Below are 57,671 nucleotides of genomic sequence, written 5' to 3' on the forward strand. Positions count from 1 at the left end.
TTGAAACCAACAAGAATTCAAAAAACTTGGTACAACATTCAAACAAAGCACACTATTGAGTTCTCAAACAACAAACCTATACTAGGAACTTTCACCTGATAAGATGTCCGCTCCCGCGGTTGCCTGAACAAGTTTACCGGCTGTTCTCCGGCGAGTCAACTTGACGTTTCCGTCCTGTTCACTCCCTTTGTCACCCCTTCGAGCTGATGCTTTTCAGAGCGACAATCCACCAGCTTAGCTGTTCGTTCCTGACGACGCAACTCGTTGATCCTGAGATCTTGGTGGAGGTTTGTTGCCACTCCCCGGTCTTGACCAGGTCGCCGTGGCAACTCGCATTACTTTACAGACGCCCACGGGCCCCCGCAACTCGGGAGACCGTGGGCTGCGTCACTGCTTATGGAGCGCATCGGAAGGCCGCAGGTCAGGCTCCGCCGGCGCTTTGACGAAGGCGCGAAACCTCGTAGAGCGCAATGCCTGCCGCCAGTGATGCGTTGAGGGATTCCATCGCGGAATCGATGGGGATGGAGACGATCTGGTCGCACTTCTCCGCCGTGAGGCGTGAAACCCCTTTGCCCTCGGATCCCACGACCACGCACAAGGGTTCCGTCGCCAGCTCGAGGTCAGGCAACTGCACATCGCCGTCGCCGTCGAGCCCAATCACGAATACTCCCTGATCCTTGAGCTTCCCGATGGTCCTGTTGAGGTTGGTCGCCTTGGCCACCGGAATACGTGAAACTGCACCCGCGCTTGTCTTCCACGCGGAAGCCGTCACGCCAGCGGCCCGGCGCTCCGGCACGATCACGGCCTGGCCGGAGAACGCGGACACGCTCCTGATGATCGCGCCGAGGTTCCTGGGATCTGTAATTCCGTCCAGTGCGACGAAGAGCGGCGGTTGGGCCATCTCCCCGGCGTGCCACTTCTCCAAGATCGTCGAGGTCAAGTCGCCCGCGTCGGGATATTTGTACGGCGGAATCTGCAGGGCAAGCCCCTGGTGGACCGCGCCTTCCGTCAGACGGTCAATCTCACTCCTCGTGATCTCCAGGGCAGGAATGTCCCGATGCGCCACGGTCGCAAGAATTTCCTTGACCCGATCGTCCTGTTCGATATTGGCCATCACGTAGATGTGCTTCGCAGGAATTTCCGTACGCAGAGCTTCGAGTACAGCATTGCGTCCGGTCACGAGCTCTTCGCTGGTCCGTTTTCCGCCCAGTCGCTGCTGGCGCGGCTGGGCGCCACGCTGCTGGTTGCGGGCAGCGGCTTTCTTGGTCTTGTAGGCCTTGTGGTAAGGCCGGTCTTCGGCCTTCGGTGTGGGTCCCTTGCCTTCCAGGGACCTACGGCCGTGGCCGCCCGTCCCCTTGAGCGGGGCACGCTTCTTCTTCCGGATCGCTCCGGGTCGATTGTTCTCAGCCATGGTTTGCCTTTCTGTACTCGGTCCGGTCTCAGACCGTCCAAGTCGAGCCGTCGCCGGAATCCTTCACAGTGATTCCGGCGGCGGTGAGTTCGTCACGGATTTGGTCGGCGCGCGCCCAGTCCTTCGCGGCACGCGCCTCGGCCCGTTGGGCCAGGAGTGTTCTCATGAGGGAATCGAGCGCGGATCGCTCCGCGCCGGATCCGTTCTGGGGCTCGAGATCCATCAGAGGTGTCAGGCCCAAGACGTCCGTCATTGCCCTGACCGCGTTCGCTTCGAGCTCGACGTCGTCGGCTCTCCCCTCCGACAGCGCCGAATTGCCCGCCTTCACACGTTCGTGGAGAACGGCAAGCGCCTGCGGGATGTTGAGGTCGTCGTCCATGGCCTGGCCGAAGGCCTCCGGCACCGCCCCGTCCGGGGCGCCTCCCCCAGACTTTGCCAGGAAGGACTCAACGCGTTCGACCGCGACCCGCGCTTCATCGAGTGACGTGGGGCGGTAGTCGAGCACAGACCTGTAGTGAGCCTGACCAAGGTAGTACCTCACGACAAGTGGACGTGCGGTTTCGAGCATCTCCTCCGGGGAAACGGTATTGCCGATGGACTTGGACATCTTGTCGCCCTCGTAGGTGACGAGACCGTTGTGCAACCAGAAATTCGCAAAGCCGAAGCCGGCCGCGGTCGATTGCGCAAGTTCGTTCTCGTGGTGAGGGAACCGCAGATCAAGCCCCCCGCCGTGGATGTCGAAACGCTCACCCAGGTATTTGCCGGCCATGGCAGAGCACTCCAGGTGCCACCCCGGGCGGCCCCGTCCCCACGGGGAATCCCATGACGCTGTCTGCGGCTCTCCCTCTTTGTGCCCTTTCCACAACGCGAAGTCTCGCGGGTCCCGTTTGCCCCGAGGATCGGCGTCGGGCGCCGCTTGCATGTCGTCGATATTCTGGCGAGTCAGAGACCCGTACGGGTCCCAAGACCTCACGTCGAAATAAACGTCTCCGGAATCGTCCAGGGCCTGGTAGGCGTGCCCACGATCGATCAACCGCTGGATGAGTCCGAACATCTCGGTGATATGGCCAGTGGCCCTCGGCTCATACGTCGGGGGCTTGATGCCCAAGGTGTCGTAGGCCGAGGAGAAAACGCGTTCGAATCGATAGGCCAGGGCCCACCATTCCTCCTCGGGGTAATTTCCGCAGTACCCCTGTTCGAAACTGGCCTCAGAATTGGCCAGAATCTTGTCATCGATGTCGGTCACGTTGCGAACGGTGGTGACCTTGTAGCCGCGATAGCGCAACCAGTTGCTGAGCTGGTCGAAAACGAGAGCAGACCTGATGTGCCCGATGTGGGGCATCCCCTGGACGGTCGCTCCGCAGTAATAGAGGCGGGCCTCCCCGGGATTCACCGGTTCGAAATCTCGGACAGTGGCAGTATCTGTACTGTAAAAACGCAAGCTCACGGGGCAATTCTAGCGGCGATGTCCAGCGGCGGTGTCCAACAGCCAGGCCCCACACTTCGTGGCGCACGGTCCATTGCCGCGGGACAATTCTTCAGGCGGCTCGGCGGGCCGCGGGTAGCGGACGCCTTAAACAACAAAAGCGCGTCCCTCCCGAACGGAGGAACGCGCGATCGTCGTCTTCAATGACGCCGCGGCCCACGCAAACCCGGCGAACCGGGCGCCTGGTGGACGAATTCAGTGCTCCAGAATCTTGTCGAGCTCCGTCTCCGCGGCTTCCTCGTCAATATCTCTGGCCAGTGCCACCTCGGACGAGAGAATCTGCCGTGCCTTGGACAGCATGCGCTTCTCCCCCGCGGAAAGACCCTTGACCTGTTCGCGCCGCCAGAGGTCGCGGACGACCTCGGCGACCTTGAGGACATCCCCCGAGGCCAACTTCTCCGAGTTCGCTTTGAACCTGCGGGACCAGTTGCTGGCCTCCTCGACATCCTCGGCCTGAAGTACGTTGATGACCTCCTGGAGGCCGTTCTCATCAACGACGTCCCTCACGCCCACCATGTCGACGTTGTCCGCCGGAACCTCAATCGTCAGATCCCCCTGGGCGACCTGGAGCTTGAGATACATTTTTTCTTCGCCCTTGACTATGCGAGTCTTGATCTCTTCGATCGTCGCAGCGCCGTGGTGAGGGTAAACGACGGTTTCGCCAACCTCAAAAAGCATATGGATGAACCCCTTTCAGCCAACCCAGTTTACCACGGCCCATTTACACCAGGGACCGATGAGTTTCCTACAATGAAGCGCAGGAAAACATGAGGTATTCGCCACCAGTTGCGGATCGCTCGGAGCGAGAATTCGGGGATACGGGACCCGTGCGCCGCCCTGCCAGAGATCGGGACGATCGCCACGGGAGCCGTTGCAGACGAAGCGTCCACAAAACACGCTAAACTGACCAGGGAATGAGTCCGCGACGCTTCAGACAAGGGCGCCGCTCGATCCTCGCATCACCACACAAGGAGTGAGACGTGAAGTCTTTCGGTCGCCAGAACGTCAAGCGCGCTGGAGCAACGGCAGCCATCGCAGTCGCGGTTCTGTCCGCCACCGCCGGTTGCGGCTACATTCACGAACAGCCCACCACGATCCACTACGCCGCGTCGGACGGCGTCCACGCGGACGTGGCCGATGCGGAATTCCGCAACCTGATGGTGATCGCCAAGGACAAGAATTCCGCCGGACGTCTGCTGGGCACGATCATCAATTCCTCGGACAAGGAAATGAACGTCACCATCGACACCGGTGACGCCACGGCCTCCGTCAAGGTTCCTGCCGACGGCAAGGTTCAGCTCGAGAAGCAGGAAACTCTCCTCAACCCCGTGGGCAAGGCCCCGGGCGAAACCCTGGAAGACACCAAGCTCTCCGTCGGACCCCAGAGCACCACCTCCAATGTTCCCGTGCTTGACGGGACCATGGAGGAATACCAGCAGTACATGCCCAACCTGGCGGATACGCAGCCCTCGAACGGATCCTCACCTAGCTAGGAGTCCTCGAGCTCCGGCTCCTGCGGCCCCGAGAACCGGGCTCAGCCCGCCGGGTCCGAGCCCGGCGGAAGACGTACACACACGCGAAGGCTCCCTGCCGAATCATCGGCGGGGAGCCTTCGTGCATTTCGGCCCGGGTCCGGCCTAGGGCTCGAATTTGTAGCCGAGACCGCGGACCGTCACCAAGTACCTCGGGTGTGAGGGATCCGGCTCGATCTTGGACCGGAGTCGTTTGATATGGACGTCCAACGTCTTGGTGTCCCCCACGTAGTCGCTGCCCCACACGCGGTCGATGAGCTGCCCGCGGGTCAGCACGCGGCCCGCATTCCTCAGCAACATTTCGAGCAGTTCGAACTCCTTGAGCGGCATGGCCTTCTGCGATCCGTTGACGCTCACCACGTGGCGTTCGATGTCCATCCGGACCGGGCCGCCTTCAACGGTCGACGTCACGAGCTCCTCGGTCTCCGTCTGGCGTCTCAGCACGGCACGAACCCGGGCCACGAGTTCTCGCGACGAATACGGTTTCGTCACGTAATCGTCTGCGCCGAGCTCCAGGCCGAGGACCTTGTCGATCTCCGTGTCCTTCGCGGTCAGCATGATGATCGGGACATGGGATCGCTGCCGCAACTGCTTGCAGACCTCTGTTCCGGATTGCCCCGGAAGCATCAGGTCCAGCAGAACGAGGTCTGCTCCGGCTCGATCGAACTCCGCGACCGCGTCCAGACCGTTGTCGATCACCGTGACCTCGAACCCTTCACGTCCCAACAAGAACGCCAGCGGCTCGCTGAGAGCCTCCTCGTCCTCGATAACCAAGAGTCGAGTCATGCTTGAGTATCCTCCTCGTCAAGACCGGATCCAGCCGGTCTGCTCTTCTCCGCGGGCCCCGCGGGGGCGTCGTCCACCGCCGTGATGGAAACGGGTTCCTGGTCCCGAATCGGCGCAGGCTCCGATTCGCTGTCCCGAAGGTCTTTTTCGGTTGCTTCGTCCAACTCGGGAAGACTCACCGTGAAGGTTGATCCTTGCCCCGGAGTGGACCACAAGGAAATCTCGCCGCCATGCTGTGCCATAACGTGTTTCACGATGGACAGCCCAAGCCCGGTTCCACCGGTCTGGCGCGAACGCGCGGCGTCGACGCGATAGAACCGCTCAAAGATCCGGTCCTGCTCGTCATTCGGGATCCCCGGCCCCTGGTCCTTGACCGAGACCAAGGCGGTGCCCTTCTTGGATTTGATGCCGACGCCGATCCTGGTGTTCTCCGGCGAATACCGAATCGCGTTGTCGATCAGGTTGCGCAACGCAGTCATCAGCAACTCGGGGTCCCCATGGACCGGACGGGTGGCCGTGCCGCCGACGCGGATCGATATGTTCTTGTTCTCTGCGGCCAACTTGTTGCGATCCGCTGCCTCGTGCACCAGCTGATTGAGATCGATGATCGTCCCTTTCTGGACGATGTCGGTTCCCTGCAGCCTCGAGAGTTCGATGATGTCGTGTACGAGGGCGGTCAGACGAGCCGATTCCTTGTGGAGCCTCCGGGTGAAGTGCCGCACCGCTTCCGGATCCTCCGAAGAACCTTCGATCGCCTCGGCCAGCAGACGGACAGCCCCCACCGGAGTCTTCAGTTCGTGAGAAACGTTGGCGACGAAATCCGTGCGGATGGCTTGTGCCCGTGTGATCTCAGTCCGGTCGTCGGCCAGCATGAGGATGTATTCGTCGGCCACGGGGGCGATGCGCACATTGAGCACGAGTACGCCGCGCCCCATCGGTCCGCGAGATATTTCCACGGTCTTCTCGACGATGACGCCGTCCCGACGAACCTGTCTGATCAGGTCCAAGAGTTCCGACTGCGCCACGCTGTGGCCTCTGACGAGTCCATAGGCATAGGATCCCTGGGACGCCCGCACGACTCCGTCGACGGCGTCGACCAAAACGTATGCCTGCCCGACGACGGCCAGCACCTGGGCCGCACCATCGTTGATGGTGGGCTCATCCACAACGGCCCATTCGGCGCGCTGACGGTCGCTCCTGCGCAGGGCGAAGTGACTCACCACGCCGAGCGCCAAACCAATCAGACCCCACATGAAGGCCATAGCCACAGAACTCACCCTTACAGCTTAGGCACACTTGGGCCATCGACACCGCTCGGACCATGGTTCACATCGGTGGGTTCAACTAAGGTTCATCCAAGGCCGGCACTGCGTTTACGCGAGATGGCCAGACTCGACAGGTAGATACGCGTTGTCAGGAAAGGACCGTTTCATCGTGCGCAAAGTATTTCAGGCCGAGCTCCAGCAGGTGGGCGACGACCTCGTCGAGATCGCGAATCTCGTTGAAACGGCCTTCGACCGAGCGTCAGACTCATTGCTGAACGCGGACATTCAGGAAGCCGAGCAGGTCATTTCCGACGACGCCCGCATCGACTTCCTCCAGAACCAGCTCGACGAGCGTTCGATCGACCTCCTGGCGTTGCAAGGACCCGTGGCATCCGACCTTCGCATGATCGTGGGCGCGCTCCGTATGAGCGCTTCCCTGGAACGTGCGGGCGACCTCGCCCGTCACCTCGCTCAGGTGACCCGGTTGCGATACCCGGAGACTTCAGTTCCCGAGGACCTCGTGCCGACGTTCCAAGAAATCATCGATCACGACAAAGCGATCATCAACAACGTCATCCACCTTCTCGAGACGCGGGAACTGGCCTACGCGGACGAGATCTATGCCGCCAAGGGGCGCATCAACGTGCTCCACGAGTCCGTTTTTGCTCACATCGCCGAAGCCGACTGGGGGTCCGACGCCCAGACGACCATCGACATGACGCTCGTTTCCCGTTACATGGAGCGTTTCGGCGACCACGGGGTCTCCGTGGCCCGAAAGGTCACTTACCTCGTGACCGGCGAATGGGACTCCGCGCCCACGGCAAGCCACTCGTAACCCACACCATGTGCCCGGACCGCATGGTCCGGGCCGGGGTCGCGCTCGGCGCCGGACGCGCCCCGACACACACCAGCCGCCCGACCATGGTTTTGGCCGGGCGGCTGGTGTGTACTTGTTGGGGTGCGGGCTACTTCTTGCCCTGGTTCGCAACGGCCTGGATCGCGTCCGCGGCCGCGTCCGGATCCAGGTACTCACCGGGCTTGACCGGCTTGTAGTTCTCATCGAGCTCGTAATAGAGCGGAATTCCGGTCGGGATGTTCAGGCCGGAGATATCCTCATCCGCAATACCGTCCAGGTGCTTGACCAATGCCCGCAAGGAATTGCCGTGTGCGGCGACCAAGACCGTCTTGCCCGTCGCAAGATCCGGTTTGACCCCCTCGTGCCAGTAGGGAAGCATCCGCTCAAGAACATCCTTGAGGCACTCGGTCCGGGGAGCATCTTCGACGTCCGCATACCGCGGATCATGTGCCTGGGAGAATTCGGAGTCGTCGTCCAGGGGCGGCGGCGGAACATCGTAGGAACGACGCCACTGCATGAACTGTTCCTCGCCGTACTTCTCCCGGACCTCTGCCTTGTCCTTGCCCTGAAGGTCGCCGTAGTGACGCTCGTTGAGACGCCAGTTCCGCTTGACCGGGATCCACAGCCTATCGGCCTCGTCCAACGCGAGGTTCGCTGTGTTCATGGCACGACGCAACAAGGACGTGTGTACGACGTCCGGAAGGATGCCACGCTCCTTGAGCAGTGCACCACCACGGGCGGCTTCCTCCCGCCCTTGATCGGACAGGGGCACATCGACCCAGCCGGTGAACAGGTTCTCTTTGTTCCATTCGCTCTGCCCGTGACGCAGCAGAACAAGTTTGTACGTTTCAGCCATGTCCCCCATTGTTCCACTTTCCGGCACGTCATCGGGAGGAGAACCACAGGAAATAAAAGTGCCCCGGGCGAACCCGGGGCACTGTTCGTTGTGCGTTCGTCATCGCGCTGGCCGGTGAGGGTCCTCCGGAAGGAGCTATTTCCTGGTGCGGACCGCCGGACGGACGTCGGCCAGGAATACACCCACCGCCGATGCGGCGATCAATTGAAGGAACAGGCTCGAGGAGCCGCCGCGCAGGGCGCCGAGCATGGATATCACGGCCGCCAGCAAGCAGGCTCCCGTGACCAGGACCCAGAACTTCTTCGTGCGTTTGAACGAGTACTGGTAGGCGTGGTCGCTCGCCCCGAGCGCTGAGACGAAGGCCCACATCGCGAGTAGGAAGAGGATCAGCCCGAGCGCAAGATCGATGATTCGTTCCAGGGCCATCGTGATGGTCAAGATCTCCATGCGTTCACCCTATCGCTTCTCGACGTGGTCCAGTGCCCGGCTCAGGTCCGACCAGAGATCCTCGACATCCTCAATGCCCACCGACAGACGGAGAAGCGCTTCATTGACGCTCTGAGCCTCGTTCGAGTGTCGGCGACGTCGCTCAACCAGCGATTCCACGCCGCCCAACGAGGTCGCCGGCGTCCAGAGGCGCAAGGCCTCGACGACCCGCTGTGTCGTCTCGGCGTCGGCATCCAGAGTCGCCGACAGCACCGAGCCGAAGTTGCTCATCTGTGCCTTGGCCCGATCGTGTCCGCGGTCCTCGGGCAAGCCGGGGTACCTGACTTCGGCGACAGCAGGATGATCACGCAATCTTTCCGCGAGAACCTGCGCGGACGCCGACGACTGCCGGATACGCAAGGACAGGGTTCGCAGTCCTCGCAATGCCAACCACGCCTCGACGGGCCCGGCGATCGCTCCTCCCAGCGAGCGCTGGGCCAGAGTCGCTTCCCGCAGCTCGGGCTCCCGTGTCACAACGGCCCCCATCACGACGTCGGAATGCCCGGCCAAATACTTGGTTGCCGAGTGGACCACGAAGTCCGCGCCCCACTCCAGGGGGCGCTGCACCAACGGGGTCGCGAAGGTGTTGTCGACGGCCGTTCGGATCCCCAGGCCACGAGCCGCCGCGAGAAGGGTCGGAAGATCCGCGACCTCCAGCATGGGGTTGGTTGGGCTTTCGAGCCAGAACAGGACGTACGGCGCCTCGGCGCCAGGGGCGGGTTCGGGAAGAGATCGCACCTGCTCGGTCAGGACCTCGATCACTCGGTCCGTGTCTTCGACGGCCACCTCGACCAAGGTGCAGACACCACGCCGTTCCATCTGCCGGACCAAGGACATCGACCCCAAGTACGTGTGCTCAGGCATGACGATGACCGACCCCACCGGGACCTGACCGACGACGCCGGCGATGGCACCCATGCCCGAGCCGAAGAGCAACGCCGGCAGCTCGGATCCCTCGAGGGACGAGAGAACCTGTTCGAGGTCCTCCCATGTCGGGTTCGTAAACCGGCCGTAGGCCCGGTCCTCCGGCAGAATAGGGCCGGCGCCGTGGAACGTGGATGAGAGAACAATCGGCGAATTCACCGGAGCGTCATGTTCCCTCTCCGGTCGCCCCGCCGAGACGACCAAGGTCTCGCGCGACCACGGGGAATCGGCGTCCGTACCCTGGTGTTCGGCGCGCGCTTCTTCCGCGACGATCTCGTCGGGCTCGTGTCCCTTGCGTCCGTGGATATCCGAGGAATTCTGCTGCATAGTCCACAGATTACCCGTCCGTCCTCGGCAAACGGGGGTGCGCGCCGATGGACCGCCCCTGATTTCGATAGGCTACGAGGGTGACTTCAGAGCTCCACTACTCACCGCCCGAAGTGGCTTCCCAGCGCCCCGGAACCTTCATTGTGTTCGAAGGCGGGGACGGTACCGGGAAGTCGACTCAGGCGCGGATTCTCGAAGACCGGATCCGCCAACGGCTGGACCGTGAGGTCGTCCTGACCCGAGAGCCCGGAGGCACAGATATCGGGGAGAATATCCGTTCCCTCGTCTTGGACATGGGCAACGGCGTGATCGATGCCCGCACCGAAGCCTTGTTGTATGCCGCCTCCCGGGCCGCCCATGCGCATCAGCTCATCGCACCGGCCCTCGAGCGCGGCGCCGTGGTCGTGTGCGATCGATACATCGACTCTTCGGCCGCGTACCAGGGCGGCGGGCGAGGACTCGGAGAGGACGCCGTCACGAATCTTTCCCTGTGGGCCACGGAAAATCTCGTCCCTGATCTGACGGTCTTCCTGTCTGTCGACGGCGCGCATGCACGCAACCGCGTGGCCTCTCGAGGCACGCTGGATCGGCTCGAGACGGAGCCTGACTCATTCCATGCCCGGGTTCGGGAATCGTTCCAAGGACTGGCTCGGGGTACGGAATCCAAGAAAACGGTGATCGATGGATCCGGTTCCGTCGACGAGGTCGCGGACAGGGTGTGGCACAGCGCCCTGCCGACCTTGATGGCGGGTGAGACACCGTGAGCGTCTGGGACCAGTTGGTCGGCCAGGAACAGGCCGTCGGCCAACTCCGCAAGGCGGCGGCGTCGGAATTGCCTCCGCACGCCTGGTTGTTCACGGGCCCTCCAGGATCAGGGCGGTCAACAGCCGCACGCGCCCTGGCTGCGGCACTTCTCTGCGAGAAACCGGACCCGGCCGAGAGAGGGTGCGGGGAGTGCAAATCGTGCCGCACGGCCATGTCCGGAGCGCACGCGGACGTCACCAACTTCGCGACCGAGAATGTCCAGATCAAGATTGAAGAGGCGCGCGACCTCGTGGTCAAGGCCCAGGACCGCCCCTCCGTGGGCCGGTGGCGGGTCATGATCGTCGAGGACGCCGATCGCATGCCCGAGCGCACGTCGAATGTCTTGCTGAAAGCGATCGAAGAACCGCCTCCGCACACGATCTGGTTACTCTGCGCACCGAGCCCGGTCGACGTCCTGGTGACCATTCGGTCACGGTGTCGCGCCATCACTCTGAAAGTCCCCACGGCCGAGGAAGTCGCGGAGCTTCTTGCGCGCAGGGACGGTGTGGACCCGGAGACCGCGGAACAGGCCGCACGCCTGGCTCAGGGACACATCGGAATTGCTCGTCGGCTCGCGCTGTACCCCGAGGCGAAGGCCCGCCGCGAAGACGTGGTGCGGCTCCCCCTGGGTCTGGGCGGGATCAGCTCGGCCGTGGCCGCCGCGGATCGTCTCATCTCCACGGCGGAGGCCGAGGCAACCGCCGATGCCGAGGAACGCAACGACCAGGAAAAGGCTGACCTGCTCGTGACTCTCGGTGCGCCTGAATCCGGCCGGGTGCCGCCGACCATCAAGGCCGCCGTACGTCGCCTCGAGGAGGACCAGAAGCGGCGTGCCAAACGGATTCAGGTCGACACCCTTGACCGCTTCCTCATCGATCTCTCGACCTTCTATCGGGACGTGCTGACGCTCCAGTTGAAGACGGGCTCACGCCTGATCAACCACCATTTGGAACGTGAGCTGTCCGACTACGCCCTCAATTCGAGCGCGGAACGCACCCTGGAGCAGATCGACACGATCAACCTCACGCGCAGGCGGATCTCAACCAACGTCAGCCCGCGTCTCGCGTTCGAGGCCATGGCCGCCAGCCTGATACTCCGCCACTGACTGCCACGGGGCGTTGGTCAGTTCCGGAAGCCGTGCACCGGGGATGGGATGTGGCCCGCCCTGCGGACGAAGATCTCCGAGGATCCTTCGTGTGCGGGCATCACGGGGGCCCGCCCCAAGAGCCCGCCGAACTCGACGACGTCGCCCACCCCGAGACCGACCGCGGGAATCACGCGCACGGCGGTCGTCTTGTGGTTCATGACGCCGATGGCCGCTTCGTCGGCAATCATGGCCGAGAGTGTGGAGGCCGGGGTGTCTCCAGGAACGGCGACCATGTCGAGCCCCACGGAGCAAATGGCTGTCATCGCCTCGAGCTTGTCGAGGGTGATGTTCCCCGCAGCCGCGGCCTCGATCATGCCGATGTCTTCCGATATCGGGATGAAGGACCCGGACAACCCACCGACGCGGGAGCACGCCATGAGGCCTCCCTTTTTCATGGCGTCGTTGAGCAGCGCCAGCGCCGCGGTGGTTCCGTGGGTACCGACCACTTCGAGGCCGAGCTCCTCGAGAACCCGCGCCACGGAGTCGCCGACCTCGGCCGTGGGCGCGAGAGAAAGATCCACGATCCCAAAGGAGACCCCGAGCCTCTCTGCCGCAAGGTTCCCGACGAGCTGACCCACGCGGGTGATCTTGAAAGCGGCCTTCTTGATGACCTCGGCGCTGACATTCAAGGACGCTCCGGGAGTCTTTTCCAGGGCACGCTTGACGACGCCCGGCCCAGAGACACCGACGCTGACCACACAGTCCGTCTCCTGAACGCCGTGGAAAGCCCCCGCCATGAAGGGATTGTCCGAGACGGCGTTGGCGAAAACGACGAGCTTGGAGCAACCGAAACCGTGGGCTTCGCCCGTCAGATCCGCCGTCTCGCGGATCACCTCTCCCATGTCCCGCACGGCATCCATGTTGATGCCGGCGCGTGACGAGCCGATGTCCACCGAGGAGCAGACCACGTCGGTTTCCGCGAGCGCCCGAGGAATAGACGACATGAGAATGCGATCGGCTTCGGTTTGACCCTTGTCGACCAGCGCCGAGAATCCGCCGATGAAATCGACGCCGACCGCTCGCGCGGCCCGATCGAGCGTGCGGGCGTATTCGAGGTAGTCGGAATCTCCCGACGCGCCGGCCACGATCGAGATCGGGGTGACCGCGATGCGCTTGTTGATGATCGGGATCCCGAGTTCCGCCTCGATCCCTTCGGCGACCCTGACCAGGTTCTTCGCGCGCTGGGTGATTTTGTCGTAAATCTTCGCCCGCGCCCTGTCACCGTCGGCATCGATGCAGTCGAGCAACGAGATGCCCATGGTCACCGTGCGGATGTCGAGTTTGTCTTCCTCGATCATCTGGATGGTTTCGAGGATATTGGCGTTGGTGTCGATCATGGCGGGATGTCCTAGAGGGTGTGCATGGCTTCGAAGATGGCCTCGGACTGGATCCGGATCTCGACCTTCGCCGCCTGACCGATGGGTTCCATCGCCGCCTGGATGTCTTCGATGGTCTGCTTCGACTCGTCGAATTCACCCTGCATGATCATGGTGAAGTAGCCCTCCATGAGGGTTTGGGAGACATTGAGGATGTTGACGTGAAGATCGGCCAGACCGGTCGACACGGCGGCGATGATGCCTTCGTGGTCCAAGCCCGTCACGGTGAGGATGACTTTCATGGTGCTCTTTCGGGAGTAGTGGCTGACGGTTCGCGTCTACTGGGTGGTCTGCTGCTTGAGCCGCCGGTGCTTTTCTCGTTTGAGCCGGCGTTTTCGCGCGGTCAGGCTCGCGGGAGGTTCGGCGTCCTCCCCAGGTTCGGGACCGTAGGTCTTCCTCAAGGAATATCGACCGTCCTCGTGGACGAGTTGTTCCGACCAGCGCAGATCATTCGGTTTGCCCCTGGAATCGAAGGCCACGCCGATCCATCGCGATCTCGGGTCCGAATCGATGAACATCGCCTTGAAGAACAGGGTCAGCGGGACGGCGAGGATCGCCCCCAGTGGGCCGACGATCGCCGACCAGAAGATCAGCGAGACGAAGGTGACGGTCGTATTGAGCCCGACGGCGTCGCCAGTGACTTTCGGCTGGATCACCGACTGGGCGACGAAGTTGATCACGGAGTACAGAACCACGACCCAGATCGCAGTGGCCGGTCCGCCCGCGAGCAGTCCGAGCAGGGCCGGCGGGATCAGGCCGATGACGAAACCAATGTTGGGGATGTAGTTGGTGACGAAGGAGAACACGCCCCAGGTGAAGGCCAGCGGGACCCCCAGAATCATCAGGGCTATCGTGTCCAGAACGGCCACGATCGCACCGAAGACGGTATTCACGACCCAGTATTTGGAGGTCCTGTGGCTGAAGTCTGCGTAGGCCTGACCGAGACCCGGCTTGGCGCTTGCGATTTCCGAACGACGTCCGGGGATGATCGTGGCGTCAATGAAGAGGAAAGCCATCACCATCACCAGCACGAACAGCTGCGACCCCGCGGATGACAGGCCGCTCAGGACCGTGGTCGCGGCACTGAGGATCCGGCTCGGCTGAAGATATTCGAGCAACGAGTCCCCGACGTCCGTCTCGCTGAGTCCGTAGTCGCTCAGCAAGTGGCGCGTCTGCTGGTAGAGAGTCGCGAACTTTCCGCTGTAATTCGGAAGGGTCTCGACGAGCTGGAGGACCGACACGACCATGGACCCGATAATGGCGAGCAGTATCGCGTAGAGGAACAGCGCCACGAGGACCGTCGAGAGCCACCGGGGAACCTTGCGGTCGGCCAGCCACAATCGCATCGGTCGAACCGCGACGACGAGCGAATAGGCCAGGAACATGGGCCCGAAGATCTCCGAGATGAACTTGAGTCCGCCCATGAAGACCACGAGGGCCGCCAGGGCGACGAGAGCGACGACGCCGAGCGGCAGGTCAGGGCCACGGCGAGGAGCTCGTTCCTGCTCCTGCATCGGCATGTTCGCATCCGATTCTGTCGCTCGGGTCGATGCGGCGACGGGTCGATTCATGGGCTGGATGTTCTCCCTGCGTGGACGATCGGGGTCAGGTCCGGACGGCCGTGTACACCTGACCGTTTCCGGACAGGGTTAGGACGTCCCGCGACCCGATGTGCAGCGCCGACTCCGTGCCGCGCAGGGCGATTCGTTCGCCGGCACCGGTCACCTCGACGTCGCCTTCGACGCACAGAATAGCCGACAGCCCATCACAGGTGTACTCGACGGGGTCGTCCGGCGACACGGTCACGTGGTCCACGTGCAGTTGCGAGTCCCAGAGGTCGTAGCGGGCCACGCCCGGCTGCTGCTCCGAGGGGAGCATCGCTTCCGGGGCAGGCTGATCGGCAACAACCACCGAGAGCAGTTCCTTGATGTCGACGTGCTTGGGTGTCAGCCCGGCCCGCATCACATTGTCGGACGGATTCATGACCTCGATCGCGGTGCCCTGGAGGTACGCGTGGACCTGCCCGTGCGGCGTGTGGGCCGACTCCCCGGGCTTGAGAAAGAGCTGATTCATGGCCACGGCCACCAGGGTCCCCCGGTCACCGGGGTAGGCATCGTGGAGCAACAGGACGAGGTCGGCGACGGCGTCGAGGTCGAAACCCTCACGATCGCGACGGTAGGCGGCGTCGTCCTCATCGAAGGGATGGGCCAGGCTCCAGTCCATGGCCGCGTTCACCGTCGCATCCAGCGCCAAGGCTGAGCTCGTCTCGTCCTTGGCGAAGATGGCCTTGATGATCTCCGAGGCATCGTAATCTGCCAATTCGGCCAGCCACGTGAGGTTGAGTTCCTTGGCGATCCGTTTGAGCTCGGCCGCAGGCCGGATCCCGGTGAGGAGACGCAACGGCGAGTACGCGATGACGGTCTCCGGTTTGGAACGGTCGTCCTTGTAATTGCGTTCGTTCGCGTCGAGGGCGATGCCTGCCCGGTTCTCCTTCTCAAACCCTTCGACGGCTTGTTGTTCGGAGGGATGCACTTGGAGGGACAAGGGCGAATCGATGGCCAGGATCTTGAGCAGGAACGGGAATCCGGAGGTACCTTCCGGCAGGACCGAGTCCGGGTCCTCCTCGACCCAGTCGGCCAGGGACTTGGTCCCTTCTGCCGTGAGTACGGAGGATGGCGCCTTGGGATGCGCCCCGACCCACAGCTCGGCTTCCGGCTCGGAAGCGGGCTTGTCCTCGCCGCGGAGTCGGGCAAGCGTATCCCGCGTTCCCCATGCATAATTCTGGACTGGATTTACCATCTTGAGCAGCTGACCCATACCCATCATCCAACCACAACCGGTTCCCGCAACGCAGTCACGGCCCGAGGCTATGACGGCTGTCACCCCGGCGATTCCGCGGGTTTTCGGGGGCCGCCCACGTAGAATCGTGCGGGTGAGCATTAACCTACAAGAGTCGTTCAAGGCCTACGACGTCCGCGGGATCGTTGGCCAATCCATCACACGGGAAAGCGTACGTGCCACGGGTGCCGCCTTCGTCGATGTTCTTGACCTCTCGGGAAAGACCGTTCTGGTGGGCGGCGACATGAGGCCCTCATCCCCCGAATTCATGGACGAGTTCGCGGCCGGGGCCACAGCCAGAGGAGCCGACGTCGTGAAGATCGGTCTGATCTCGACCGACGAGCTCTACTTCGCGTGTGGAGTCCTTGACGCCCCCGGTGTCACTTTCACCGCGTCGCACAACCCCGCCGAGTACAATGGCATGAAGATGGCCAAGGCAGGAGCCGTCCCGATCTCGTCCGAGACCGGACTGTTCGATATCCGCGACGCCGCCCAGCGCTACCTCGAGAGCGGCGTCGTCCCCTTGGAGACCACCGGGAGCATCTCGGAACGGGACATCCTTGTCGACTACGCCCAGTACCTGCGCAACCTCGTGGACCTGTCGTCCATCCGCCCGCTGAAGGTCGTCGTCGACGCCGGAAACGGCATGGCGGGAATGACGACGCCTGCTGTTCTTGGTGACGCCGTCCTGCCCGCGCTGCCGCTGAACGTCAGCCCGCTGTACTTCGATCTGGACGGCACCTTCCCGAACCATCCGGCGAATCCGCTCGAACCGGCAAACCTGCGCGACTTGCAGGCCGCCGTCGTCGAGTCGGGCGCGGACCTCGGCCTCGCCTTCGACGGCGACGCCGACCGGTGTTTCGTGGTCGACGAAAAGGGCGACCCCGTCACGCCGTCCGCGATCGCGGCCTTGGTGGCCGAGAGGGAAATTTCCCGGGCCCAGGCCGACGGCATCGAAGAGCCGGTCGTCATCCACAATCTGATTACGTCGAAGGCCGTGCCCGAGCTCGTCGAGTCCATGGGCGGCCGAGCCGTGAGAACGCGGGTGGGACATTCCTTCATCAAGGGCGTCATGGCTCGCGAGAACGGCGTGTTCGGCGGCGAGCATTCGGCCCACTACTACTTCAAGGACTTCTTCAACGCTGACACCGGGATGCTCGCCGCCATGCACGTGCTGGCGGCCCTGGGGACGCAGGAGCGGCCGCTGTCCAGGCTGGCCGAGAAGTATGCACCTTACGTCGCCTCCGGCGAAATCAACTCGGAGATCGAGGACAAGGCGGCCGCGGTCGCGCGAGTTCGTGAGGCTTTGGCCGACGGGCCCATCGATGTCGACGACATGGACGGCACGACGTTCACCCACCGCACCGACGGTTGGTGGTTCAACCTGCGACCCTCGAACACCGAACCGTTCCTGAGACTCAATGTCGAGGCCCCTGATCCGGCAACCATGGAACGCGTTCGCGACGAGGTCCTGGGGCTGATTCGGCTGTAATAGCGACTGGCCTCAGAGCCGGCCGGGCCCGGGCGGCGCGTAGTCCGGGCGGCGCGTAGTCCGAGCCGTCGGGGCAAGGATCAGTTCATCACATGCGAAAGGACGCCGCCGGCCCGCCCCTGAGGGCGGCCCGGCGGCGTCCTTCATCGTGCCAGTGGTATCAGCCGTCGAGACGGGCGCCCAAGGCGTCCCTCTGTTCCTTGACCTCCGCAGGAACGCGGTCACCGAGCTTCTCGAACCACTCATCGATTCCGGGAAGCTCTTCCTTCCACTCGTCGACATTCACCGCGAGGGCGGCCTCGGTATCCTTCGGATCGGCGTCCAGCCCGGTCAGGTCCAAGTCCTCGACGTTCGGGACGATACCGACGGGGGTCTCCTTGCCACCAGCCGTGCCCTGCAGGCGTTCGATGATCCACTTGACCACGCGCGAATTCTCGCCGAATCCGGGCCAGGCGAATCCGCCATCCGGGGTGCGACGGAACCAGTTCACGTAGAAGATCTTCGGCATATTGTCTTCGCCGTACTTCTTCGCGATGTCCACCCAATGCTGCAGGTAGTCCCCCGCGTTGTAGCCGATGAACGGCAACATGGCCATGGGATCGCGACGCACGACGCCGACCTGCCCCTTCGCAGCGGCGGTGGTCTCGGAGGACAGCGTGGCCCCCTGGAAGACGCCGTGATTCCAGTCGAACGACTCGGACACGAGCGGAACCGTGGTCTTGCGTCGACCGCCGAAGACGATCGCCGACAGCGGGACGCCGTCGGGGTCGCTGTACTCGGGCGCGACGATGTCGCACTGTTCGATCGGCGTGCAGAACCGCGAATTCGGGTGCGCCGCGGGACGACCCGAGTCCGGGGTCCAGTCCTGGCCCTTCCAGTCGGTCAGGTGCTCAGGGACCTCATCGGTCATGCCTTCCCACCAGACACCACCGTTGTCCGTCAGGGCGACGTTGGTGAAGATCGTATTGCCCTTGGCGACGCCGCGCATCGCGTTGGGGTTGGTGGTCCACCCCGTTCCGGGTGCGACGCCGAACAGGCCGGCCTCGGGGTTGATCACCCGGGGCTTGCCTTCGTCGTTGAAGGTGATCCAGGAAATATCGTCCCCGACCATTTCGGCTTTCCAACCTTCGATGGTGGGTTCGATCATCGCGAAGTTGGTCTTGCCGCAGGCCGAGGGGAAGGCTGCGCTGATGTAATGGGTCCCGCCCTGCGGGTCGGTGACCTTCAGGATCAGCATGTGCTCCGCAAGCCAGCCCTCGTCGTGCGCAATGGCCGAGGCGATGCGCAGGGCGTAGCACTTCTTGCCGAGCAGAGCGTTTCCGCCGTATCCCGATCCGAAGGACCAGATCGCGCGGTCCTCGGGGAACTGCACAATGTACTTGTCCGGATTGCACGGCCAGGCGACGTCCTCCTGCCCCTCTTCCAGAGGCGCGCCCACGGAATGGAGGGCCTCCACGAAGAAGGCGTCCTTCTCTTCCATCGTACGCAGAACGTCCTGCCCGATGGTCGCCATGATGCGCATCGAGCACACGACGTAGGCGGAGTCCGTCAGTTCGACGCCGAACTTCGGGTCCTTGGCACCCAAGTGGCCCATGACGAAGGGGATCACGTACAACGTGCGTCCACGCATGCAACCCCGGTACTTCTCGGTCAGGGTCGCCTTCATCTCTTCCGGATCCACCCAGTTGTTGGTGGGCCCGGCACCCTCTCGCGTGCTGGAGCAGATGAACGTGCGCTCCTCCACGCGGGCGACGTCCTCCGGATCGGAGAACGCGGCGAATGAGTTGGGAAATTCATCCTCATTGAGCCGGACGAAGGTCCCGGCGTCCACGAGCTCACTGGTGAGACGGTCCCATTCTTCCTGGGAACCATCCACCCAATGGATGGTCTCCGGCTCAGTCAATGCAGCGACTTCGCGGACCCAGTCCAGCAACCGCTGGTGCTGGGTCGGTGCGCTCTTCAGGGCTTCTTCCACGGCTGGCTTCAGCTTGTCGCTGTTTCCGACGACGATGTCAGTCATTAATTGTTCCCCTCAACAGGTTTCGGCCCTCCCGGGCCATCACTCACGACATTGTGTGGGGGTGCTCGATGTCCGTTCGGACTCGCGCCCGCGGTGCGGGCCACGAATTCCAGCTCCGTCCCTTGTGACTAGACCAGGGTAGCGTAAACCGAACATAGTGTCCCAGGATTATGATGCGGCGGAGATCACAGAACCCCGAGTTGGCGTTCCGGAAACCCGCATGTAAGGTAGTACTCGGCCTTGAACGGTAATGCGTTCGTGGGCCCGGCGCCTGTAGCTCAACGGATAGAGCATCTGACTACGGATCAGAAGGTTGGGGGTTCGAATCCCTTCGGGCGCACATCAACGGAAGCCCCGTCATCCCCGGATGACGGGGCTTTTTCGCGTCCACATCCGCCCGCCTCTCCGGACCGACCCGAGCAGACGCCCGCCTGACGGATCGTCTCCGGGAACAACGTCCGGACCGCATACGCCGCGATCGCGGGCACAGGAAAAGAATCGACGCACAACCACCCGGATCCCCACCCTACGGGGGTGCCGGTTGGGCGATTCCGCGAAGAAACATAGAAGCCATGAACATTTCGACACTCTCCGGTTTCGCACTTCTTGTAGCTCTCATCGCGTGGATCTGCCTCCGGCAGTTCCTCTGGTCTCCGGTCCGGCCACAACGATCCATGAAAATTGGGATGATTCTGGGAATCATTGCCGTGGCGAATCTCGTGCATTCGCCGATTCCGGCCAAGGGCGGAGACCTGGGAATCCTGGCCATCGAACTCGTCGCCGGCGCCGCCTGCGGGCTCTGGCAAGCCAAACTCGCAGAGGTCAGGCCCATCAGTGACAAGACCATTGCGCGACTCGAAGCCAGGGCCCGGAGAAAGGAAGAACCGCTGACGGATCTGCCGGAGCAGGAGAGCCGCGCGGGCGTTCAAGGCCTGATCATTTGGCTGGTGCTCCTCGGCCTGCGCCTTGGGCTCGGAATCTTCGGCTCAGTGCACGGTTACGATCTGATGAGCTCGATGTGGCCGACGTACCTTGTCATTGCCGCCAACCGGATCGCCAACGGGGCCGTCTCCGCCCGACGTACAGTGGATAACCGTGTCACAGCTTGAAGCCGATTCTGGTCCGAAGGTTGCCCAGGCGCAGGCCAGTCCCGCCAGGATCATCATCACGGGCGCGGTCTCCGCGCTCTGGGCCTATGTGCTGGCCTCACGACTGGTCCACGGAGATCATCCGGTCTTCGCGGCTCTCGGAATCTGCGCCCTGGCCTGCTGGTTTGCTCAGGCTTGTTTCACACGCCCCGGAACCCGGTCCTTCATGGCGCTGGGTTTGGCGATGATCGCCGTCGGCGGTTTCAGTGGTCCCGGCACGGACGTCCTCGGAGCGATTCCCGCTTTTGCCGGGTTGCTCAGGCAGGCTCGGGACAGCACGATGTCGTTGCAGCGAATTTTCCTGACGCACGGGATGGGGATCATCGCCGTCGGTGCAGGGGCCGTAGTCAGCGAAGCGGACCTACCCACCAGTATCGGGTGTTTCGTCGGCTTCTTGGTGATCATCCCCTTCGGCCTCCTCAGGCGCCAGGCCGACGCGGTCGCCGTCGCGGAACGTGCCGCGCTCCAGGACCGTCTTGCCGCGGCCCACGAACGGGCACGAACGGCCGCCGCCGAGGAACGTACGGCAATAGCCCGCGATCTGCATGATGTCCTCGCCCACAGTTTGGGCGGGCTGACGATTCAACTGGATGCTCTGGCCGCCGAAATCGAAGCCGGGAAGAATACCGCCGCGCTGTCTCGTGCCCGAGATGCACGCGAGCTGGCCGGATCCGGATTGAAGGATGCCCGCCGCGCGGTAGCGGCCTTGAGGGCGCCCGCACCGGACTTCGGCACCGGAGCCGAGGAGCTGATCAGGATTCACCGAGAACTGGGCTTTGCCGCGGAGGCAGAAATCGCGGCGACGGACTCGATGTCCCAGGCATTCGCCGAGGTCCTCCTCAGTGGCCTGCGGGAATTCTTGACCAATGCTCGTCGGCACGCTCCGGACGAGTGCGCACACGTTGAGTTCGTGCCTCTTTCGGACGGGTATCGTCTATGCGTACGGACGCCTGCATCGGCGGGTGGGCCGACCTCCTCGACCGGGGGAGGCTTTGGGCTCCTGGGGATTCGGGAGCGAGCCGAGTCCATCGGAGGCGTTCTCCGCGTCGAGAAGAACACAGTATTCCTCGTGACTCTGGAGGTGCCTCAGTGATCACTGTTCTGGTGGTGGACGACCAGGCAATTGTCCGCGAGGGCCTGACCGCAGTTCTTTCCCTGACGGAGGGCATCGAGATCGCGGGCGAGGCGGAAAACGGTCAACAAGCTGTGGAGATGGTCGACCGGCTCGGGCCGGACGTGGTCCTGATGGATCTCCGGATGCCGGAGATGGACGGTGCGGAGGCCACCGCGATCCTTCGCACCTCGCATCCCGACGTCGCGGTGCTTGTGCTGACCACTTTCGACGACGACGACTCGATCGCCCGCGCCCTCGCCAGCGGTGCCCGCGGATACCTGACCAAGGACGCCGGCCGAGAAGAAGTGGCCGCCGCAATTCGGACCGCCGCCACCGGACAAGTCACGTTCACTCGCGACATCGGGGAGAAGCTCGCCGGCTCATTCTCCCCGCAGAGCATCTCTCCGCGGGACCGATTCCCCAACCTGACCGCCCGAGAAGCCGAAGTCCTCACCCACATGGTTGCCGGCCGAAGCAACACCGAGATAGCTCAGCAACTCTTCCTGGCGGTGGGGACGGTCAAGTCGTATACCAATGACATTTTCACCAAGCTCGGGGCCCAGAACCGTGCCCATGCGATCGCGCTGGCCACGGGGCGTGCAAAGAACGAGGGCTAGATCGCCAGATCGAGCGGCAGATCCGAGATATCCCGGAGCCGCCTCCCCTGGACCATCGTGTGAAGAAGCTCGGCACCGGCAGGATCGGTCTCGGGGTCGATCGCATCCAATAGTTCGTGCAACGCGAAGTGATACACGCAGTCGAGATCCCCCGTGCCGAGAGCAACCGACGCGATGCGGGACGGCATCGGCTCCCCCGTGACCAGCACCAGGTGAGGGGCCCTGCCCCGCCGGTTCCGGATCAGGTGCCGGGATTCCGCCTTGATCTGCTCGGCACGGTCGCTGCGCAGCGTCCACTTGCAGGAGATCACGGCGTGCAAAAGCGGTTTGGGCTGGACGGCGGCCCGCAGAGGGGTCGAGGTTGCCAGCGGCCCCATCGGATCGACCAGTCGTGCCGAACCGTTGAGCTCCGAGTCCGGGACGGGATGACGTGCGATGACGACGTCGGGGGCCATGATCTCTGTGTCGTGCCCGAGGAGGGCACGCAAGTCCCGGCGGCCGAGAATGGCCTCCCGCATCCCGGACACATGGTCGTATTGCTCGAAAATCTCGGATGCGTCCTCGATCGCGGTCCATTCCTCCCGGTCCCCCAGGCGTCGCACGACCCAGTCGCCCGGCCTCACGGCGTCGAGGGCCTGCGTCACGGACTTGAGGTACGCAGCGACTGCCCGTTCGAAATTCCTGCTGACGCCTTTGCCGGGCGCGCGGGAGGTTTCGGGCACGCCACCGATGCCCTGGGCCACGAAGCGCGCGTACCGAATGCTCGAGGCGGAGTCCTTGTCCGCGTTGGAAGGGACACCGCTGGCCGGGTTCAGGACCAGGACGCGTTCGTCCAACAGCGCGCGGTGAAATACCCGACGGGCACGGTCCAGAAGGTACTCGGGTTTGGACCTGTGGAAGGCCGCGACTTCGGCGCGGGTCATCTCCGCCTTGGCCTCGTCAAGATTCGGCGGCCCCGGAGTGACCGGTGCGCTCTGCGGAGACGGCGTCCGTGCCTCCGACGTCGGTGCCTGTTCCGCGCCCGAGGTCCCGGCACGGCTCTCTGTGCTCCCCTGTTTCGCCCGGCCGGAGGCCGCGCTGGTTTTCCGGCCCGCCGCTCCTTCAGCACCGCTCCGAGCCTGCACCGTTCCGGATCCGCGGGCGGTCTTTCCCGAGTCCTCGAATTCGGTGAGGTCGAGCGAGAACAGGAACTGCTCTTCCGGTTGGTCGTGCGGATGCTTCGGACTCATGAGGCCTCCTGGAGATAGGATCAGTCGCCAGATTACTGGACATGTCGCGCCGACAGAGCTCGCTATGTTTCCGGTCACTCCTTGTGAAGAGACGGTTACTCCTCCCGCTGGAGCCGGCCTACACTGTCCCGAGAGAAGAATTCGTCCAGCTTGGAGAGCAATGAGCATCAACATCACCGTGGTCGATGAGTCGGGAGAGGCCCAGGAGGTGGAGTGGAAGGACAACCAGACCCTTCTGGAGTGCCTTCACAAGAACCAGTACCCCGTGCTGGCCACCTGTGGGGGCAATGCCTCCTGCGCGACCTGCCACACTTTCATGGATCCGGAACATTTCGAGACCGGGGGCGACGAACGCACCGAGGCCGAGGAAGATCTGCTCGAGATGATTGATGACGTCGCCAACGACTACTCGCGCTTGGCGTGCCAGACCGAGTACAACGAAGGGCTCGACGGCGCGACGGTAACCCTCAAACCGGGGATGTAGGGCGTTTCGACCTCACGGTCGAATGGAGCGGACCGGCATGGATGCAATGTGGTGGAACCGCCCTGAGAATGCGCCTACCCTGAAATCATGGTCCAAGACACCAACCGACGCTGGAGAACGTCTCTCGCGGGAGCCGGCCTGTTAGTCCTGCTCCTGGGCTCGAGTGCGTGCTCCTCGGGCGGCACGCACGACGGAGACGGGTCCTCGTCCTCCGGCACCCCATCCGTTTCGAGCTCGGCCTCCGCTGATTCGCCGTCCGCGTCTGCGTCTGCGGAGCCTTCGGAGCATCCCAGCCCCAGCCCGACGACGCCGGCCCCGACGCCCTCGGTGGTCGAGGAATCCCCGGCCCCGGAGCCATCCGGGACGGTATCGAGCGCACCGGCCGAGGGACAGCCCAGTGAATCGGAACCGAGCGAACAGTCGCCCTCGTCGAATCCCGCCTCACCGAACCCGTCGGCTCCTCAAGGAGCCAAGGACTCAACCTGTGGGGACGGGGCGCTGAAAGTAGCCATCGAGGAATCTGGCCACGCGGCCGGATCGACGGACTACAATCTCACCTTCACGAACTCCGGCTCCGATTCGTGCAAGCTCTCCGGTTACCCCACCGTCAATTTCATCGACGGCTCGGGGCAGGTGATCGGGCCTCCTGCGATGCAGGCAACGGAGCTGCCCGGGAACGGAGCGACGCTGGAACCCGGCGGTTCAACCTCGGCGGTCCTCCGGAGCACGCAACCCGGTCTCTACGGGGAAACCTGCCAAAAGACCAGCGCCTCCGGTCTTCGCGTTGCCGCACCGGGAAGCGGACAGGTTCTGGATGTCAGCTTCCCGATGTCGGCGTGCGCGAATCAGTCTGTTCAGCAGCTGTCCGTGAGCAAGGTCGGCGTCCAGCGCTGATGCCCTTCGGGGCTCAGAGCGTAGTCGTGGATTCCTCGTAGGCGTAACGCGGGGAACGGTCGTAGGCCGGGTCCACTCCCTTGCCGATGTTGACGACGACCAGCGAGTTCAGATCGGTGCCAGCAAGCAGGTCCTCGTCCACGCCCGCGGCATCGAAGCCGGTCATCGGGCCGGCCGCGAGACCCAGGGCACGAACGGCCATCACGAAGTAACCGACCTGAATGAAGGCGTTGTCCCGTCCCGTCGAGTCGGCGAGCTCGGGGTTGTCCAGGTACATCTGGCCTACCTGCGGGCGAGCCGGCAGGAACTTGTCGAATTTGTGGTGCCACTTCTTGTCCAAGGCCAGCACGGCGACCAGGGGCGCACCGGAGGTCTTGGGCTGGTTGCTGGTCATCATGTGCGAAACCAGGCGATCGCGGCTCTCCCCCTTTTCGACCCACACGACGTGGAGAGGCTGGGAGTTGAAGGCCGTGGGACCCATTTTCGCCAGCTCGTAAATGGCGCGCTTCTGGTCCTCGGTAACCTCGACATCCTCGAATTCGCTGACCGTTCGGGTGTTGAAGAGCAGGTGCAGATCTTCGTCGGTCAGTTGGGCCTGGGTAACAGTATCGATCATTCGAGTTCCTTCGTCTGAGGGGCACGTCCGGACCGGATGTGCATTGCTTTACGGGTAAACGGATGGCGCGCTCAGCCTATTCCGCCGATTTCTCGGCGTGACTCAAATGTGATGCACGGCTCCCCCGGACGACGTCGGGCGGCGGAGACGGGAGACACAGGACCTCAGAGGAACCAGAGGCACAATGGGAGATATGCCATCGGCTCTCGAACGATTCAGTCCGGCCACCCGTGAATGGTTCACGGGTGCCTTCAGGCAACCCACCTCGGCGCAGGACGGCGCCTGGGACGCGATTGCCCAGGGGCGCCACGCCCTCGTTGTCGCACCGACCGGATCCGGCAAGACCCTCGCCGCATTCCTCTGGGCCCTCGACAGGCTCATGCACACCGGCAGCGGTCAGAGCGCGCCACGCCAGGGAACCCAATCGCCCGGGGACGGCGAAGCCTCGGAGAACACACCGGACTCGGGCCGACAGCGAGCGAAGAACCGCCGCAAGAAGGCCACCAACCGCACCAAGGTGCTCTACATCTCCCCGCTCAAGGCCTTGGGTGTGGACGTCGAGAGGAACCTCCGGTCTCCCCTGGTCGGAATCGCCCAGACCGCCAAGTACCAAGGGACCGAGCCCAACGAGGTCTCGGTCGGGATCCGCTCGGGAGACACTCCGGCAAAGGAAAGGCGGCAGCTGCTCACCGATCCGCCGGACATCCTCATCACGACGCCGGAGTCCCTGTACCTGATGCTGACCTCCAAGGCGCGGTCGAGCCTCTCCCAGGTCGACACCGTGATCGTGGACGAGGTGCATGCGGTTGCGGGGACCAAACGCGGCGCTCACCTGGCGGTCTCCCTCGAACGTCTGGACCGGATCCTGCCCCAACCTGCTCAACGTATTGGGCTCTCGGCCACGGTCGAACCCGTAGAGACGGTCGCACGGTTCCTGGGCGGCACCTCCCCCGTGAGCGTTGTCCGGCCCGAATCGGTCAAGAACTGGGACCTTTCCGTCTCTGTGCCGGTCCCCGACATGTCCAACCTGACGACGCCGGTGCCCCGAACCGATCTCCCGGGACAGCGTTCGGGGGTCAGCGCGGGATCGGCCTCGTCCGGCACGGCAACGCTCGAGGACGCTCTGGGGCTGGACCTCGAATCTCCCCTGACACGAAACGACGGGGCCGAGGAGGGCGCGCCCTCGACGTCCAGGCCCCTCCCTCCCGAGCCGCCCCACACCGTCGTCGCGTCCATTTGGCCGCACGTCGAGGAACGAATGGTCGACCTGATCGAGGCCAATCGATCCACCATTGTGTTCGCCAATTCCCGCGGGCTCGCGGAAAGACTGACGTCGCGACTCAATGAAGTCCACGCGTTCCGAGAAGAGCAACGAGGAAATGTTCCTTCCGGAACCGCGGGGCGGAACTCGGAGAGGGGTACGCGGAACAGACCGGAACAAGGCGATCCCGGCGCCCTTCCCGACGGCAACGAGATCCCCTACGCGCCGGCCGCGGTGAACCACCTGACCTCGGGCACCGCGCCGGCAGAACTCGCGCGGGCCCATCACGGGTCGGTGTCCAAGGACCAACGGTCCATGATCGAAGACGCATTGAAATCGGGAAGTCTCCGGTGTGTCGTCGCCACGAGCTCCCTGGAGCTGGGAATCGACATGGGCGCCGTGGACCTCGTGATCCAAGTCGAGTCCCCGCCGAGCGTCGCCAGTGGCCTCCAGCGTGTGGGTCGCGCCGGACACCAGGTCGGCGAGGTCTCACGCGCCGTGATGTACCCGAAGCACCGCGGCGATCTCCTCTCATCCGCCGTCACCGTGGAACGGATGCGTTCCGGTGCCATCGAACCGCTGCATATTCCTGCCAATCCTTTGGACGTCCTCGCCCAACAGACGGTCGCCGCCTGCGCCCTCGGACCGATCGACGTCGAGGCGTGGTTCGACGCCGTACGGCATACGGCACCGTTCGCTGCCCTGCCACGGTCCGCGTTCGACGCCGTCCTCGACCTCCTCGCCGGCAAGTACCCCTCTGACGAATTCGCCGAGTTGCGCCCTCGTCTGGTCTGGGACCGGGACGCGGGAACCCTCGAGCCCCGACCGGGTGCCCAACGCGTCGCCGTCACGTCGGGAGGCACGATTCCGGATCGTGGTTTGTACCCGGTGTACATTGTTGGCTCCGACGAGCAGACCCGCGGTCCGAAGCGAGTTGGTGAGCTCGATGAGGAGATGGTTTACGAGTCTCGCTCCGGCGACGTCATCGCCCTGGGCGCCACGAGCTGGCGCATCGAAGACATCACGCACGACCGCGTGAATGTGACTCCCGCTCCGGGCCAGGTCGGCAAGCTGCCTTTCTGGCACGGCGACGGCCCGGGGCGACCCGTAGACTTGGGCGAAGCGACCGGAAGATTCACACGCGAGTTGGCGACTGCACTCTCCGAGGGCGACGAGGGTGCCGCTGCGGCCCGCGAGCGCCTGGCCGACGCCGGGCTGGACGACTGGGCGGTCGACAACCTGTGCGCCTACGTGGGCGAGCAACGTGTCGCGACCGGGCAGGTGCCCAGTGAGAAGACCGTCGTCGTCGAACGCTTCCGCGACGAACTCGGCGACTGGAGGGTCATCCTGCACTCGCCGTACGGGATGCCTGTACATGCCCCGTGGGCCCTGGCCGTGGGAGCGCGCATCGACGAGCTCTACGGCCTGGACGGCTCCGCCATGGCGGCGGACGATGGCATAGTTCTCCGCGTTCCGGCCATGGAGGAGAATCCTCCCGGTGCCGATCTGTTCATGTTCGAGCCGGACGAGATCGAAGCCGTCGTGACCGAGCAGGTCGGCTCCTCCGCGCTCTTCGCTTCGCGATTCAGGGAGTGCTCCGCACGTGCGCTGCTCCTGCCGCGTCGTGACCCGGGCAAACGGACGCCGCTGTGGCAACAGCGCCAGCGTTCGGCCCAGTTGCTCGACGTCGCCCGGAAGCACCCGAATTTCCCGATCATCCTGGAGACCGTGCGCGAATGCCTCCAAGATGTCTACGATCTTCCGGCCCTGCGGCGCATCCACGAGAGCATCGAGTCCCGGCGCATCACAGTGCGCGAGCTCGAAACGCCCGAGCCATCCCCGTTCGCGAAGACGTTGCTCTTCGGATACGTCGGGCAATTCCTCTACAACACGGATTCTCCCCTTGCCGAGCGCAAGGCCGCGGCGTTGTCTCTCGATCCGGGCCTTCTGTCCGAGTTGCTCGGGAAGGACGAACTGCGGGAGCTGCTGGACCCGGACGTCATTCGCGAGACCGAGACGCAGCTCCAGCGACGGGCGGAGGGCCGACAATTGCACGGCGTCGAGGGTCTCGCGGATCTCTTGCGGATTCTGGGGCCTTTGACCACGCACGACGCCGCCGTCCGGCTCGAGGACGGAGAGGACGCGAGCTCCTTCGCTCAGGAACTGGTCGATGCGAACCGTGCTTTCATCACCAGGATCTCGGGTGAGGAACGGGTCGCGGCGGTCGAGGACGCCGCCCGCTTGCGCGATGGACTCGGCACCCCGTTGCCCATGGGCGTGCCCCACGCGTTCATCGAACCCGTGGACGACCCCCTCGGTGACCTCGTCTCCCGCTTCGCTCGAACTCACGGCCCGTTCACGACGGTTCGGGCCGCCGAAGCCTTGGGCTTGGGAACGGCCGTCGTCGAGACGGTCCTGAACCGTCTGGCCGTGGACCGGCGCGTGGTTCAGGGGCGCTTCCTGCCCCCAGAGCTGACTCGTGGGCAGGTTGGCGGAGAACAGGCCGTGGAATGGTGCGACGCGGGGGTGCTCCGCACGATCCGGCGTCGTTCCCTGGCCAAACTGCGGTCCCAGATCGAACCGGTCGACGGCGCGACCTACGCTCGGTTCCTCCCCGCCTGGCAGCACGTGAGAGCGGACGGGGCGCCCGACGACCCGCGCGTCGACGATTCCGACGGTCTGCTCACCGTCATCGACCAACTGGCCGGTTTCCCCGTCCCCGCCTCGGCACTCGAGACCCTTGTGCTGCCCGCCCGTATCCGGGGGTACCAACCCCGCATGCTGGACGAGGCCATGTCCCGCGGAGATGTCCTGTGGACCGGTTCGGGCACGATTCCGGGACAGGACGGGTGGGTAAGTCTGCATCTGACCGAATCGGCAGACCTGACCGTGCCCCCGGAGCCGCCCCAACGACTGGACGATCTCAGCGACGACGCACGCAAAGTATTCGACGCGATGGGTGAGGGCGCCGATTTCCTTCCTCGCATCGCGACCCGGGCCGGTCTCGCTCTCGGCACCGCGGGCGACGCACTGTGGGAACTGGTGTGGGCCGGGTTGGTCACCAACGACACGGCAGGCCCACTCCGTGCGTTCCTGGACGGAGGCAAGTCCGCTCATGCTCGCCCCAAGGCACCAGGGCGATCCCGATCGAGGGGCCGTCGAGGCGCCGGAAGGATCGCGACGGCTCGCCTTGGCCGTCGCCCCATGGGGTCCGGCGTCGACCCGTCGTCGACCGGATTGGAGCCCTCGCACGGTGGACTGGGAGATTCGCCCGCGGGGATGTCGGGGCTGAGCCCCCAACGCGAACGCGAGCTGAGCGGTCGGTGGTCGAGGGTGAGCGCGTTCCTCGACGACGACCCCCTGGACATGACCGTGCGCGCCGTCGCGATGGCTCAGCTCATGCTGGACCGATACGGAGTGCTGACGAGGGGCGCTGTTGCCCAGGAGGAGACTCCGGGCGGCTTCGCGGCGGTCTACCAGATTCTGACCGCGCAGGAGGACCAGGGCGAAGCCCGGCGCGGATATTTCATCGAGGGCCTTGGCGGTGCCCAGTTCGCCGCGCCCTCGACCGTGGACATTCTCAGGTCCTCGACGATCGACGACCAGCTCAGGGAATCGGCGTCCGAACCGCGGTCCCCCGAATCGGTGATCCTGGCCGCAAGCGATCCGGCGAATGCCTACGGTGCCGCACTGCCCTGGCCCGAGGCTGTTCCCCCGTCGCGGTTGCTCGGTCGCGCATCCGATGGACAGGAGGACGAGTCCCGCATGGCCAGGCCCGGGAGGAAGGCCGGGGCTCTGGTGGTGCTGGTGGATGGTGCCCCGGTGCTGTACATCGAGCGAGGGGGAAAGACGATGCTGGCCTTTTCCACGGACGAAACCGCTCTGGACCTCGCGGGCCCCGCCGTCGCCTCTGCCGTGCGGATCGGGGTCGTGGACAAGCTCGTGGTCGAGAAGGTCAACGGCCTGTCGATTCTCGAACGCGGGGCCACGAGCGACGACGGCGAGCGCGCCCCCATTGCCGTGCTCCGCGACAGCTTGGTCGGGGCAGGCTTCTACACGACACCGCGCGGCATCCGGATGCGACGGTAGGTTGGGACGGTAGGTTGGGACGGCTCTCTGAAGTCGGCTCAGAGACCAATGGTGGCCGGCCGGCGTCGACGACTCCTGCTGAGATCCAGGTCCCGGCGGTGATGACGTGGCTGTCGTCCATGCCCTGCTGGGGCTAGTGACACAACGGCCCGTGTGCGTTTCTCGGCCCGAGGTGGCAACCTCGTGCACGTTTGGCGGCCACAACCGCTCGAACTTGCCACTTCGCGCGCATTTCTGCATCGGAGTGCCACCTCGTCGGAGACGTACTGCTTTGGTCGGCAGGTCAGCCCGGCACAGGGTGGGAAAGCGCGAGAGGCACTCAGCGGTCGGCGGCGCCCCGACTCTTCCGAAAGAGTCGGGCGGCCTGGGCGTACCAGTCCAGAACCGAGGCATCCTCGGCACTGGACCGGTTCAACGTTCCCGGGTCCGCCCCCTGAAAGAGTTTCTTGACCGGAATCTCCATGAGTTTCCCGGTGCGGGTTCGGGGAACCGCGGGGGCCTCGATGAATTCGTCCGGGACGTAGCGGGGCGAGATCAGAGTCCGGATCGTATGCACGATCTCGGCTTTGAGCTCCTCCGTGAGCCTTGTTCCGGGCTGGGGAACCACGAACAAGGGCATGTAGTAGTCGCCCCCAGCGAGTTCGGCGCCGATCACCATGGACGCGGCGACGCCGTCGACCTGGTCGACGATGTCCGTGATGTCCGCGGAGCCCATGCGTATGCCTCCACGGTTGATCGTGGAGTCGGAACGCCCGTGGATGACCATCCGGCCGTCGTGGCGCTGGGTCGTCCAGTCGCCCTGGCGCCAGGTTCCGGGGAAGAGATCGAAGTAGGCATCGTGGTACCGGCTGCCGTCGTCGTCGTTCCAGAAGAAAACGGGCATGCTCGGCATGGGCACCGTCATCACAAGTTCGCCGACCTCGTCCCATACGCGCCGCCCGTCAGAATTCCAGGATTGCGCATCGACGCCGAGGTACGGGCCCATGATCTCGCCCTTGTAGACGTCCATGTACGGGTTGCTGCCGACGAAGGCCGTGGTGACGTCCGTGCCGCCGGAATCCGAGCCCAGCCGGACGTCTGGGCTGACGGCATCGTAGACCCAGTCCCATGCGGGATCGGGAAGGGGCGAACCTGTCACCAGGATGCCGTTCAGGGCTGAGAAGTCGTAGGTCGTGTTGGGGTGGAGCCCCGCGCGCTGGGCCATGCTGAGGATTCCGGCGCCTGTAGCGAAGAAGGTGACTTTGTTCCGCGCGACGAGTTCCAGGGACTTGTCCGGGCCGTTGTACGCGGGCGACCCGTCGTAGACCAGGATCGTGCTGCCGACCAGCAGGTTCCCCATGTGCAGGTTCCACATCATCCACGTCGTCGCGACGGCGGTGTAGACAATGTCCTCCTCGCCGACCCCGGCGTGGAGCCCCAGGGATTTCACGAATTCGAGGGTTACGCCGCCGTGGGAATGAACGATGCCCTTGGGCTTGCCCGTGGTCCCGGACGAGTAGAGGACCCAGAGGGGATGACCGAAGGGAACCTGCTCGTATCGCGGTTCGGCCGGGGCCGCGACAATGTCCGAGAACAGACTGACATCCGCGGGGATGCGCCCGACGTCGGAAGGGTCGCACTGGTCGATCATGATCACGTGTTCGACCGTCGGCAGGTGCTCACGGAGCGGCTGTACCGTCTCGGTCATGTCGCGCAGTGTTCCGTTGTAGGTGTAGCCGTCCACGGCAAAGAGGACCTTCGGCTCAATCTGGGCGAACCGGTCCGCGACGGCGGGTGGCCCGAAGTCGGTATTGACCACCGACCAGATCGCACCGACCGAGGCCGTCGCCATGAGTGCGACCACGGTTTCCGGGATGTTGGGCAATACGGCGGCGACGCGGTCGCCGGGCTTGACGCCCAAGTCACGGAGCTCTTTCGCGAGCGAGGCGACCTGCGCCTCGAGGTCCGCCCACGTGGTCTCGGTACGTTCGGCGGTTTCGTGGTCGCCGATGATGGCGACGTCGTTCGGCCGCGTCTGCGCCGCTCGGAGGGAATTCTCGGCGTAGTTCAGGCAAGCCCCAGGGAACCATTCCGCGCCCGGCATCTCTCGAGTCGTCAGGACCTGGTCCGATGTCCGCGAGGCCACGATGCCGAACCAGTCCCACACCTCCCTCCAAAAGTCCTCGAGGTTCTCGATGGACCAGGCGTGGAGGGAAGCATAGTCCGGGAGGTCGACGTCGTACTTCTGCTCGATGCGGCGAGCAAACGCATACATCCGGGACTGTTCAATCGATTCCCGGGTGGGGCTCCAGAGGAGCTTTCGCTGACCCTGCTCCTGGGGTTCCTGACTCTGGGACATCGGTGACCTCGTTTTCGTGGACTGTCCATCGGACTGGGGGCTATGGTGACCCAGCTTACTTTTCCTTCGGACGGGGCGGGAATCGGCAGGTTACCGCGGAGCGATGTGCGGATGCGTCCCACCGATACGGAGAAGTCCCCGGTCTATGTCGCTCACGGAGATCGACGCGCCGGGGAGTATGTGATACAGCCGCCCCGGCGCAGGACGACGACCGACGAGCACCGCTGGAGTTGATGACTAGCCAGGGGACCTCCGGTCTCAGAGGACTCATGACTCCGGCGTTCCTTCGAAGTAGTCGTACAACTCAGCCGCCACCGGTTTTTCAATGTCAAGTCTTATCCTGACGGCGTTCACCAATTCGGAATCGCCTGGCATTCGATAATTTTCCGCTGCGCGGGGGGAAGCTTTACCCAGATAGTAGAACTCCCGGCTTTCAGCAATATGCCTACGCACAAATAAATGAATTTTTGGAGGATTGACCGGATCTAGAATCTTCCGAACCGTTTTATCTTCAAGTGTTACCCCCCTCCTGGAATACCAAGTGAAGGTCGAGGTGCCATCGAACGAATCTTCATAATCGATCTGAGATGTTACCCCGATCGATTTATTATAATTAACAAAAACAGGGCATGTCATCGTGGCAGTATCCACCCTGTATCCGAACATTACCCCCTTTTGGTTCGACCGCCAATTGAGTAGTCTACAAACGTCTTTCTTAGAATATCTCGAACCGACAACAAGACCGCCCTGCCAGTCGAAACGATGCCTAGCCAGATGCAGAGAAGTATCAATAACATCGTCAACATATGTGCCAAATGAAGAACTGGACGCGTACAGGTCGGCAAAGTTATTGGAGAGCCGGACGGCATCGGTGAGGCGCGTAACGACTGGATCGTCGCCATATTTCTCGAGCTCTTGTTTCGTAGAGAACCCAAAGTCCAAAACCCGCAAGCTGGAGAGCAACGACGCGTCGATCGACTTGACCCCTTCACCATTCAAGACCTGCCGCAAGTCTTCTATGGTTGCGCATCCGCCCTGCACACGCAGGAGATGGCGAAGTACCAGGGCCTCATGTGGTCGCTTACTGCTAAGGACCTCGCTACTCAAGAAGCGCAGAAACTGCGCCTCTTCTTCGCTGGGGCAGTCACCCACGAGCTCAGCTTCCGCAAGGAAGCTCCAGTAATTTCTTGTCCTGGTAAGTGTCGCGACGAGCAATGGGTCGGCCACATCATGAAGCGCCAAATCCAGCAACCGTGGCACTGCCCCAATCCGGCGACCCAGATCTCTGACAGCCTGGCTGAGATTGCCCCAAGTTCCGATCCTCGCCTGATTCAGCGAGTCGATGATTCGCTGTCGTGCCACTCGGTCGAAGTTGACCCGGGAAACGCCAGCGATACTTGATGACTCGAGAACCTTGGCACGCAGCTCATCTTTATTCAGCGACGAGTTACCGTATAACGCCATGGGGATGAGAAAGTTATTACTGTAATTCCCAATGAAGTCGATGACACGAAGGTGATCTTTACCAGCCGCCTTTCGGAGGCCGCGACCGAGCTGTTGAGTGAATATGATGCTGGATTCCGTACCACGCATCATGACCACCTGATTAATGGAGGGTATATCGATACCCTCATTAAAGATGTCGACAGAAACAAGATAGTCAAGATCGCCATCCGATAGCTGCTGCATCGCCGATTCCCGTTCAGAAACAGGGACTTGCCCAGAGAGAGCACGCACCTTCAGAGGTTGACCATTAACCACCTTTCCAGTCATCCAACTGGCGACTCTCACAGCCTCGTCATTCCGCGAGCAGAAAATCAGCCCTCTAACGCCCCCTACGTGACCGTAGGTTTTGATCATCGAAAGAACGTGCCTCATGCGCTCGTCCGTCACCAATTTCGCCAGATCGCTCGTTTCGTTGACGGTGTTTCCGCTCAAGTCTGTGTAATCGCTGACGCCATAGTAATTAAAAGGAGCCAACATCCCAACCTCTAGGGCATCCTGTAGGCGGATATCGCACGCAACGTTATAGTCAAATAGCTGGTAAATGTTGAAATCGTCCATACGGTCCGGAGTAGCGGTCAGACCTAATAGAAATTTGGGGGCGAAATAATCTATAATTCGCAAGTATGTTTTCGAGCCCGCCCGATGAGTTTCATCGATGAGGATGTAGTCAAAATCAGCGGGAGATAATTTCCCGTTCTTAATTGCCTGGTGCATCGACTGGACTGTCGCAAAAGTCAGGTTTCGATCGCCCTGAAATTTTCCGCCGCCGATGGACCCGATCGCGTCCATGCTGATACCCAGTACACGGGCGAACTCTTCCTTCGCCTTATTCAGAATGCCCTCGGTGTGCGCTAGGAAGAGGCACCTCTGGGGCTGAGCCTGTTTTACTTCGAGGGCGGCCAGGATCGTCTTTCCCGTCCCCGTAGCGGAGACGACTAATGCGCGTTTCTCTCCCTCTTGTCTCAGAGTTGTAAGCGCCTCGAGGGCTCGAGCCTGCATCTCATTTGGGGTGATGCCACCGCTCGGGAGCACGTCACGAGGACCGGCTTCACGTTCTTCTGGCCCAACAAGCGCGACCCAACCCTCTCGATACTGCTCAATCCACTCCGGGGTCAACAGTTCAGATTTGCGCAGCTGCTTGTCGAGCGCCCGATGAACCTGCTCCGTAATGTGCCCTTCAGGCGCCGCCGCAAATTTCAGGTTCCACTCCTCGTTAGAAAGCAGCGCCTTTCGGGTGAGATTTGAGCTGCCCACGATGACAGTCTGCCCAGAATCCTGGTCAAAGAGATATCCCTTGGGGTGGAATCCGGATGCTTCATCCGGATAGACGTGGACATCAATATTCTTCAAGGCCAGCAGTTCAAGGAACATATCAGGATCGTTAAACCCCAAATACGTCGAGGTTATGATGGTTCCCCTGCCTTGGAAGTCCAGCAAGCATTGTTTCAGTAAGGCCAGGGCCCCGGAACTGATGAATGCCACCGAAAAGACGAACCGATTAGACTTCTTCAGCTCCGTTTCAAGCGCCCGGAGCATGGTCATTTCCCCATCATTCGAGATGAGCTCCGGGTGCTGGCGTCGGTCCGATGCTGCAAGACGATCGACAAACCCGTACTCGAGATCTGCGCGAAGTCCCGATTGTGATGCCGTCATGGGCGATTATCGCCCTGTATGATCTCCACCGCCGGCACATCTGCGGGTGCCCAGGAGAGCACGCTGAGTTCACTCACGGGAACCCAGCGAATTTCGGAGTGTTCGGAAAGTTCAGGATCTGAGCCCTTGAGTGTACACCTATACGTAGACAGGACGACGATTCCGAAGTCGTACTCGTGCTCGGTCGCGGTGACAAATTCACCGACCTCTACTTCGCAGTTTAGCTCTTCGCGCATTTCCCGAGCTAAAGCCAATTGAGGCGTTTCTCCCGCGCCAATTTTGCCACCCGGAAACTCCCAATAGCCCTCTAGAGTCATTCCGGGCCCCCGCCGTGCTGCGAACACAGCATCACCACGCGTCAGGATTGCACCGACAACTTCAATTCGCTTCTTCATATGTGCTCCTGACTCAACCCCGACGGTGTGCCCTCAACCACTGGGACCTTACCAAAGCTCGCATGCCTGACTCGCACCCTACTGGCCGAAAAGAGGATAGCTAAATATCTCACATCCTGAGATTCCGCGTCCTCATCCTGCTAGCTCGGCGTATGCTCAGGCGTCAATATTGTAGGCCTGCCCTGAGATGCAAGGAGTCATCATGACCTCTGGGCTATTTCGCACCAAGTCCGTCGAGCAGAGCATTCGGGACACCGAAGAACCCGAGCATCAGCTCAAGAAGAATCTCGGTGCACTCGATCTCATCGTCTTCGGCGTCGGCGTGTGCATCGGAGCGGGCATCTTCGTGCTGACGGGTCATGCCGCCGCAACCAATGCGGGACCCGCCATTGTCCTGTCCTTCCTGATCGCCGGGCTCGCCTGTGGGCTGGCGGCCATGTGCTACGCCGAGCTGGCCTCGACCGTGCCCGTCGCCGGTTCCGCCTACACCTTCACGTACGCGACCCTCGGAGAGCTGGCCGCCTGGATCATCGGGTGGGACCTCATCCTCGAATTCACGGTCGGCGCGGCCGCACTGGCGACGTCCTTCAGTCAATACTTGGGGGTCCTGCTCGCGGATACGCCGCTCGCCATCCCGGACGCCCTGGCCTCGACCGAGACCGGCTGGATCAACCTCCCTGCGTTCCTGCTGGTCGCGGCCCTGACGGTCGTCCTGATCACCGGCGTCAAGCTGTCGAGCCGGCTCAACCAGGTGGTCACCGGCATCAAGCTCCTGGTCGTCGTCGCCGTGATCATCGTCGGCATCTTCTTCGTCAAGGTCTCCAACTGGGTTCCGTTCATCCCGCCCGCCCAAGGAGCCAGCGAGGCCGACGGCAGCGCACTCACGCTCCCCCTGGTCCAGTCGATCTTCGGCATCGCGCCCAGCGTATTCGGCATCGGGGGCGTCTTCGCGGCCGCGGCCATGGTGTTCTTCGCGTTCATCGGCTTCGACATCGTGGCCACCACGGCCGAGGAGACACGCAACCCGCAAAGGAACCTGCCCATCGGCATCTTCGGTTCCCTGGCCATCGTCACCATCTTGTACGCCGGCGTCTCTCTGGTCATCACCGGCATGCAGAACTACAAGGACATTGATCCGAAGGACGGCGCCCCACTCGCCACAGCCTTCACCAACAACGGCCTCCCGGCCATGGGCAACATCATCGCGATCGGCGCCTGCATCGGACTGATCGTGGTGACCATGATCTTGTTCCTCGGCCAGACCCGCGTCGGCTTCTCGATGTCACGCGACAACCTGCTCCCCCAGGCTTTGGGCAAGACACACCCCAAGTTCAGGACGCCGTACCGCTTCACGATGCTCGCCGGCCTGGCCATCGCGCTGCTCGCAGCCTTCGTTCCGCTGGCCAAACTCGCCGACCTCGTGAACATCGGTACCCTCTCGGCCTTCGTTCTGGTCTCCGTGGGCGTGATCGTCCTCCGCAAGAAGCGGCCCGATCTGAAACGCTCCTTCAAGGTTCCGTTCGTTCCTGTCCTCCCGATCGTCTCAGCGATCGTCTGCTTCTACCTGATGATGAACCTGCCCCTGGAAACGTGGATCCGCTTCGTCATCTGGCTCGCCCTCGGCATCGTGGTCTACTTCCTCTATTCGCGGCGGCACAGCAGGATCGGGCGGAACTCCTCGGAAGACGCCTCGCCAGAAAACCCGGAGGCGGCCGTCTCGATAGACTGACCGTCCTATGGCACGTCGACCCAGAGCCTCAAGTCCCGTCCCGCCACGCGACGGCGTTTCACCAACGCGCGTCAGACTCCCCGCGAGCGGCGGGTACGGGACCGTCGCGGACTTCCTCACCGATCGATTCCCTCCGCACGACGCCGGGTTCACCCGTGAGCTCTTCGTCCAAGGAGACGTCTTCCACGCGGACGGCACCCCGTTGGACGCCGATGCCGCGTTCGTGCCCGGCGGCCACGTGTGGGTGTTCCGACCCCTGCCCCACGAGCCCGAGCTGCCCGGAGACCTGCCGATCCTCTACGAGGACGACCACGTGCTCGCCGTCGACAAGCCTCATTCGCTCCCGGTGACGCCCCGCGGTTCGTTCGTCCGGCAGACCGCAGTCACGAAACTGCGGAACAGCACCGGGAACAAGGACCTGACGCCCGCGCACCGACTCGACCGGCTCACGGCGGGGGTGCTCCTCTTCGCCAAGACACGCGAGGCCCGCGGCCCGCTTCAGGGACTGTTCGAACTCCAACGGGTATCGAAGACGTACGAACTCATCGCCCCGCTGGAACCGGTGGTCCCTGAACGGCCGGACGCCAACGACGTCGTCCCTCCCCGAACTCTGCCGAAGTATCCGGCGGAGCCGCACACGGTCCGGTCGCGCATCGTCAAGGACTCCACCGCCCTCCAGGCGCGAGAGGTGGAGGGACCGCCCAACGCGATCACGGGCGTGGTGCTCCTCCACGAGCTCGGCAATACCGGTTGGGGTCTGTACGGAGCGAACCCGTTGTCAGGCAAGACCCACCAGATCAGAGTCCACCTGAATTCCCTCGGCAGGCCGATCTACGGCGATCCTCTGTACCCGCAGATCAGGAACGACGAATTGGTGCGCCCGATCGGTCGACTCCAGTTGCTGGCCCGGGAAATCCTCCTCAAACATCCGTTCACTCAGGAGTACCTTCGCATCCGATCAGACCGTAACCTGGGGATCAGCACGTTCGCCGATTCCACCGGAATCGGATCCGCCGACCGGGAGGAACCATGAGCAACGAGACCCATCCGACCACGCCGAATGCCCCGAGCGATCGGTCCCGCACCGTCACGGCCTCCCGCGGCCTGTTCTTCAGCGCCAAACAGAAGGACAAGGCCGAGTATGCTCAGCGGGCCGAACGGGCCTCGTACTCCGTGAACCGCTTGTTCGTCCACCGGCTCATGCATGTGCCCGGAACCCTGATCGGCGAACCGACGCTCCCGCCCGTCCAAGGGCTCCGGAAAAAGGTCACCGACTGGAACTACTGGTGGCAGGCCCACCTCCTGGACGCCTTCGTGGACGCGGGCCAGCGAGCCGCCGGTTCCGGGCGCGATTCCGCGGCCAAATGGGTCATCGACCAGAGCCACCGGCTGCTCCGCGGTATCCGGGTCCACAACTTCGGCACCTACGTGAATGCCTACTACGACGACATGGCCTGGCTCGTCCTCGCCGCGCAGAGACTCAACGCGCTCTCCCATCAGGTCAACGGCACTGGTTCGGCACCAGCCCAGGAAGTGGGCCGCACCCTCTACCCCCAATTGCGCAAAGCCGTGACAGAGGATCTCGGCGGTGGGGCTTTCTGGTCCAAGGCGGAAGATTTCAAGAACCTTCCCGCTTCCGGCCCCATCGCAATTGCCCTGGCCAGGGCCGGCGAGCACGAGGCCGCGGGTCGGCTCGTCGAGTGGTTCCGCAGCAACCTGTGGTCACCGGAGAAGGGCTACCTGGACGGGATCAAACTGGTGCTCCAGCGGGACGGGTCCCGCGAACACGCACTCCAAGAAGCCGCATTCCCCTACAACCAGGGTGTTGCCATCGGGGCACACTTGGAGACCCCAGGCAGCGACCTGCGGCACGTCGAGGATGTCATCCGGCTGGTCCTGGAGCGCTTCACCGTCCCTCATATGGAGGGAGACACAGAATTCCGTGTTCTCGACACTCGTGGTTCGGGAGGCGGCGGGCTGTTCGCCGGCATCCTGGCCCGTTACCTGGCAAACGCTGCCCAGGACGCGCGGGTGGATCCCAAACTGCGAAGCGCCGTCCGGGAGGCCGTCATCGCCACGGGCGAGTTGCTGTGGGCCGGCCGGCGTGAATACGACCCCGATCTGCCGCTCAACGAACCGGGAATCGACGTCACCGAGATCCGAGGTGAGTCGGTGGTTCTCTTCTCCCCCGACGCCACCCGTCACAGCGCCGAGACCCTCGGGACCGGAGCCAAGGTCGAGTTGAGCTCGCAGATTCAGGCATGGACCATCCTCGAGGCCGCCCACCGGCTGACGTAGGCCACAGGTTCGGACGTTCCGGCGGTACGTCTGTACGGCCGGGGGCGGTTCGGCGCTCCGGCGGTACACCGGAGTGCTCTGCCAGTACGGCGCTCCGTCCGGGGGTGCCCCAGTGGCGGGACTGTCGCAGGGGCGGGCGTGGCTGACTTCGACGGCCCCTGCGACCCGGTTGCGTTCTCCACCAGCAGCTCCCGGCATTGGTGGGCTTCGTTGAGGCGGTGGTTGCCCGATTCGGTGGCGATTACCTGCCTTATGTGGGGGATAGAGCTCCACCTAACGCTTGTAAACGCCTCTCATTCCGGTAACCGCCACAGAACAGGGCATCATGGGCACGGCGACGTCGTCGGAGACCCCCTCCCCATCGGGTAACCGCCACCCAACCGCGTCTCGCGACACCCGTCTCACGGCGAGGTGGCGCGTTCGTGCGGATTGGCGGGCCAAAACCGCACGCCGCTGCCACCTCGCGGCGGGGCGGTCGCGGCGGGGCGGCCGCGGCGGGGATGGGCACCCCGCTTCGGTTCAGCGGGTAGCCGAACCCGCCGAACAAAACCTCAAATGGCTAGGCATCACACCAACCCGTGAGATAGAACCGAATTATGAGCAGAGTACGCACCCCGGATCCCACTCCGGGCTGGCTCTCGGAAGAAGAGCTGGCTCAGGCCCGACAGCAACTTCCGATGGTCTATGTCCAAGCCGTCCCGGTGACGCTGGACCCCCTGGGCTGTGTCAGCGATGTGGGGCTCCTGCTACGACCGAACGATGAAGGCAACATGATCCGGTCCTTCGTCTCGGGGAGGGTCCACTATCGGGAGACCGTGCGGGCGGCCCTGTTGCGCCATCTCGAGAAGGACCTCGGGCCCCTCGCGATGCCGCAGTTGCCGCCCTCTCTGACCCCGTTCACGATCGCCGAGTATTTCCCGCATCCGTCCCAGTCCGGCCTCACCGACGACAGGCAGCACGCCGTGGCCCTCTGCTACGTGATCCCGGTGAATGGCGACTGCGAACCGCGCCAGGACGCCCTGCAACTGTCCTGGCTCACCCCGGAAGAGGCACTGCGAGAAGAAGTCCAGGAAGAATTCGAAGGCGGAAGCGGGGATCTGGTCCGCAGGGCCCTCGCCTACGCAGGATGGGGACGTTGCTGATGCGTGAGAACGCCAAGAAGACCATCGTTATCACCGGTGCCTCGGACGGCATCGGTGCCGCGGCCGCGCGCCGGCTGAGTTCGGCGGGGCACGACGTCGTCGTGGTCGGGCGGTCGCCGGAGAAGACTCGATCCGTCGCGGAGTCGATCGGTGCACGCCATTTCGTCGCCGATTACTCCGACCTGTCTCAGGTGCACGCGCTCGCGTCGGACATCGCAGAATCCACCGACCGCATCGACGTCCTGGCCAATAACGCGGGCGGCATCTTCGGCAAGGGCCGGTGGATCACGACCGACGGCCACGAGATGACCTTCCAGGTCAATTACCTCGCGCAGTTCTACCTGACGAGGTTGCTCATAGACCGGCTCATCTCATCGAACGCCACCGTGATCAATACGTCCTCCTTGGTCCACCGCCTCTTTTCGCGCTTCTCGCTCGAGGACCTCGACGCGGAGAATCGGTACGACCCACGGACCGCCTATGGAAACGCCAAACTCGCCGACTTGCTCCACGCCCAGGAATTGTCGCGCAGGTACGGCCACCTCGGCCTCACCTCGGCCTCGTTCCATCCGGGTGTGATCAGCAGCAATTTCGCTCAGGAGTCCGTTGCGGGCGCCGGCGTCGATGCCCTCTATCGCGGCCCCGCACAGAAGTTGCTCAGCGGTCCGGACCAAGGGGCCGACACCCTTGTCTGGCTCGCGGAGGCGGCACCGTGGGCCGACTTCGGCTCAGGCGGATACTTCGCCAAGAAGAAACCCGCGAGCATCGCTCGGCCGGCGCAGGATCCGTTGACCGCCTACAAGCTCTGGGAAACCTCCGAGCAAATGATCGAGGGCCTGCCGGACCTGGCTTCCTGATCCTCACGGACCCTCTAGGATAGGTCTGGTGTCCAACACCGAATTTCCCAATCCCAGTTTTCGCTTCGATCTCGGCGACCGACTCGCCGAGACATCGGGCGATGATGCCTCCTCTGCGGCCCTGAACCGCAACAACGGGGGCGAATTCCTCGGCCGAACGGGAGTGATCACCACACCGCACGGCACGATCCAGACGCCTGCCTTCGTCCCCGTGGGAACCAAGGCGACCGTCAAAGCGGTCCTGCCTGGTCAGATGGAGGACCTCGGCGCTCAGGCCCTGCTCGCCAACGCGTACCACCTGTACCTCCAGCCAGGTCCGGATGTGCTCGATGCCGCGGGCGGTCTCGGCCGATTCATGAACTGGGATGGACCGACCTTCACGGACTCGGGTGGTTTCCAGGTCATGTCCCTGGGTTCCGGGTTCAAGAAGGTCATCGACATGGGGACGGTCGAGGGCGCCCGGGGCGCGGACGGCAGGCCTGTGGGGGACGACGACGTCGCCCGCGGCAAAGAGCGCATGGCTCACGTCGACGACGACGGCGTGACCTTCAAGTCCTATCTCAACGGGGACCTCCACCGCTTCACGCCGGAGGTCTCGATGAGCGTGCAGCACCGGCTCGGAGCCGACGTCATGTTCGCCTTCGACGAGTTGACCACGCTCTACAACTCCCGCGGTTACCAGGAGGAAGCCCTCGAGCGGACGCGCCTGTGGGCCATGCGATGCATTGCGGAGCACCAGCGTCTCACGCGAGAGAGGTCCGAGAAGCCCTACCAGGCGCTGTTCGGAGTGATTCAGGGTGCCCAATACGAGGACCTCCGCCGGAAGGCGTGCCGAGACCTGGGTGACATGGAGTTCGACGGCTTCGGCATCGGCGGGGCGCTTGAGAAAGAGAATCTGGGGACGATTGTCCGTTGGTGCAATGAGGAGCTTCCGGAGAACAAGCCCCGGCACTTGCTCGGGATCTCGGAACCGGACGACATCTTCGTGGCGATCGAGAACGGGGCGGACACCTTCGACTGCGTCTCCCCCACCCGCGTGGCACGGACCGCGGCCGTGTACTCGCCGGACGGACGATTCAACGTGTCCAACGCCCGCTTCAAAACGGATTTCACCCCGATCTACGACGGGTGCGACTGTTACACCTGCGCGCACTACACCAAGGCGTATCTGCACCATCTGTTCAAGGCCAAAGAGCGCCTGGCGGCCACGCTCGCCTCAATCCACAACGAGCGTTTCATCGTCCGCATGGTCGATACCGCACGAGAAACCATCGCCTCCGGGGAATATTTTCAGTACCGCGACGAGTTTCTCGGTAGGTACTACGCGTAGGAAGGCGGAGAAGTGAGCATTCTGACCACGGTCCCGACGAACCAGATCGTCTCGATCTCCGGCGACGTCCCGGCACCGCCCAAGGACGTCTTCGGTGCCTTCGTCGATCCGCTCCGGCTCGCGGGATGGTACGGCCCGGAAGGGTGGATCGTGCCCGCGCACACGATCTCGATCGATCCCCGACCCGGAGGCACGTTCCGGCTTGCGATGGTCAACCACGCCCAGCCGGGGCAGGCCGTGCCGCTGTACTCGACGTTCGTGAGCGTGGTCGAGGGCGAACTCCTCGAACACCGGGAGTCGCTCCCCGGCCCGGACGGGGAGGCCTCGGATGCGACGGTCCTCCACCGGATCGAGTTCCTGCCACGCGAGATCGACGGGTCTGAGGGCACGCGCGTCGTCGTGAGCCAGGGCCCTTTGCCCCGTGAGGTTCACGCAACCGTCGTCGACGGCTGGCGGTCGGCCCTGGACGAGTTGGCGAATGCCGTGGCCTCTGAACGCAGGGTTCGCACGGCCAACTGACCCGCCCGTGGAGGTCGTGCGGGGTCAGGGTTGGCTCTTGCCCTGCGCGGCCTTCCTGCTCTCGGCCCGAAGGGCGCGCATCTGGCGCGTCTCCGGGTTCTCGGTCCCGGTCAGGACCCTGCCCTCGAAGTCGCCCGGGTCTTCATCCTCGTACTGTCGCGCGTCGGCCAGTTCCTCGTCCGCGTTCTTGCGCTTGAGATGTTCCACGTACAGGTGGCCCGCGGTGTAGAGCAGTATGCCGATCAGCAGCCACACGAGCTCCAGGACGATATCCCCGCGGATCGAGGCCTCCGGCAGGTACACCTGGAGCCTGATCGCCCCGAGCGCCGCCGAACTCGGCACCACGTGGTTGAGCACCGTGTAAATGTGAGGGGCCATGTCCAGGGGCAGCAGCAGCCCCGAGCTCGGCACACCGCACATGACGAACAGTGGCAAGGAAATCAACATGACGGAATTTCGGAGGAACAGCGCCCCACCCAGGGTGAAGAACTGAATCGTCAGTGACGTCAGGAACAGAATCCCCCAGACCGTCCACGGTGCACCCGGGTGCAGGAATTGGACCACGTGCACCGAAATCACGTACTGGAGGAACGTGTTCGCGGCCGCAACCCCGATGACCCACGCGACGCGTCTGCCCCAGTGCCAGCCTCGTCCGACCAGTCCGATCATCATTCCGGCCAGATTCGAGCCGACGATTCCCCCCATGCCGAGGTACATCATCGACATGCCGAATTTGTCGTGCCCGTCCGTCGGGGCGACGTCCACGTTCTCCATCGGTTTCCCTTGCGTCAGGGTTCCGAAGAGCTTCTCGACCGAGCTCTCGGCCTGCATTCCGTTGCCGGTCGCAACGTACAGGATGGACGAGGCCGGGTCCTTCCGCTCGGAAATGTCGCCCGCGGCGGACGCCGGGACGAACGCGGCGCGGGCCTTGTTCTCGGTGACGTCCTGACGTGCCTGGTCGGCGTCGTCGACCGTGCGAACCTCGTATTCGGAGGAAGGCAGCTCCTTCATGGTCTGCGCGAGCTTCTCCGAGGTCTGGTCGGCGACGACGACGTCGAGCTTCATGTGGTTCGGCGACGGGGCGTGCACGAGGCCGATGTACATCAGAGGCAGCGCGATCATCATGATGACGGGCAGCTTGAAAGCATGGACCAGCCCGAAACGGTTCTTCATCTGCTCTTCGGAGACCAGTCTCCGGCTCCCGAAGTAGTGCCGGAAACCGGGCGAGGAGTACGTCCGGCGAATGTGGCGGCCCGTGCCCGCCGGAACCGGCTCCGCCTCGTCCTTCTCTGAGGACAAAGCATCATCATCCGAGGCTTTCGGTCTCTTCAGGAACGACGACGCCAGCAGGATGAGGGCGAGGAAGAACCACACCATGAGCGTGATGATGTAACTGCTCAGCGGCGCGTTCGGGAAGTAGAGGATCCTGCGCAGGGCCTCCATGAGGGCCGGAGTCGGCAGAATCTTGTGCAGCCCCTGGAATACGGGCGGAACCAATTCGATCGCCATGCCCGCCCCGGACGAGGGGATACCGAGCAGGACCAGCAGGAACATTGTCGGCAGGGCCATGTAGAGCCCGATGAGTCTGAGTCCGCCCGTGTGGAACAGCATCACCGTAAAGGACATGAAAGCCAGCAGACAGAACACCGGCAAGCCGTGTTCGGAGAAGGCCCCGTGCACCGCGTAGGCGATGAACATCGGGACCGTCGCGATGAACAGCGCCATGATTCCCATGATGGTGATCGCGACCTTGGCACTGAGTTGGGCCAGGTTGCTCCTCAGGCCGACCGCGGTCATGAAACTCGCGATCAGCACGGGCAACCCCATGAACATCAGCGAGGTCCCCATCCCGTCGTTGGGCGGGGGCGGGACCAGGTCGTCCACGGTCGGTTTGGGCACGTCCTCGGCGTCCTGGTACTGCCCGGACTGGACCAGGATCTGTGGTGCCGCCTTCTCGAAGTACGCCTCCGCAAACTGAGCGGCCGTGGAGGCTCCCATCGTCGCGACGTACTCCGTATTGGTCTGCGGATCCCAGGCTGCACGGATTTCCAAGGACTCGATCTTGTCCTTGGCCTCGTCCGCCGATCCGACCGCCGAGACCTCGTAGGCGCCCCCGGATGTGGCGTTGAGCTTCGTCGCCATCTGCTCGGTCTTCTGGTCGGAGCCGATCACCGCGACCTTGAGCCCGTGCGGGGACGGCGAATGCATGCTGAATCCGTAGACCAAGGGGAACATGATGGTCATGAACAGAGGCAGAACGATGGAGAACTTCAGGACCTTGGAGGCATGCTTCCTGAGACCCGCTGCGTTCATGCGCCGGCGTCGAGATGTCATGAGACCTTCTTCTTGCGATCGCTGTGGCGGAGGATGGGCATGGCCTGGGTGTCTGCTTCCCGCTCCGCGGGCGTCCGGGTGAGCAGGATCAGGACGAATCCGACCGCGGCGCCGATGGCGGTTTCCGCCATGCGAGCGGTCAGGATCTCCGTGGGCGAGGCCGGATGTGCCAGTTGCACCATCATGAGTGCCAATGGTGTCACGAAGAACATCGCGAACCCGTAATTCCTCATCACGTAGGCCTCCGCCAGGAATTGGAGAATGACCACGTAAACGGCCATGTGCCACTCGTGCAGGCCGGTCGAGAACAGGAACGCGGCGATCAGAATTCCACCGAAGGTACCGACGATGCGCTGGATGCATTTGTACAGCCGGGCGGTCACGTTCGGTGCGGCGATGGGCGCGACCGCGGCGACCATGGCCCAGTACGCGTGGCTGAGCCCGGACAATTGGCCCACGACGCCGGCGATCGCCGCCGCGCCGAAGAACATCAGCCCGCGCTGAAAGATCTGTTTCCTCGTCTGGTCGTGGTGGGCCGGGACGGGTGCTACGGGTCCCCGGCGCCCCTCGCCGAGGAAAGACCCGGCCATTCCGGCCAGGATCGACCAGGCGGCGGCGCCCACCCCAGCAAGCAGTGCCAGGAGGACGGGCGGGGTGGTCGGCATCGATCCGACCGCGCCCGAAGCGAAGATGAAGAACAGGCCTCCCGGTGGTCGCAGGGTCAGGATCAGGCCGATCATTGCGCCCACGCCGCCGACCAGCGCGCACACCAGGATCACGGCCCAGGGGCCGGGTTGGAGGTATGCGAGCGCGAGGCCGACGCCGATCGAGGCGATGAGCAGAGCGGCCGCCTGGGACTGGTGCCGGAGCCTGTCCCTGAGGGGCTCCTGGCGAGCATAGATCGAGGTGAATGCGCCGAAGGAAGCGTAGATCGAGAGATCCACCCGACCCAGGAGGAGGAGCACGGCCAGCGGCACGGCCACGCTCGCCGCGATCCGGATTGCCGGTATGTGGTCCGCCTTGGATGGGGCGAACGACACGATCTCGCGGATGTGGCCATTGGTCACTGTGGGATGGGCTCCTCAGGGGGTTGGACGACGGATGTTTGGTACAACGTACGGTTGCGGCGGATCGGGGGTCGAGATCCTTCGGTCCCGGGGACGGCGACCCCGAGCCGGATTCCCTCGGCACGAGAGAAGAGCCGGTGCCCGTACGGTGGCTGACAAGCCACACCTTGCTTAATACTAAACCCCCTGACTCGAGCCACCACCCGTGGCTTGTAACTTAGTTTGTATGACCGCGCGGACCCGTATTCACGATGACCCGATCGAGCTGTGGCGTTCCGTGGCCCAGCTCAGCCCCCGGGTTCTCCCGTCACCGGGCGCGTCCAGCCGGTCTATCACGGTCAAGGACTACCTTTCCGGCCACTACATGCCGTGGGAGCCCGGTACGGGCCATTCGAGCTCCGCGCGGGACCGCTCGTGGCACCACACGGTATTCGCCGGCCTGGTCAGGTATCGACGGCTGCTCGAATACGCCGGGTTCGCCCCGGCGGAGACGATGGGACGCACCGAGCTGACCGCGCTCTTTGCCGGGTCAGTTTCGGAAGACGGTCAGCTTCTCCCGGACTCGCTCGAGCTCTCGAGAACCGCGTGGGCCGCCGCCGCCGCGGGGACGGGAACCGGGACAACGGATCTGCCCGAAACCTATGCCGAGGCCGCGCGAGACTGGCGAGACGGTCTGATTCGCACGTGGGCCGAACACGGGGTCCGGATGCGCGGAATTCGGGCGAACGGCCCGCGCGCGGAGACGCCCCGGCCCATCATCGACGAGACCGGCCGGCGTCACCCCGATCGTCCGCGCCGGCGTCTGCTCGAACGCTCCGACATCGTGACGGCCGTCCGATACACCAGAGACTTTCTGGGAATCCCGGAGGTGTTCCCCGACCAGGCCAAAAATCTTCCCGTGCGCATTCGCAGCATTCTGGGACCCCCGCCGAGCTCCGCCGGGGACATGTCCCAGCTCAATCACCCGGCGGCGAAGGATCTGGATCTCGCTACGGAGACGACCCGATTCCGGCAGGCGGCCGCTGGACTGCTGGGCGTCGACGCCGCGGAACCCTTCGAACACGTCCAGGATTCCAGGGAAGCCCTCTACTATGCGGTGGCACCCCGGATGGTTCCGGAAGGAACCTTCCACCTCAGCCGCCCGTCGGTGTCCACGCAGTTCGCCATCAATGCCTCCCTCAACGAACTCGCGGAGTCCGAAGGGCTGTGGACCTGTCCTCGCAGCACCGCGGCTGGGGCGCCGGAACCCGAATGGGCCGACGACGTCGTCGCGGGTCTTGTGACTCGGAGGGCGGTCGCGATGGCGGAGATCCCCGACCCGGCGGAGCTGTTCGATCCCGAAGCCCTGAGCTGGTCCTCGGGCCGGCACCTTTTCGCTCTTCACCCGGACCTGACCGGATCCGAATTCGTCCGGTCGTCGCCGTTGCGGCCCACGTCCGAATCTGAAGCGGGCTCCTCGGTGCATGTGCGCATCCTTCCCGGCATGAGCGCTCTGAGCCCCTACCAAGGCTTCGCCGACGGGCAGACCGTGGACGCCGTCCGGGCGATCGACATGGTTCTCAACACCTTGAACCACGTCTCCCCGACCATGGGCCCCGAGGACTACGAGACCTGGGACGAGACCGCCAGGACCGTCCTGGAGAACGTGGAGAGGGTCAAGTCCCTGCTCGCGGAAAGGCAGAGGTTCCACGAGGTCGTCCCGATGCTCTTGCGCAACGAACACGTGGTGACGGACATCGCTGAGGCGCTCGCCGAGTCGACCTCCGGTATCGAGGAGAAAGAGGACGAGTTGGCCGGGCTCAGCCGGTCCCACCAGGCCGCCCGGGCCAAGTCGATGGAGTACAGCGATGCGATAGCGGCCCATCTGAGGGACGAACCTCGCATGATCGCCCGGCTGGCAACGTTCGGTCGAAACCGCATCCCTTGGCGCGAGAGGCTGGCTCAATTGCGTCGGGATCAAAGCCTCGCCCAGGCGGGCGAAGAATCAGCGCAGGCAAAGGTCGACCGGGTGCACCGAGAACTCCGCCAGTTGCGGGCAGCCCACGAGGCGTTGCGGGACGACCTGCGGGACAACAAGGAATCGGTGCGCTCTCTTCGGGAGGAGCTCGCGAGTTACCCCCATCCTGACCACGCCGTCGACCAGGAGTGGCTGGCCGGGGACTGGCAGGAAGAAGGAGCCCCCGCTCCGTGGCTGGACGAGCAGGTCCAGAAGGCCCGCTACGACGCGTTCCAGGCCGCGCTGCGCATGCATTCGATGGCTATCCAGGGCCTGCCGGAGGAGTTCCGCACGGGACTTCTGGCCGCCCGGGACCTTCTGAATGGCCGCCCGTGCACAGATCCGTCCGCCGTCCTTTCCGCCTGGCAAGTGCTCGGCCTCGTGTTCCCACAGATCGGAGTCGCTTCCGAGCATCTTCCCGGGGTCTGCCGGAGTTTGGGAGAGCACCGACTGGGTTGGGTCGTGTATGCCGACGCCGACCGATTGCGGCCGGGCGTTGCCTACGCCGGCTTGCTGCACGCACACCGAGCGATTCTGATGGCGGGTCCTCAGGACGCCGCCGAGGGCTCGCCCGAAGCCCGACCTCCCTACACGGCGCCTCCTGAGGGGGTGCAGCTCTCTCTCGCGCGGACCCACTCGTGTTCCGAAGGTTGGGCTCCGGCGCGCACGAGCGCCTATGGCCTAGCCGTGGCGACGTCACGATATTCTGGCTGAACCGACCGCGACGCGAGGACTATTCATGGACAAGAACGGCCAGCCGTATCTGCGGGCCCTCAGCGAGGATGCGCCCCGACCGCTGAGGTCCGTGCTGAGCCATTTGCCGCTGTATTTCGCGGGCATGCTGGTGATCTGGACCCCGGGAATCCTGAACCGGTTCTCAGGCGCGCAGTCCGTCTCCGCCCCCTGGTTGCGATCCGTGACCCCGGAGATCGTCTTCGTGACGTGGACTGTTCTTCTGGTGTACACCGGTTTCCTGATCCTGACGGCCATCCGGCCAGCTTCCTCCGCCGCTCCCGATGCGAGCCTGCCCAGACGTATATCACGGACCATTTCACCCACCATCCAGACGTGCCTGATCATGGGGCTCATCCAGGCCGGACAGGTGGTCATCGCCTCCGTGCATCGGCCACACACGCCCCCGGCGGGTGAGCTGACTCGGACGGCCTTGTTCTATGGGCTCGAAGCGGCGGTCGGAGTCGCAACTTTCTGCGCGTTGTTGGCGGCGATCGCGCTCGGGATGTCCCGCGTACATCGATGGTGGCTGTATGCCTTGGGGGCATGGGCCGTTTACGTCGTCGTCGACAGAATCCAGCGGTACGCAACTTTCGTTCCCTTGCCGTGGATTCGTGGGACGGTTTTCCGCTCTGGCCTCGAGTTCGGGCGACCGGAGGCCACCAATGTATTCATCAATGGATTTCCCGGCAATTACTTTCCGTCTGGAGAGAATGCCACCGGGCAGAGTCCTCCGTACGCGAATCTTGACGTTAACAATATATGGATCAATATCGGAATCGTCACAGCGTGCGTGGTCCTGCTTCTCGTGGTTGCCCTGACGTCCTACTCCCGGCATCGCGGGCAAACGCCGGGTTCCAGGGGATCCTCCCGGGCGAACAGCCCTCGTCCGACCAGGCCGTCCGCCTCCGATGATGGCCGAGAGGATGGCGGCCTGATCCCCTGGGACCGAGACGACACCACCCCCTCCTCCCGTAGACTTGGCCCGTGACCTACTCGCTCCTGAACATCCCCGGTTTGCCAACGTGGGCGGATACGACGCTCGTAGTCATCGATATGTTGATTCGCGTCGTCGCCATTTGCTGGATTCCGTACAACCGGAAGCCGTCTGTGGCCCTGGGATGGCTCATGGCAATTTTCCTGATTCCGTATGTGGGAATCGTGGCTTTCTTGGTCATTGGCTCGACGTATTTGCCGCGTGGTCGTCGCGAGCGCCAAACGCACATGAACGAAATCATCCGGGAACAGATCGGGGACCAACCGATTCTGGGTGACGCGACCGGATTGCGAGAACCGGATATCGCGGCCGCAAAACTGAACTACAAGCTGGGTTCGCTGCCCATGGCCGGCGGCAACCACCTGAAATTCATTCGCGACAACCACGAGGCCATGAACCTCATGGCGGAGGAAGTCGACAAGGCCCAGGAGTACGTGCACTTCGAGTTCTACATCGTCGCGTACGACGCCACGAGCGCACCCTTGCTGGATTCCCTGTTCCGCGCGCACCGACGGGGTGTGAAGGTCCACATCATGGTGGACCAGCTGGGGTCGGCGGGCTACCCGGGGTACAGCCGGTTGGTCAAGATGTTGAACGATTCGGGCATCTCATGGCGGCGTTCCCTGCCCATCCGCCCCTGGCGCGGCGAATATCAGCGGCCCGACCTCCGAAACCACCGCAAAATTCTAGTGATCGACGGCGACGTCGCCTTCTCCGGTTCCCAGAACATTATCGACCGGTCCTACAACAAGCGCGCCAACCTCAGGAAGAAACTCGCGTGGAAAGACCTCATGCTCCGGGTCGAGGGGCCGATGGTCGACGAGCTCAATGCCCTGTTTATTTCCGATTGGTATTCGGAGACCGGCGACCTTCTGTTGGACGAGGTGGACCAGGATCTGCCCGCCGTCGATTCGGGGGTGCGGGCGCAAGTGGTCCCCTCTGGGCCGGGGTTCGAGACGGAGAACAACCTTCGCCTGATCAATCACCTGATCTACAACGCCGAGCGACGGATCGTCATTTGCAGCCCGTATTTCGTCCCGGACGACTCACTGAAGATGGCCCTCACCACGGCCGCCCAGGCCGGAGTCGAAATCCATGTGATCGTGTGCGAGAAGGGCGACCAGTTCTTCCCGCACTTCGGGCAACGTTCTTACTACGAGGCCTTGTTGGAGAACGGGATCAACATTCACCTGTACCCCGCGCCGACGGTCCTGCATTCGAAGTTCATGCTGATCGACGACGATGTCTCCTTCATCGGCTCCTCCAACATGGACCAGAGGTCCTTCGCCCTGAACCTCGAGGTGTCACTGTTGATCCTGGACAAGGAGATCACCGGCCAGCTCGAAGAGATCGCCGATGAATATCTCGAGACCAGTTTCGCCATCAACTACGACGAGTGGCGTCAGCGCCCCTTGCGCATGAAAGCGCTCGAAAACGTCTGCCGGTTGACCTCGGGGCTGCTCTGACTCGGATACGCCGGGGGCTTCGGGCGAGCGAGGCGTTCAGTCGAGTTGGTTGTGCCTCCAGGCACTCGCTGCGGCCTCGAGCTCCTCGGCGGTGGTGATGAGTCGACGCGCCGCCTTGGTCAGGTGGTTTCCCCGTGCGGTGGAACCCGGCGTCGAGACGAATTCCCCGGCCCGCTGGTGGGCCTCCGCGCCAACAGCCTCAACGGCGACGTCGGCCCGGTCCGCCGCCACAGCCTGGCCCAGGGCGACGACGCGACAGAACGCGGCGAAACGCTCGAGGGCGACGTCGAACTCCCCGGTGTAGGCACCGGTGAGAATGGCATCGATCGTGCGGCACACCTCATCAGCCGCGGGCGGGTCCGCGACGCCGGCCACCACGCGAGACACCTGGGCGTTTTCTTGGCCCAAGTGGTAGTGGCGGCTGATGGCCTCCGGGTTCTGGCGGACGGCGTCGCGCAGTGCGTAGATCCGCCAGAGGGCCCCGGGGAGCGAAACCCCGGGCGCTTCGGCCCACATCTCGGCGATGGCCTCGAGCCCGTAGTGGTCGGTGAATTCGACGAGCCGCGCGGTCACGGACGGATCGCTGTTGGCCCGGCCCTGCGTCAACAGCGCCCACGCGGAGGAATGCGCCGCCTGGGAGACGACCTCAGGGTTCATGCCCCCGTCGATGTGTTCGAACATCCCCGGGGAGAATTTGACGGGACTGTGATGCCGTGACGGCTGGCTCGATGCTGGCATGCGCCCAGTCTAGGCTCAGGCCCCAGGCCCAGACCGTGCCATGTCTCACGGGTTCGCGGAGCGGAAACCCCCGGCCGCCCCTTCCTCCGATCGTGCCGCGGGCGTTGGCCCTGGAGGGCCGTTGATTCGTCTCCGAGCAGTTCGAACCATGCCGATGGGTGTTGTAGACTGGGTGAGCTTGAGTTGAGCGCGGGTTGACCGCGCCGGGCTCGGGTGGGCGCCTTTAGCTCAGTTGGTAGAGCATCGGACTTTTAATCCGTGGGTCGTGGGTTCGAGCCCCACAGGGCGCACCGCTTCAAGGAATCCCGTTCCGGCTTCGGCCGGGGCGGGATTCCTTCCGTTTGGGCCGCTCGACGCCGCCCTCGTCTCGCGGACGGGACCCCCCGGCTCCTCAGGAGATCATGCTGGAATCCCCGCGGCGGCGTCGCTCCGGTCGAGCATCGTGCTCGTCACGGTACGAGGGGTCAGCCTGCCCCTGCCTCGCACCGGCTCCAGGAGCCGCAATCCATCTCGGCGCGAGACCCACCAGATCAGGCCGAACGTCGTCAGGACCAGCGGCGGCATGCTGAACAACAGCTCGAGCGGGCTGGTGTCCCCCCTGATGCATCGAGCTGGGGCTGAACGGTGCCACCAGGAACAATGTCCCGTTGTTGGCGGCGTGGACCAGGATCGACAACTCAACTCCACCGGTCTTCCACACGAGCAGTCCCGTGCACACAGCGAAGACGGCAATATCGATCTGACCGACCCAGGAATACCCGTGCCCGGCCACGAACAGCGGAACGGGCAGCAGAATCCCCCACACAGGCAGACGCAACCAGGTGCCCAGCACCTGCTGGGGCAGGGCGCGGAAAACATATTCTTCGGCCGCACATTGCAACGGCGTCACCGCAAGAATCACCACGTACACCAACACCAGTGAGAGGCCCCCACGGGGAATGGAGAGATCAGGCGGGGGCAGAAGAAAGAATCCGCCCACGTTCGCCACCAGGAACACGGGGACCACCACCAGTGCGGCCCGGCCCATCAGGGACCAGCGGAAGCGTCCGACGACGCTGTGCAAGGTTCCGGCCGTCTCCCTTCGGCGTCCCCCGGCCCACCGAAAGGCCAGGGCGACAGCCGGTACCCCGATCGCCAACATCCCCAAAGTCGCGAACATGTCCACCGGATTGCGTGGGTCTTCCATGTCAACGGTCGGTTCGGGCATCCCAGGCAAGATGCCGAAGAGGACCGTCACCACCAGAGAGACCGCGAAGAAAGCGCCGATGAGACCCGCCGCCAGAAGCATGACGAGCAGCGGTTGCCACCACTTGCGGGTCCGGGGCGTCAACCGCGCCATCCTGTGATACGGCAACGGCTCGGGCGGATTGTCGATGTACGTGGAACAGGTCGGGGAAGCAATCATGATTCCATCATCGAATTCCGCGGGCTCCTCACGCATCGAACGAAAGTATCGATTGCCCCGCTGTCCCGGACTTCCCGATCTCATGCTTTCGGCTGATGCCGTGGACAATGCCCTTTTCTACAATGAGAGGTGATGACAGAACCACATGCCCCGAGCATCCCCCTGCGCACGGGCTCCCCGGAGTTGTGTGCGGACGCCCCGGACGCGGGCGGATACACCGGCGCACACGAGCGCAGGGCACCGACCGGCGGCACGGACCACAACGCCGTCGAAGAACAAGCGCCCCGCCGGAACCCGACGCTCCGGGCACTCCGCGAGATCGCGCGCATGGCTTTCTGCTCCGTGATCTGCCTTGCCGTCGGCGCCCTGATATTCATGCTGTTCTTCGGATTGACCCTCGAACAGAACGACAATCAGCTCCCGGACCGAGCCGGCCTGGTTCTGGCACTGGATCTTGGTCTCGGCGCGCTCGCCAACGCCGTCTCGGGTCCGCTGCGCAGGGCGGGACTCTGGAACCTGGTGCTGGTCCTACCGTCTGCGATCAGTGGGTCCTCGATTCCGGCTGTTGCCGTCGGGCTCTACCGCGTCGGGACCCGGCGCGACTGGCGCACCGATGCCTGCGGCGTCGTGCTCTGCGCGAGTGGTGCGCTGGTCTCCGGATTCGTCTACCAGTGGGCCGGCCCCAGTGAGCCGCCCACGCCGTGGGTCGACCTGGCGGCGGGCGCTATCTTCGCGACCGTGTCTCTTTTGATCGGACGGGTCAGGGGAACCCGCATGGCCCTCATCGAGTCGTTGCGCCGTCAGACGGTCAGCGTCCAGCGAGAACGCGCTGCGATCGAACGGAGCCACGAGGCGCTCGCACGCGAGCACCGTGCCCTGGTCGCGCAGGCGAAGGCCGAGCAGCGTTCTTCGATCGCCCGCGACATGCACGACAGCCTCTCCCACCATCTGTCCCTGATCGCGCTGCATGCCGGCGCCGTCGGCTACCGGGAGGACATGTCCCCGTCCCGGATGCGTGAGACATCGGCGCTGATCCGGGACGCGGCACGGTCCGCCAACGCCGAACTCCGCAATGTGCTGTCGGCGTTGAGGGAGGACGCGGCTCCCCTGCCCACCGCCGCGGACCTCGTGGCACAGGTGACCAAGTCCCGCGCCGAAGGTCACGACATCTCGTTGACGTGGGAGGGCCTGAAGCCCGCCGACCTTGACGCTGTGAGCTCGACGCTCGCGGTCGCCGTCGTGCGAATATTCCGCGAGGTGCAGACCAACGCGCGCAAGCACGCGCCCGGCCAGCCGCTGGACCTACGGATCGCCCGACGGACCTCGGACGGCGGCGCGGAGGAGCTCACGCTGACCGCATGCAATCCCATCGGTTCCCCAGCGCACAGGCCGGAGGAAGAGGCTCTGGGTACTGGGATGGGCCTGACCGGATTGCGCGAACGCGTGCATCTGCTCGGTGGCACCTGCACCATCGGCCCGCGCACGTGGTCCCCGGATGAGCATTCGGTTCCGGCATCCGAGACCGAGGTCTTCACTGTCGACGTGCGTTTGCCCTGGCCCTCGAACGGAGGAAACCCCTGGTGACCGACGACCGCGCTGCGGATCCGTCACGGGTCCGCGTCCTCGTGGCGGACGACGAAAAACTCATGAGAGCCGGTCTGCGATTGATGATCGACGGCGCGAACGGCGTGTCCGTGATTGGCGAAGCCGCCGACGGTGCACAGGCGATCGACCAGGTCGAACGGCTGGACCCTGACGTCGTGCTCATGGACATTCGCATGCCGGGAACGGACGGAATCGAGGCGACGCGTCGCCTGGGACAGGCTGGGGTTCGTGCAAGCGTCGTCGTCCTGACGGCCTTCGATACCGACACCTTCTTGCTGGATGCGCTGCGCGCCGGGGCCGTGTCCTTCCTCCTCAAGGATTCGCCGCCCGAGCAGGTGGTCCAAGCCGTCCACGATGCCGCCCAGGGCGATTCCCGTTTCTCCCCGACCGTGTTGCAACGCCTGGTCCGGCTGGCGGCGGAGGAGACGCCGGACCATCCCGTACAGGAGCCCCCGGGCGAGCCAACTGGTCCCGCCGCGCCTCACTACTCGGCGTATGCTCCTGAC

Annotated in this window: 45 protein-coding genes and 2 tRNA genes (1 of these 47 running past the window's edge); 25 read left to right on the forward strand and 22 right to left on the reverse strand. The window is 63.8% G+C overall.

Features of this window, described 5'->3' with window-relative positions; all coding sequences use genetic code 11:
• Window positions 1–421: 421 nt before the first annotated feature.
• The 3 genes from rlmB to AB0Y14_RS10065 all read right to left on the reverse strand — a co-directional run bounded on the left by rlmB (window position 422) and on the right by AB0Y14_RS10065 (window position 3,575).
• Entirely contained in the window at window positions 422–1,411 is a 990-nt protein-coding gene (gene rlmB / locus AB0Y14_RS10055) for a 23S rRNA (guanosine(2251)-2'-O)-methyltransferase RlmB (RefSeq protein WP_436589130.1), read from the reverse strand.
• Between the two features lie 28 nt (window positions 1,412–1,439).
• Window positions 1,440–2,858, reverse strand: coding sequence for a cysteine--tRNA ligase (cysS, locus tag AB0Y14_RS10060; protein WP_436589131.1), 1,419 nt, complete (start codon window positions 2,856–2,858; stop codon window positions 1,440–1,442).
• Window positions 2,859–3,092: 234 nt separating this feature from the next.
• Window positions 3,093–3,575: a CarD family transcriptional regulator gene (locus AB0Y14_RS10065; protein WP_436589132.1), complete on the reverse strand. Its 483-nt coding sequence runs from the start codon at window positions 3,573–3,575 to the stop codon at window positions 3,093–3,095.
• Between the two features lie 302 nt (window positions 3,576–3,877).
• Here AB0Y14_RS10065 and AB0Y14_RS10070 point away from each other — a divergent pair, with 302 nt between their 5' ends.
• The gene (locus AB0Y14_RS10070) at window positions 3,878–4,390 is read left to right on the forward strand and encodes a hypothetical protein (protein WP_436589133.1); all 513 of its coding nucleotides are present in this window, start codon (window positions 3,878–3,880) and stop codon (window positions 4,388–4,390) included.
• A 144-nt stretch (window positions 4,391–4,534) separates the two neighbouring features.
• Here the strand turns inward: AB0Y14_RS10070 and AB0Y14_RS10075 are convergent, their stop codons facing one another.
• Both AB0Y14_RS10075 and AB0Y14_RS10080 read right to left on the reverse strand, forming a co-directional pair.
• Window positions 4,535–5,215: a winged helix-turn-helix domain-containing protein gene (locus AB0Y14_RS10075; RefSeq protein ID WP_436589134.1), complete on the reverse strand. Its 681-nt coding sequence runs from the start codon at window positions 5,213–5,215 to the stop codon at window positions 4,535–4,537.
• Window positions 5,212–6,492 (reverse strand): sensor histidine kinase, encoded by a 1,281-nt coding sequence (locus tag AB0Y14_RS10080; RefSeq protein ID WP_436589135.1) that lies wholly within the window; start codon window positions 6,490–6,492, stop codon window positions 5,212–5,214. The genes AB0Y14_RS10075 and AB0Y14_RS10080 overlap by 4 nt, the downstream gene beginning before the upstream one ends.
• A 157-nt stretch (window positions 6,493–6,649) precedes the next feature.
• Here AB0Y14_RS10080 and phoU point away from each other — a divergent pair, with 157 nt between their 5' ends.
• Window positions 6,650–7,315: a phosphate signaling complex protein PhoU gene (gene phoU, locus AB0Y14_RS10085; protein WP_178980239.1), complete on the forward strand. Its 666-nt coding sequence runs from the start codon at window positions 6,650–6,652 to the stop codon at window positions 7,313–7,315.
• 130 nt (window positions 7,316–7,445) lie between these two features.
• Here the strand turns inward: phoU and AB0Y14_RS10090 are convergent, their stop codons facing one another.
• The 3 genes from AB0Y14_RS10090 to AB0Y14_RS10100 form a co-directional block, all read right to left on the reverse strand.
• Entirely contained in the window at window positions 7,446–8,192 is a 747-nt protein-coding gene (locus AB0Y14_RS10090) for a phosphoglyceromutase (protein ID WP_436589136.1), read from the reverse strand.
• A 135-nt stretch (window positions 8,193–8,327) separates the two neighbouring features.
• Window positions 8,328–8,639, reverse strand: a complete 312-nt coding sequence (locus tag AB0Y14_RS10095; RefSeq protein WP_436589137.1) for a DUF2516 family protein — start codon at window positions 8,637–8,639, stop codon at window positions 8,328–8,330.
• A 9-nt stretch (window positions 8,640–8,648) separates the two neighbouring features.
• Window positions 8,649–9,929, reverse strand: a complete 1,281-nt coding sequence (locus AB0Y14_RS10100) for a trans-sulfuration enzyme family protein (protein WP_436589138.1) — start codon at window positions 9,927–9,929, stop codon at window positions 8,649–8,651.
• Between the two features lie 80 nt (window positions 9,930–10,009).
• On the opposite strand from AB0Y14_RS10100, the gene tmk reads away from it, so the two are divergent.
• Complete coding sequence (gene tmk, locus AB0Y14_RS10105) at window positions 10,010–10,693, forward strand: dTMP kinase (RefSeq protein WP_436589139.1); 684 nt, start codon at window positions 10,010–10,012, stop codon at window positions 10,691–10,693.
• Complete coding sequence (locus tag AB0Y14_RS10110) at window positions 10,690–11,838, forward strand: DNA polymerase III subunit delta' (RefSeq protein ID WP_436589140.1); 1,149 nt, start codon at window positions 10,690–10,692, stop codon at window positions 11,836–11,838. The genes tmk and AB0Y14_RS10110 overlap by 4 nt, the downstream gene beginning before the upstream one ends.
• A 17-nt stretch (window positions 11,839–11,855) precedes the next feature.
• Here AB0Y14_RS10110 and AB0Y14_RS10115 read toward each other — a convergent pair whose 3' ends face one another.
• From AB0Y14_RS10115 to manA, 4 genes are read right to left on the reverse strand one after another with little or no spacing between them, the layout of a single operon-like run.
• Window positions 11,856–13,217 carry a PFL family protein gene (locus tag AB0Y14_RS10115; protein ID WP_436589141.1) on the reverse strand — a complete coding sequence of 454 codons (1,362 nt, stop codon included), beginning with the start codon at window positions 13,215–13,217 and terminating at the stop codon, window positions 11,856–11,858.
• Between the two features lie 11 nt (window positions 13,218–13,228).
• The gene (locus tag AB0Y14_RS10120; protein ID WP_436589142.1) at window positions 13,229–13,498 is read right to left on the reverse strand and encodes an ACT domain-containing protein; all 270 of its coding nucleotides are present in this window, start codon (window positions 13,496–13,498) and stop codon (window positions 13,229–13,231) included.
• A gap of 36 nt (window positions 13,499–13,534) precedes the next feature.
• Window positions 13,535–14,827, reverse strand: a complete 1,293-nt coding sequence (locus AB0Y14_RS10125; RefSeq protein WP_436589143.1) for an AI-2E family transporter — start codon at window positions 14,825–14,827, stop codon at window positions 13,535–13,537.
• A 34-nt stretch (window positions 14,828–14,861) separates the two neighbouring features.
• Complete coding sequence (gene manA / locus AB0Y14_RS10130) at window positions 14,862–16,055, reverse strand: mannose-6-phosphate isomerase, class I (RefSeq protein ID WP_436589144.1); 1,194 nt, start codon at window positions 16,053–16,055, stop codon at window positions 14,862–14,864.
• Between the two features lie 133 nt (window positions 16,056–16,188).
• On the opposite strand from manA, the gene AB0Y14_RS10135 reads away from it, so the two are divergent.
• Entirely contained in the window at window positions 16,189–17,586 is a 1,398-nt protein-coding gene (locus tag AB0Y14_RS10135; RefSeq protein ID WP_436589145.1) for a phosphomannomutase/phosphoglucomutase, read from the forward strand.
• Between the two features lie 160 nt (window positions 17,587–17,746).
• On the opposite strand, the gene AB0Y14_RS10140 is transcribed toward AB0Y14_RS10135, so the two are convergent.
• Entirely contained in the window at window positions 17,747–19,606 is a 1,860-nt protein-coding gene (locus AB0Y14_RS10140) for a phosphoenolpyruvate carboxykinase (GTP) (protein WP_436589146.1), read from the reverse strand.
• Between the two features lie 267 nt (window positions 19,607–19,873).
• Between AB0Y14_RS10140 and AB0Y14_RS10145 the strand changes: the two genes are divergently transcribed.
• From AB0Y14_RS10145 to AB0Y14_RS10160, 4 genes are all read left to right on the forward strand, one after another.
• Window positions 19,874–19,946, forward strand: a tRNA-Arg gene (locus AB0Y14_RS10145).
• A gap of 232 nt (window positions 19,947–20,178) precedes the next feature.
• On the forward strand, window positions 20,179–20,715 hold the full coding sequence (locus tag AB0Y14_RS10150) for a hypothetical protein (protein WP_436589147.1): 537 nt from the start codon (window positions 20,179–20,181) through the stop codon (window positions 20,713–20,715).
• A complete protein-coding gene (locus tag AB0Y14_RS10155) occupies window positions 20,702–21,847 on the forward strand; it encodes a sensor histidine kinase (RefSeq protein ID WP_436589148.1) in 1,146 nt (381 codons plus the stop codon). Before AB0Y14_RS10150 ends, AB0Y14_RS10155 begins: the two co-directional genes overlap by 14 nt.
• On the forward strand, window positions 21,844–22,485 hold the full coding sequence (locus tag AB0Y14_RS10160) for a response regulator transcription factor (protein ID WP_436589149.1): 642 nt from the start codon (window positions 21,844–21,846) through the stop codon (window positions 22,483–22,485). The genes AB0Y14_RS10155 and AB0Y14_RS10160 overlap by 4 nt, the downstream gene beginning before the upstream one ends.
• Here the strand turns inward: AB0Y14_RS10160 and AB0Y14_RS10165 are convergent.
• Window positions 22,482–23,714: an NgoMIV family type II restriction endonuclease gene (locus AB0Y14_RS10165; protein WP_436589150.1), complete on the reverse strand. Its 1,233-nt coding sequence runs from the start codon at window positions 23,712–23,714 to the stop codon at window positions 22,482–22,484. The genes AB0Y14_RS10160 and AB0Y14_RS10165 overlap by 4 nt on opposite strands.
• A 160-nt stretch (window positions 23,715–23,874) precedes the next feature.
• On the opposite strand from AB0Y14_RS10165, the gene AB0Y14_RS10170 reads away from it, so the two are divergent.
• Window positions 23,875–24,198 (forward strand): 2Fe-2S iron-sulfur cluster-binding protein, encoded by a 324-nt coding sequence (locus AB0Y14_RS10170; protein WP_129315134.1) that lies wholly within the window; start codon window positions 23,875–23,877, stop codon window positions 24,196–24,198.
• Window positions 24,199–24,285: 87 nt separating this feature from the next.
• Window positions 24,286–25,092: a DUF4232 domain-containing protein gene (locus AB0Y14_RS10175; protein ID WP_436589151.1), complete on the forward strand. Its 807-nt coding sequence runs from the start codon at window positions 24,286–24,288 to the stop codon at window positions 25,090–25,092.
• Window positions 25,093–25,105: 13 nt separating this feature from the next.
• On the opposite strand, the gene AB0Y14_RS10180 is transcribed toward AB0Y14_RS10175, so the two are convergent.
• Window positions 25,106–25,708 carry a malonic semialdehyde reductase gene (locus AB0Y14_RS10180; RefSeq protein ID WP_436589152.1) on the reverse strand — a complete coding sequence of 201 codons (603 nt, stop codon included), beginning with the start codon at window positions 25,706–25,708 and terminating at the stop codon, window positions 25,106–25,108.
• Between the two features lie 193 nt (window positions 25,709–25,901).
• Between AB0Y14_RS10180 and AB0Y14_RS10185 the strand changes: the two genes are divergently transcribed.
• On the forward strand, window positions 25,902–31,058 hold the full coding sequence (locus AB0Y14_RS10185; protein ID WP_436589338.1) for an Lhr family ATP-dependent helicase: 5,157 nt from the start codon (window positions 25,902–25,904) through the stop codon (window positions 31,056–31,058).
• Window positions 31,059–31,377: 319 nt separating this feature from the next.
• Here the strand turns inward: AB0Y14_RS10185 and AB0Y14_RS10190 are convergent, their stop codons facing one another.
• From AB0Y14_RS10190 to AB0Y14_RS10200, 3 genes are all read right to left on the reverse strand, one after another.
• Window positions 31,378–33,396, reverse strand: coding sequence for an acetoacetate--CoA ligase (locus AB0Y14_RS10190; protein ID WP_436589153.1), 2,019 nt, complete (start codon window positions 33,394–33,396; stop codon window positions 31,378–31,380).
• A 267-nt stretch (window positions 33,397–33,663) separates the two neighbouring features.
• A complete protein-coding gene (locus AB0Y14_RS10195; protein WP_436589154.1) occupies window positions 33,664–36,555 on the reverse strand; it encodes a DEAD/DEAH box helicase in 2,892 nt (963 codons plus the stop codon).
• Window positions 36,552–36,950, reverse strand: coding sequence for a (deoxy)nucleoside triphosphate pyrophosphohydrolase (locus AB0Y14_RS10200; protein ID WP_436589155.1), 399 nt, complete (start codon window positions 36,948–36,950; stop codon window positions 36,552–36,554). The genes AB0Y14_RS10195 and AB0Y14_RS10200 overlap by 4 nt, the downstream gene beginning before the upstream one ends.
• A 202-nt stretch (window positions 36,951–37,152) precedes the next feature.
• Here AB0Y14_RS10200 and AB0Y14_RS10205 point away from each other — a divergent pair, with 202 nt between their 5' ends.
• From AB0Y14_RS10205 to AB0Y14_RS10235, 7 genes are all read left to right on the forward strand, one after another.
• A complete protein-coding gene (locus AB0Y14_RS10205) occupies window positions 37,153–38,679 on the forward strand; it encodes an amino acid permease (protein ID WP_436589156.1) in 1,527 nt (508 codons plus the stop codon).
• Between the two features lie 7 nt (window positions 38,680–38,686).
• Entirely contained in the window at window positions 38,687–39,712 is a 1,026-nt protein-coding gene (locus AB0Y14_RS10210; RefSeq protein WP_436589157.1) for a pseudouridine synthase, read from the forward strand.
• Entirely contained in the window at window positions 39,709–40,977 is a 1,269-nt protein-coding gene (locus AB0Y14_RS10215; protein ID WP_436589158.1) for a glycoside hydrolase family 76 protein, read from the forward strand. The genes AB0Y14_RS10210 and AB0Y14_RS10215 overlap by 4 nt, the downstream gene beginning before the upstream one ends.
• 596 nt (window positions 40,978–41,573) lie before the next feature.
• Window positions 41,574–42,119 carry an NUDIX hydrolase family protein gene (locus tag AB0Y14_RS10220; RefSeq protein ID WP_129315153.1) on the forward strand — a complete coding sequence of 182 codons (546 nt, stop codon included), beginning with the start codon at window positions 41,574–41,576 and terminating at the stop codon, window positions 42,117–42,119.
• A complete protein-coding gene (locus AB0Y14_RS10225; protein WP_436589159.1) occupies window positions 42,104–42,976 on the forward strand; it encodes an SDR family NAD(P)-dependent oxidoreductase in 873 nt (290 codons plus the stop codon). The genes AB0Y14_RS10220 and AB0Y14_RS10225 overlap by 16 nt, the downstream gene beginning before the upstream one ends.
• A 28-nt stretch (window positions 42,977–43,004) precedes the next feature.
• On the forward strand, window positions 43,005–44,306 hold the full coding sequence (gene tgt, locus AB0Y14_RS10230) for a tRNA guanosine(34) transglycosylase Tgt (RefSeq protein WP_436589160.1): 1,302 nt from the start codon (window positions 43,005–43,007) through the stop codon (window positions 44,304–44,306).
• Between the two features lie 12 nt (window positions 44,307–44,318).
• The gene (locus AB0Y14_RS10235; protein ID WP_436589161.1) at window positions 44,319–44,825 is read left to right on the forward strand and encodes an SRPBCC family protein; all 507 of its coding nucleotides are present in this window, start codon (window positions 44,319–44,321) and stop codon (window positions 44,823–44,825) included.
• Between the two features lie 24 nt (window positions 44,826–44,849).
• Here AB0Y14_RS10235 and AB0Y14_RS10240 read toward each other — a convergent pair whose 3' ends face one another.
• Window positions 44,850–47,159 carry an ABC transporter permease gene (locus tag AB0Y14_RS10240; RefSeq protein ID WP_436589162.1) on the reverse strand — a complete coding sequence of 770 codons (2,310 nt, stop codon included), beginning with the start codon at window positions 47,157–47,159 and terminating at the stop codon, window positions 44,850–44,852.
• Window positions 47,156–48,226: an FUSC family protein gene (locus AB0Y14_RS10245; RefSeq protein WP_436589163.1), complete on the reverse strand. Its 1,071-nt coding sequence runs from the start codon at window positions 48,224–48,226 to the stop codon at window positions 47,156–47,158. Before AB0Y14_RS10245 ends, AB0Y14_RS10240 begins: the two co-directional genes overlap by 4 nt.
• A gap of 226 nt (window positions 48,227–48,452) precedes the next feature.
• Here AB0Y14_RS10245 and AB0Y14_RS10250 point away from each other — a divergent pair, with 226 nt between their 5' ends.
• The 3 genes from AB0Y14_RS10250 (at window position 48,453) to cls (ending at window position 53,417) form a co-directional block, all read left to right on the forward strand.
• On the forward strand, window positions 48,453–50,936 hold the full coding sequence (locus tag AB0Y14_RS10250) for a hypothetical protein (RefSeq protein ID WP_436589164.1): 2,484 nt from the start codon (window positions 48,453–48,455) through the stop codon (window positions 50,934–50,936).
• Between the two features lie 25 nt (window positions 50,937–50,961).
• A complete protein-coding gene (locus AB0Y14_RS10255) occupies window positions 50,962–51,945 on the forward strand; it encodes a hypothetical protein (protein ID WP_436589165.1) in 984 nt (327 codons plus the stop codon).
• Between the two features lie 65 nt (window positions 51,946–52,010).
• Complete coding sequence (cls, locus tag AB0Y14_RS10260; protein WP_436589339.1) at window positions 52,011–53,417, forward strand: cardiolipin synthase; 1,407 nt, start codon at window positions 52,011–52,013, stop codon at window positions 53,415–53,417.
• A gap of 36 nt (window positions 53,418–53,453) precedes the next feature.
• On the opposite strand, the gene AB0Y14_RS10265 is transcribed toward cls, so the two are convergent.
• Entirely contained in the window at window positions 53,454–54,155 is a 702-nt protein-coding gene (locus AB0Y14_RS10265) for a hypothetical protein (RefSeq protein WP_436589166.1), read from the reverse strand.
• A gap of 217 nt (window positions 54,156–54,372) precedes the next feature.
• Here AB0Y14_RS10265 and AB0Y14_RS10270 point away from each other — a divergent pair.
• Window positions 54,373–54,445: transfer RNA gene (locus tag AB0Y14_RS10270), tRNA-Lys, on the forward strand.
• Between the two features lie 101 nt (window positions 54,446–54,546).
• Here the strand turns inward: AB0Y14_RS10270 and AB0Y14_RS10275 are convergent.
• Window positions 54,547–55,596: a CPBP family intramembrane glutamic endopeptidase gene (locus tag AB0Y14_RS10275; RefSeq protein WP_436589167.1), complete on the reverse strand. Its 1,050-nt coding sequence runs from the start codon at window positions 55,594–55,596 to the stop codon at window positions 54,547–54,549.
• A gap of 96 nt (window positions 55,597–55,692) precedes the next feature.
• On the opposite strand from AB0Y14_RS10275, the gene AB0Y14_RS10280 reads away from it, so the two are divergent.
• A complete protein-coding gene (locus AB0Y14_RS10280) occupies window positions 55,693–57,144 on the forward strand; it encodes a sensor histidine kinase (protein ID WP_436589168.1) in 1,452 nt (483 codons plus the stop codon).
• Window positions 57,141–57,671, forward strand: the 5' portion of a protein-coding gene (locus AB0Y14_RS10285; RefSeq protein ID WP_436589169.1) for a response regulator. It continues 237 nt past the right edge of the window; only the first 531 of its 768 coding nucleotides appear in the window; the start codon lies at window positions 57,141–57,143; its stop codon lies off the right edge, out of view. Before AB0Y14_RS10280 ends, AB0Y14_RS10285 begins: the two co-directional genes overlap by 4 nt.

Source organism: Rothia sp. HC945, from assembly GCF_051370785.1.
Taxonomy (GTDB): domain Bacteria; phylum Actinomycetota; class Actinomycetes; order Actinomycetales; family Micrococcaceae; genus Rothia.

Coding starts and splice junctions, on each gene's coding strand:
- rlmB (WP_436589130.1), bottom strand. CDS start 1,411: ATGGCTGAGAACAATCGACCCGGAGCGATCCGGAAGAAGAAGCGTGCC.
- AB0Y14_RS10065 (WP_436589132.1), bottom strand. CDS start 3,575: ATGCTTTTTGAGGTTGGCGAAACCGTCGTTTACCCTCACCACGGCGCT.
- AB0Y14_RS10075 (WP_436589134.1), bottom strand. CDS start 5,215: ATGACTCGACTCTTGGTTATCGAGGACGAGGAGGCTCTCAGCGAGCCG.
- AB0Y14_RS10090 (WP_436589136.1), bottom strand. CDS start 8,192: ATGGCTGAAACGTACAAACTTGTTCTGCTGCGTCACGGGCAGAGCGAA.
- AB0Y14_RS10095 (WP_436589137.1), bottom strand. CDS start 8,639: ATGGAGATCTTGACCATCACGATGGCCCTGGAACGAATCATCGATCTT.
- AB0Y14_RS10100 (WP_436589138.1), bottom strand. CDS start 9,929: ATGCAGCAGAATTCCTCGGATATCCACGGACGCAAGGGACACGAGCCC.
- AB0Y14_RS10115 (WP_436589141.1), bottom strand. CDS start 13,217: ATGATCGACACCAACGCCAATATCCTCGAAACCATCCAGATGATCGAG.
- AB0Y14_RS10120 (WP_436589142.1), bottom strand. CDS start 13,498: ATGAAAGTCATCCTCACCGTGACGGGCTTGGACCACGAAGGCATCATC.
- AB0Y14_RS10125 (WP_436589143.1), bottom strand. CDS start 14,827: ATGAATCGACCCGTCGCCGCATCGACCCGAGCGACAGAATCGGATGCG.
- manA (WP_436589144.1), bottom strand. CDS start 16,055: ATGGTAAATCCAGTCCAGAATTATGCATGGGGAACGCGGGATACGCTT.
- AB0Y14_RS10140 (WP_436589146.1), bottom strand. CDS start 19,606: ATGACTGACATCGTCGTCGGAAACAGCGACAAGCTGAAGCCAGCCGTG.
- AB0Y14_RS10150 (WP_436589147.1), top strand. CDS start 20,179: ATGAACATTTCGACACTCTCCGGTTTCGCACTTCTTGTAGCTCTCATC.
- AB0Y14_RS10165 (WP_436589150.1), bottom strand. CDS start 23,714: ATGAGTCCGAAGCATCCGCACGACCAACCGGAAGAGCAGTTCCTGTTC.
- AB0Y14_RS10170 (WP_129315134.1), top strand. CDS start 23,875: ATGAGCATCAACATCACCGTGGTCGATGAGTCGGGAGAGGCCCAGGAG.
- AB0Y14_RS10175 (WP_436589151.1), top strand. CDS start 24,286: ATGGTCCAAGACACCAACCGACGCTGGAGAACGTCTCTCGCGGGAGCC.
- AB0Y14_RS10180 (WP_436589152.1), bottom strand. CDS start 25,708: ATGATCGATACTGTTACCCAGGCCCAACTGACCGACGAAGATCTGCAC.
- AB0Y14_RS10185 (WP_436589338.1), top strand. CDS start 25,902: ATGCCATCGGCTCTCGAACGATTCAGTCCGGCCACCCGTGAATGGTTC.
- AB0Y14_RS10190 (WP_436589153.1), bottom strand. CDS start 33,396: ATGTCCCAGAGTCAGGAACCCCAGGAGCAGGGTCAGCGAAAGCTCCTC.
- AB0Y14_RS10195 (WP_436589154.1), bottom strand. CDS start 36,555: ATGACGGCATCACAATCGGGACTTCGCGCAGATCTCGAGTACGGGTTT.
- AB0Y14_RS10200 (WP_436589155.1), bottom strand. CDS start 36,950: ATGAAGAAGCGAATTGAAGTTGTCGGTGCAATCCTGACGCGTGGTGAT.
- AB0Y14_RS10205 (WP_436589156.1), top strand. CDS start 37,153: ATGACCTCTGGGCTATTTCGCACCAAGTCCGTCGAGCAGAGCATTCGG.
- AB0Y14_RS10210 (WP_436589157.1), top strand. CDS start 38,687: ATGGCACGTCGACCCAGAGCCTCAAGTCCCGTCCCGCCACGCGACGGC.
- AB0Y14_RS10215 (WP_436589158.1), top strand. CDS start 39,709: ATGAGCAACGAGACCCATCCGACCACGCCGAATGCCCCGAGCGATCGG.
- AB0Y14_RS10220 (WP_129315153.1), top strand. CDS start 41,574: ATGAGCAGAGTACGCACCCCGGATCCCACTCCGGGCTGGCTCTCGGAA.
- AB0Y14_RS10225 (WP_436589159.1), top strand. CDS start 42,104: ATGGGGACGTTGCTGATGCGTGAGAACGCCAAGAAGACCATCGTTATC.
- AB0Y14_RS10240 (WP_436589162.1), bottom strand. CDS start 47,159: ATGACATCTCGACGCCGGCGCATGAACGCAGCGGGTCTCAGGAAGCAT.
- AB0Y14_RS10250 (WP_436589164.1), top strand. CDS start 48,453: ATGACCGCGCGGACCCGTATTCACGATGACCCGATCGAGCTGTGGCGT.
- AB0Y14_RS10255 (WP_436589165.1), top strand. CDS start 50,962: ATGGACAAGAACGGCCAGCCGTATCTGCGGGCCCTCAGCGAGGATGCG.
- cls (WP_436589339.1), top strand. CDS start 52,011: ATGTTGATTCGCGTCGTCGCCATTTGCTGGATTCCGTACAACCGGAAG.
- AB0Y14_RS10265 (WP_436589166.1), bottom strand. CDS start 54,155: ATGCCAGCATCGAGCCAGCCGTCACGGCATCACAGTCCCGTCAAATTC.
- AB0Y14_RS10275 (WP_436589167.1), bottom strand. CDS start 55,596: ATGCGTGAGGAGCCCGCGGAATTCGATGATGGAATCATGATTGCTTCC.
- AB0Y14_RS10280 (WP_436589168.1), top strand. CDS start 55,693: ATGACAGAACCACATGCCCCGAGCATCCCCCTGCGCACGGGCTCCCCG.